This window comes from Massilia sp. Se16.2.3 (assembly GCF_014171595.1).
In the GTDB taxonomy this organism is placed as follows: domain Bacteria; phylum Pseudomonadota; class Gammaproteobacteria; order Burkholderiales; family Burkholderiaceae_D; genus Telluria.
Genome location: NZ_CP050451.1, coordinates 4,777,280 through 4,834,067 on the forward strand (window position 1 = coordinate 4,777,280; position 56,788 = coordinate 4,834,067).

The following is a 56,788-nucleotide window of genomic DNA, read 5'->3' on the forward strand; positions in this document are numbered from 1 at the left end:
GCTGTCCTGGACGGTGGTGCCGCAGGGCCCGACCCTGTACATGGCCGGGCGCGACGTCAGCGAGGCCCGGGCCCAGCAGGAAGCCTTGCGGCAGGCCGAGGAAGCGCTGCGCCAGGCGCAGAAGATGGAAGCGATCGGCCAGCTGACCGGCGGCGTCGCCCACGACTTCAACAACATGCTGGCCGGTATCGTCGGCAACCTGCAGCTGGCGAGCCTGCACCTGAAAGCCGGCAGGACCGAACAGATCGCGCGCTACCTCGAAGGCGCCGAAAGAACGGTCGATCGCGCCGCCACGCTGACGCATCGGCTGCTGGCATTTTCGCGGCGCCAGACGCTCGATCCGCGGCCCACCGATGTCGAGCAGCTGGTCGATTCGATGCTGGACCTGATGACGCGCACCGTCGGGCCGGCCATCGGCATCGAAGTCGCGTACGGGAGCGCTTTCCGCAGTACGTATTGCGACGCCAACCAGCTGGAAAACGCACTCCTGAACCTGGCCATCAACGCGCGCGACGCCATGCCCGGCGGCGGCCGCCTCCTGATCCGCACGAGCGATATCGCGGCCACGGCAAGCGGCGGCGCCGAGGGGCAGGACTTCGTGCGCATCAGCATTGCCGACAACGGCAGCGGCATGCCGCCCGAGGTGGCGGGGCGCGCCTTCGAACCCTTCTTCACGACCAAGCCGCTCGGGCAAGGCACCGGCCTGGGCCTGTCGATGGTGTTCGGCTTCGTCAGCCAGAGCGGCGGCCGGGTGCACCTGGACTCCACGCCGGGCGCCGGCACGACAATACACCTCGACCTGCCGCGCCACCACGGCAGCGTTGTCGCCGCTGCGCCACTGCCCGCCCTGGCGACCCCGGGGCCGGCACCGCGCGCCACCATCCTGCTGGTGGACGACGAAACGGCGCTGCGTGAAGTCCTTGCCGAGCTCCTGCGCGGCGCCGGCCACGAGGTGGTCGAAGCGGAGGACGGCCCGGCCGCGCTGGCGCAGCTGGCAAGGATGAGGGAAACGCTGGCGGAGATCGACCTGCTCGTCACCGACGTCGGCCTGCCCGGCATGAACGGGCGCCAGCTGGCCGACGCTGTGCGCGAGACCGCGCCCGCCACCGCGGTGCTGTTCATTACCGGCTACGCCGAGTCGACCCCGGGCAAGGACTTCCTCGATCCCGGCATGCACATCATGGTCAAGCCCTTCCACCTCGATGCGTTCGCGGCCAGGGTGGCGGCGCTGGTCGGCGAGCAGCGCCAGGCCGCGCCGGCGGGCACGGCGCAGGATCGCCTGTAGCAGCGCCTGCTCAGGATTGCAGGATCCCGAAGTGGCCGCGCCTGCGCTGCCCGGACCTTCGGGATCGCACCGCAGGCATTACAGGAAAGTGAAAACCTGTTCCTGCGGCAGGCGCGACTTCGGCAGCCTGGCATTGAAGTCGCCCTCGGCGTGGTAGCCGACACTCAGCAGCGCCAGGCTCGACAAGCCCTGCTCGTGCAAGCCCAGTTCCGCATCCAGGGCGGCCACGTCGATGCCTTCCATTGGCGTCGTATCCACGCCCAGCGCCGCGGCGGCCAGCATGGCCTGGCCCAGCGCGATATACACCTGCTTCTCGTACCACTGCGGCAGGTCCTTGTAGGTGTAGCGGTGCAGGTTGGTGAAGTGCAGGCGGCCCTTGGCGCCACCGGCTTTGGCGGCTTCGTCGGCATAGCGGCCGTCGCGGTCTTCCTGCTCGAGCAGGCGGTCGAGGTGGCCGCCTTCGGCGTCGACGCGGGTGCAGAACAGGATCACGTGCGAGGCATCGCGAACCTTCCCTTCATTGAAGCTGTAGCCGCCCTGCACACCCTTGGCCAGGCGCGCCTTGCCTTCCGGGGAACTGGCGACGATGAAGTGCCATGGCTGGGAGTTGACCGACGAGGGGCTGTTGCGCAGCACTTCATAGATCTGCTGCATGGTCTCTTCCGGGACCTGGCGAGTCGGGTCGTAGGCCTTGGCCGTATAACGTTGTCGGGATGCTTTGACGATGTCCATGGATTCCTTGTGTTCGGATGAAGCCTGTTGAAGCAATCGCTCAACAATGCTTAACCGCACATTATTACAGGAAGCCGCAATTCGCGTGCGGAGCCGGCACTATTCCTTGCGTACTTTGCTGTTTGCGTACACCCAGGTGTATTCAGCGCCAAACAGGAAAATCTGCGCGGAATAATAGAACCAGGCGACGAGAATCACGAACGAGCCGGCCGCGCCGAAGCCCGAGGCCACGCTCGATTTCGCCAGGTACAAGCCGATCAAGGACTTGCCTACGTTGAAGAGCAAGGCTGTTACCGCGGATCCCATCCAGACGTCGTGCCAGGAGATCTTCGCGGTCGGCATGATCTTGTAGATCATCGCAAACAGCACGGTGAAGAGGGCAAACGACGCGATGAAGTTCAATACGGATGCCAACACGCTTTCCGCTGCGCCGCCCCCGCCCAGCCATTCGCCCGTCGCTGCCAGTGCCGCGCTGACGACGAGCGAAATCATCAGCATGAAAGCGAATCCAAGAACCAGTCCGAAGGACAATACCCGGCTGCGCAACCAACCCCAGATGCCCGACGGTTTCGCTTTCGCCGGCACCCGCCAGATGCGGTCCAGGTCAGTTTGCAGCTCGGCGAAAATCGCCGTTGCGCCCAGCAGCAAAAGAAAGCCGCCAACGATACTGGCGACGATTCCAGTAGATGGTTCACGCGCAGCTTTCAGCAAGCCCTGCACAGCGGTCGCCCCTTCCTGACCCATGATGCCTTGCAGCTGCGCGATGATGGCGCCTTCCGCAGCATCCTGTCCAAATACCATCCCGGCAATCGCGATGATGAGAACCAGTAACGGTGCCAGGGAAAACAGCGTGTAGTACGACAGTGCTGCCCCCATGCTCGGCGCGTAATCATCGATCCATGCGTTTGCCGCAGCCTTGAATATTTGCCACTCCCTGCCGATCCAGCTTGTCGAGGTGTGCTCGAATTGCGGGAGCGCAGGCGTGCTGATGGCTGGTTCCGCGTCCTTCGCATCGGGTTTGGCGTCCTGTGAAGGTTTGCCGTCCTGTGAATGCGTCGGAAAATAATCTCTTTCTTTCTGCACCGCGGCGGGTGTGTCGACGCTGGCATTGTTCCTGGCCGAAGCGAGAGACGCCAGCAGGGAGACAAGCACACCACCCGCCTTCAGAAAATCGCCGTTATCGTGGCTGCGTACTGGTACAAACTTCGTTACAGGCTTTTTCTTGCGTTTGAAGACCGCATAGCCCGCCGCGGCGATGCCCAGTACGGCGGCGCCGCGCACATAGGGAGAGGAAAACGCGTCCGAAGCCCTGGATTTCAACACCTCGAACTGTGCATTCATTGTCGACTCGGGAGCAGCTACGCTGGCTTCGGCTTCATGCGTTTCGTGAGCGGTAGTGGTCATATTGTCCTCATGTGGTCGATATCCGTGCCAGGCCGCCTTGGCGTGACGGCAAAATGGCGCGTTTCTTCGATTTCTTTGCTTCGTTGGCTGACTGTTTCGGTGGCCTGCCCACCGTAAGCCTTCCATCGGTAAGTTTCAGTACGGTGACTCACCATCTGCAGAAGCAAAAGAGGATTGATGCAGCTGAAAGTGCCACGGCCTTACCGAGGCCGCATTATTCAAGAACTGCAGCCCAGAAAACCTGTTTCGTCCCAGCGTAGACTTCAAGATACACTCCTGGATGCGTAGGGCCGCAGCGCATCCATCAGAGCAGCGACATTGCCTGCTGGGACGATAGTCAAGTTCGGCTGGGGCAACAGGCCACAAGCCGGCGTTGCAATGACGGGAATCCCAGCGTCGAGCGCCGTCAGTAATAGCGTGGGCCGGACTTGAACCCACGCAGGCAGCACCAGGACAGCGGCGTCGGCCATCGTCCCCATCCGCACCTCCACTCCCTCCCAGAAGTCGGACGACTCCAGCACAGGTCCCATCAAGGTAAGGGGCAGCCCCAGTTCGCGTACGCAGGCACGCAAGTCGTAGGCGCCTTTGCGGCCAAGCGTAGGTGCCGGGAACACGACATGTTGCCCCGGGGATGTGCGGGCCGGGACCGGCCGTGCCCAGTAAAGCCGGACCGTCTGTGCAAACGCGGCGGCAACCTCGGAATGCGGGGTCAGGATCTGCCCTGCCTTTTGCAAGGCCTGCATCTCGCTTGCCGCCAGTGCCGATGGCGCGCGAAAATCGCCCAGTGTCGTACTCTCGGGATGGCGCGCATGGGCGTCGTCGAGCACCGTGTGCAGTGCAGAAATGGTAGGCCCTGTCATCAGGACGTCGAAGCTTCGCCCTTGCAGCGCCCCCGTCTCCCACACGTAAGGCAGCAAGTCTTGTGAGACCACCACATGTTCGTCGAGGTAGGTGAGCGATTCCACGTAGCGGTGCGCCAGCCGCTTGCGAAACGCCAGCGCCGACATCTGGCGCGCCGCTCCCTGGTTCGACAAGCGACGGGACACCAGCGAGCGCCACAGTGCCAGCATCGGGAAGGTGGCGACCTTTCCGAAACCCTCGGTATGCCAGGCGTACTGTGGCCGGCCGTGCCGACGACCGTCCAGGGGCAGCATCAGCGTATCGCGAGGGCCTTTACGGGTCGCGATCCAGGCATCGAACTCCGGCCACAGCGCATCGACCATGAAGACGGTCCGGTGCGCCGCAGTCGCCGGCCTCGCGGCGGCCTGGCGAAAGCACGCCGTCTCGCCGCAGCTGTGGCAGCTTCGTGGTACCGGCATTTTCGGCGCGAAGGCAATGGATGCGATGGAAACGGCGCTTTTCGCCGGCACCGCGCGGGGTGAATGTTTGAGGATTCGCACACGCAGCTGCCCGTCTTCAATCCGCGCCGAGATCCCAAACGCTTCGGCGGAGCGGAAACGCAGGTCGACATAATTCCAGAACACGGTCGCATCGCGCCCGCTCTGCGCGGCTGAGCCGGGAATGACGCGGGAGTGCGCGTGGCGTTCGACGATATCGAGCCCGGCGTCGAGCGCAGCCTGATACAAGGCGTTCGACAACTGGCACAGCCCTCCGCCCACGGCCGGGATGATGCATCCTTCGCGCAGCTCTCGGCCTTCGACGTAGCCCCGGCCACGCCGCGCCTGTCCGACCTGCTTCCAGAAGCTCAATAGCTGGCCCGCCGGCACGTGCACGCCATCGATGGAGCGAAGCGCCACACGCAAGTTCTGGATTTTGCCGAGTACCAGCGCACGGTGCTCATCGGCACCGACAGTGTCGAGGACCGAGATCGCTTCGCTCCATACATGCGGCAGCGGGGCACCTGATGACCACCGCTTCAGGTCCCGCTTGAACGCGTCGGCGATCCATCGCCGCAGACGCAGCAGCGCCACCTTGCACCCGAATACGGCAGCATCGGCGCGGGTTGGTAGGCGCACTGCGCTGTCACTAGTGGTGTCCATCGTTAATAGTGTCTCTCGAGCTCGTTTGTTTGCAGAGCGCTTGCGCGCTGCGGCTTCGTCCTTCACCAATCGTCCGCATAAGTGCCTGGAACGATGATCCTGAGTGCGCGGCTTTTGAGGCTGATGGCAAGGCATTTATCCTCAATGCCTTTGATTTGATCCCAGTTATCGTCGTTGATCAACACCAGCCTTTCAACCTCGTCCATGTCGATCCTGGAGGCATAGCGGCGCGCACGGATCGACAGCGTTGAAGCGTCAAGACTGACCGTCCATGGCACGCGTGGTGTCGAGATCAGCCCCTGGGCGTTCAGGCCCAGCATCTGCGCGGCGTACGCAAGCCCAATACCACCTGTCGAGCCGACGTAAAACAGGATGACGACGATTCTCCAAAAGATGTTATCGGACCCGCGCAAATCCGACTGCTCAGGCCAGGTGATGGCGATCGCACCGAACACGAACGCCACAATCACCGCCACTGGGATCAGCCGTACGGCTAACTGGATGGTGGCAAACCTGATCGGAGATATGAGCGTCGTTGACATGCAGCTTGTTTTGAGGTGACGGGTATTGCAGTCAAAATGCGACTGCCGAGCCCTGCAGTAGACATACCCCGGTACCCGTCCGCCAAAATCATTGTCCGAAAATTGGAGGTTGAGAGCGCCTGACGAAGTCGCGAAAGCGACATGATCGCGTGACCGATCACGGACGTTCGGAATAGCTCAGTGTAAGGTGTTGTTGCTGTATGTACAAGCAAGGGGTTGTGCTAGGCGCTCTGCGCCGATTTCCTCCTGCTGCACGCGCCGCATATTTACTTGTTTTTGTTTGGCCGGTCTGCATGATGTGCGCTGCTGCACAGCAGGATCGGGCCGTAGCCCCCCGGTTCCGTGGCACGCCTGCCAGCAACAGATCCGCAACAAACATGCATCAACCCCTATAGCAGTTCAATAACAATTGCTATAATTCAATTAATACCCCGATGCAATCTCTTTGCCATCGCTCGGGTGGATTTTCCCCGGACGAACAAGAAGATGCATCCATGAAGAATCGGTCGCTGTCCATCGCGATAGCTGGCGTGGGCCTGCTGGCGGCTGGAGCGCTGCACGCGGCCGGCCTCGGCACATGCCCACGGCTGGACGCGGATGGCGGGGCGGGCGGCAGCTTTACCGGACGACCACGTCCACGCCGGCATCCCCTGCATACGCCCCCGGCCTGCGCATCGCGCTCTGGGGCGACAGCCTCAGCTCCTCGCGCGACTTCATCGGTGCCGCCCTCGACACTGCCGGCATCGCCAAGGGCGCCGTGGCGCCCTCTTTCATCCAGGCCGGCATTCCGGTGCCCGGCTTGCAGCTACCCGTGAAAGCCGCCTGTGCCAGCAAGGGTTGGCGCGTGGCCTACGCGCACAAGGAAAAGCGCAGCCAGCCCGGATTTTCCAAGGGTTTTCTCAGCATGACAGCGGACAGCCCCGGCGAGACCATCGCGCTGGACCTGCGCGCGCCTGGATCGTCGGCGCGGGTCAAGGCTGTGACCCTGCTCTACGAGAAACCCGCGCCGGACGCCTCGCTCATGCTGGCCGTGTCGGTCGACGGCGGTGCGGAAGAGTTCGTGTCGCTGAGCCGGCGCAACAGCTCGGTCCTGCGCATCGTGCCGGACGTGCCGCTGGCCACGATCAAGCTACGCGTGGTGTCGGGAAAGGTCACCGTGCACGGCTTTGCGCCCGTCTACGACAGCGCGCCCGCGCTGCTGCTCGATTCCTTCAGCGTGCCGGGTGGCTTGCTGCGCAGCTGGTCGAACACGGCCGCGGCGCATTTTTTTTCGGCGGCGCCGGAAGTGGCGGCCGACTACAACCTCGTCCTCGTCCAGTACGGCACCAACGAGGGCGCCGTTCCCAGCTTTTCGCGCACGAATTACCTGAGCTACCTGCGCGAGAACCTGGGGCGCATGCGCAGCTTCTATCCACGCGCGCGCTGCATCCTGGTCGGCCCGCCGGACCGCGGCAATGCCGGCGGCGGCGGCGCGCTGAAATTCGCGAACGTGCATGCCCAGATCGCGTCGGCGCAGAAGCAGGTCGGGCTCGAGCACGGTTGTGCCTTCTGGGACTGGCAGGCGGCAATGGGCGGTCCTGGCAGCGCCGCGCGCTGGGCCGCGATGCAGCCGCCGCAGATGCAGCGCGACCTGACCCACCTGACGGCAAAAGGCTACCAGCTCAGCGGCCGCATGTTTGCCCAGGCGCTGCTGCTGAACAAGCACTGAATCACGAACTGAATCACGAACTGAACCAAGAACCGAACGAAGAACCGAGCCGCTAGAGCCATGTCCCATTCCCCGATCAATCAAGGCCACCCACGTTTCGCCGAACTCGACGGCCTGCGCGCGCTGGCGGTGGCATCCGTGATCCTGTTCCACTGCGATATCTCCGGGCTGTTCGACGCAGGCTTCCTCGGCGTGGACGTGTTCTTCGCGATCTCCGGCTTCATCATCACGGCCATGCTGGTCAAGGACTACCGCGACAAGGGCGACTTCCGCTTTCGCGCGTTTTACTTTCGCCGCCTGAAGCGCCTGCTGCCGCCGGTGGTCGGCCTGGTGCTGCTGGCCACCGGCACCGCGCTGGTGTCCGATGCGGCCTTCGCCGCCTTCCGCGCCGACGTTCCAGCCGCCCTGGCGTATTGGTCGAACGTGTGGCAGATCGTCGAGAAGCAGTCCTATTTCGACACCACGCCCCACGTGCTCAAGCACCTCTGGTCGCTGGCGGTGGAAGAGCAGTTCTACCTGGTGTGGCCGCCGCTGGCCTTTTTCGTCCTGAAGCGCCATGGCCCGAAAGCCACTGGCGTGTTCGCCCTCGCGCTGGCCTTCGCCAGTACCGCCTGGATGTGGTACGGCTATGACCCGGCCATCGGCAGCGACGACCTGAACCGCCTGTACCTCGGCACCGATACCCACGCCATGGGCCTGTTCGCGGGCGCCGCGCTGGGCTGCTTCTGGAATCCCTGGGCGCGGCCCACGGCCAGCCCGCGTGCCCGCTGGGGCTGGCGCATCGCGGCCCTGGTGTCGCTTGGCGTGCTCACTTGCATGAGCGTGAGCCTGAACCCGACCAGTCCGGCCTTCTACCAGGGCGGTTTCCTGCTGGTGCCGCTGCTGACGGGCGTGGTGGCCTACTGCACCATGAACGACCGCCGCTTTTTTGTTTCGCGCCTGCTGCGCACCGACCTCGCGCAGTGGCTGGGCTCGCGCTCCTATTCCCTCTACCTGGTCCATTGGCTGGTCTTCGTCTGGCTGCAGCTGCGTGGCCATGGCGACTTTTCCAATTGGGCGGTGCTGCTTGGCGCCCTGGCGGCGGTGGCCGGTTTGTCCGAACTGATGTACCGCTGGGTCGAGATGCCTTCGAAACGCTTCAACCCGCGCAGCCTCGACAACCGCCGCATGGCGGCCTGCGTGCTCGTCTACATGGGCTCGGCCTGGTCGATCTTCGCGATCACGCTGCTCCACGCGCCGGCGGCACCGGTCGTCGCCAGCGCGCCGGCGCCGACGAGCGAGGCCGCTGCGCCCGCCGCGCCCGTGGCGGGCGCGAACCTGCCGCCGCCGAACCCGAGGCCGCGCTTGACCCCGACGAGATGATCGCCGGCGGCGAAGACATCTTCGCCATCGGCGACTCGGTACTGCTGGGCGTGAAGCACCACCTGTCGAAAACCATTCCCGGCATCCGCGTCGACGCCCGGGTGGGACGGCAGGCGAGCCAGGGCCTGGAAGCGGTCAAGGCATGGCGCGCCAAGTCCGGCAAGGCCTCGACGGTCCTGCTGCACCTGGGGACGAACGGCTACATCAACGAAGCGCAGTTCCGCGCGCTGCTGGACGAGCTGGCGGACCGCAAGTCGGTCATCGTCATCAACGTGCGCGCGATCCGCCGCTGGACGGCGCCGAACAACGAGATGATCGCGCGCCTGGCGCCGCTCTACCCGAACGTGCACCTGATCGACTGGCATGCGCTGTCGGACGGCCATGCCGAGTTCTTCGTCAAGGATGGGATCCACCTGACGACCAAGGGCATGCGCGCGCTGACCGCGCAAATCAAGACTGCCACCGGCGGCGAAGTCATCGTGCCGGAGGAACGCGCTACAATGTTGGCTAAAGGAAATGGCGGCGAGCGTGAGCGTGGGGAGGCAGACAGGTCTGCCAAGGCCGGCAAGGCGCATGCTGCCGACGCGTCAAGGGAAGCCACGGCGGAGAAATCGACCGGCCACGCGGCTGAGCAAGCGCCGGACAAGCCATCCGAAACATCACCCGAGAAGCCGGCTGACAAGGCCGCCGAGAAGCCGGCCGACAAGGCGGCATCGGCACACGAAGCGCCTGCCGTCGCGCCACCCGAAGCCGCGAACGGCGGTGAGGCGGCAACGGAAGCGCCACCCGCCTCCCCCCTGCGCCCCACCTGCCGCAGCCTCGATAGCGGCAGCCGGGGTGCCGGGGTGCCGGCAAGCGGGTGGTCTGACTAATTATTTGTGAAGGAGTGCCATGACTGCGATACGTGGCTTATTGACGCTCGTGAGAGTGGTGGGCGTGCTGGCGCTGGCGCTGGTGCTGTATGCCTGGGTCTATCCCGAGCAGCTGGGCAAGTGGATCGGCGCGGCGAGCAGCGAACCTGCCGTACCGGTAGCGGCGGTCGCACCCGCCGTGCCCGCCGCATCCGTGCCGGCCCAGGCTGCCCTGGCAGCTACTGGCCCGGCCGCGCCCCCGGTGGCGGCACCGGCACCGGAACCGGCCAAGCCGGCCGTCCCGCCGCCCCCGCCCGTCCCTTCGGTCCAGCTGTCGAAGTCCCAGGCCGCCATGGCCCAGTGGCTGGGCCTGAAATACCGCGTCTCGCCGGCGGCGATCGGCGCATTGATCGCCGAAGCGGACAAACTGTCGAAGTCCTACCGCCTCTCGCCCAACCTGATCATCGCGGTGATGGCCATCGAATCGAATTTTCACCCCTACATCCAGAGCGAGGCCGGTGCCCAGGGCCTGATGCAGGTGATGCCGCGCATCCACGCGAAGCGCTACCAAAAATATGGCGGCAAATCCAGCTTCATCGATCCGATCGTCAGCCTGAAGGTGGGCGCGGAGATCCTGCGCGATTGCGTCAAGCTCAAGGGCTCCGAAACCGAGGCGCTGCGTTTCTATTTCGGTGGCGGCGCGTCCAGCGACGCCTATATCGACAAGGTGCGCGCGGAGCAGCGCCGCCTGAACCAGGTGGCGGCCGGGGCACGCGTGCCGGTCGATGCGGCGCCCTGAGCGGCCCGGGCTGCACCACAGGGCATAATAACCCTGGCGCCGCCCGCCTGGCGGCTTGACGCTTTCGCCTGAATTTCTTTCATCTTTCGCCCGGCAATGCCGGCGCACGGAGGCTGCCATGCGCATCCCGGTTTTCCTGACCCTGTTTGCAGCCGTGGCGCTGCCTGTCGACGCCAATGCCCGGGAGGCGCCTGCCGTCATGCAGCTGGCCGTGCGCGCGGGTGCCAATGTGCAGCCGCTCGCCTGCGAGAAGAAGCCGGCACTCGTACGGCCCGCGGCGGAACCGAACCCGGATCCGCTCGAGATCCCCAGCGAAGACATGCTCGACGAACTCCCGGCGCCCCCACTGGACGTGCCCACCGCCGCGAACTCGCCCCTGTCCTCGCTGCGCGCGCTGCCCTCGAACGAGGGCTTTCGCATCGCCATCTGGGGCGACAGCCACCTGGCCGCGAATTTCTTCACCGAAGAGCTGGCAAAGCTCCTCAAGATCCCGGGCGACGCCCTGCCGAACCTGCTGATCCCGGCAAACATGGGCAAGGCCGGCGTGCGCCTGCCGCTGCGCCAGTCCTGCGTGTCCCCGCAATGGAAGTATGAACCCGTCTATGTCAGCGGCGAGGGGACGACGGCGCCCGGCCCGGGGCTGGTGAACATGGTCAGCGACCAGGCCGGCGCCACGCTGGCCTGGGATGTGCGCAAGGACGCGCAGTCGCCCGGCTACGAACGGGTACGCGTCCTCTACCAGCAGACCGAGGCGCCGATGCTAGTGGCCGTCAGCGTCGACGGCGGAGCGGAACAGGAAGTGACGCTGCAGCAGAAGGCCGGCCCGGCCGTGCTGGAACTCGCGGCCGACGCGCCGCTGGCGCAGGTGCGCCTGCGCCTGGTCGATGGGCGCCTGCGCTTTCACGGCCTGGAACTGGCGTCCGCGCAATCGAAGCCCTACGTGCTGGATGTCTTCGGCTATCCCGGCGCCACCGCCGCCAGCTGGAGGAGCGCCAACCAGGACTACCTGCGCGCCTGGTTCGCGCAGCGCCAGTACCAGCTGGTCATGCTCGAATTCGGCACCAACGAAGGCAACGTCAAACCCTTCGACCTGGCGGCCTACCGCAAGATGCTGACCGAATCGGTACGCAACATGAAGGCCACCTTCCCGACGGCGGCCTGCGTGCTGATCGGGCCGGGCGACCGCGGCGTGCTGGTACCGCGTTCGTTGAACGTGCGTCGAAAAGGCGCGGGCGCGGACAGGAAAGCGGGCAAGAAGGCAGGGAAAAAAGCGGCGCGGATTGCGGCGGCCAAGGGCGCGAAAAGCGGCAGGAAACGCGCGGCGGTCGACCTGTTCCAGTATTCGACCATCCACGCCGCCATCAACCGCGTGCAGGCCGAAGTGGCACAAGATGCCGGCTGCCTGGCCTGGAGCATGCAGGACGCGATGGGTGGACCGGGCCGCGCCTACGGGTGGGCGCAGCAGTCGCCGGCGCTGATGTCGAAGGACCTGATCCACTTCACGGTGGCCGGCTACCGGCGCCTGGCGCAGGAATTTGCCAAGGACATGGGCTGGACGGACGCGCCGGCGCCGTGACTGGCGTTCGCCGGTGGCTTGTCCGCCCGGTCGATCGCACGAGGCCTGCGTTCCGTCACCAGTCTTCCCTCCTCCGGGAAGCATGTACTGACAATCGCGGGCGCGCATGACGACAAGTATCGATATGCATTTGAAGAACGGTATGTAAAGATAGTAATACGTTCGTTCGCTGGCCCGAGGGCCGTGCGTTAGCGTGGTGATTTCACGCCGCACGAACCCGCATGGCCGCACCGCCATTCCACTTCGCTGTTCGTTGGCACTTTACCGAGGATGCACGATGAATTTGCCCGGAAAACGCCTTGCCCTGCTGTTTGCCGCCTCCCTGCTGTCGAACACGCTCCACGCGCAATCGCCTGCCCTGACGCCGGTGCAAAAGGATTTCCGGGCCATCTACCAGGAACTGGTGGAAATCAACACGACCAACTCCAGCGGCAGCTGCACCAACGCGGTGACGGCCATGGCGGCCCGGCTCAAGGCCGGTGGCTACAGCGATGCCGACATGCAGATCATCGTGCCGCCGGACGGTCCGACGAAGGGCAACCTGGTCGCGCGGCTCAAGGGCAGCGGCGCCAGCAAACCGCTGCTGCTGCTGGCCCATGTCGACGTGGTCGAGGCCAAGCGCGCCGACTGGGTACGCGATCCCTTCAAGCTGATCGAGGAAAACGGCGTGTTCTACGCGCGCGGCGCGTCCGACGACAAGGCGATGGCGGCGGCCTTCGTGGAAAACATGATCCGCTACAAGCGCGAGCGCCCTGCTTTCAAGCGCGACATCATCCTCGCCCTCACCTGCGACGAAGAGATCGTTCCCTCCAGGTTCAATGGCCTGGCCTACCTGCTGCGCAACCACCGCAAGCTGATCGACGCCGAACTGGCCCTGAACGAGGGCGGCAGCGGCTATCTCGACAAGGACGAAAAGCCGGTGCGCCTGAGCATCCAGGTCGGCGAGCGCGTCACCCAGAACTACCAGCTGGAAGTGACCAATCCGGGCGGCCACAGCGCCCGTGCGCCGCGCGAGAATGCGATCTACCGCCTGGCCGATGGCCTGGCCCGGCTCGAGCGTTTCGATTTCCCCTTCACGCTCTCGCCGGTGACCCGCGCCTTCTACGAGCAGATGGCGCAGATCGAAAAGGGGCAAACGGCGGCCGACATGAAGGCGATCCTGCGCACTCCGCCGGATCGCGACGCCCTCGAACGCCTGTACGCCCTCAATCCGGAACACAACTCCACCGTGCGCACCACCTGCGTCGCCACGATGGTCGATGCCGGCCATGCCCCCAACGCCCTCGCCCAGCGCGCCCGCGCCAACGTCAACTGCCGCATCCTGCCCGGCGAACCGGTCGATTCGGTGCGCGCGACGCTGGTGCGCGTGCTGGCCGACGACAAGATCACCGTCACGCCGGTGGGCGAAGCCGACCTGGCGCCCTCGCCGCCGCTGACGCCCACGATCATGGGACCGGTCAAGGCGGTCGCCAACGAGATGTGGCCGGGCGTGCCCGTCGTCCCGACCATGCTCGTGGCCACCTCCGACGGCCGCTACCTCAACAACGCCGGCATCTGGACCTATGGGATCAGCGGCATGTTCGTCGGCGTCGAGGGTAACGGCATCCATGGGCTGGATGAACATATCCGGGTGAAGTCGCTCTACGACGGGGTCGAATTCCTGTACCGCCTGGGCAAGCGGCTGGGCCAGCAATAAGCGCCGCTTGAACCTATCCCGGTTGCGGTAGCCGGAGAAGCCGGAACCGCAACGGGGAGTCAGGCTTTCCTGGTAGCGACCACCCAGCCATACAGCGAACCCGCAAACAGGCTTGCCGCCATCAGCGTAATGAGAATGGTCCCGTTCCCCCACCTGCGGATGAGTACCGAAAACGCAGGGCGTTTGACGCTGTAATAGACCAGGACGCGGTTATCTCCCAGGTACAGCGGTGTCTGATCAATGGACCCGCATTGGTCGCCCAGGACATATCGATCGCCGTGATACACAATGCCTTTGACGGTGTACTGGTAGCGTACCCATTGTTCGGTTTGCTTACGCCGACCGCAGCGGGACTGGCCCGCATCCAGGATCAGGCCCTGGGCCGTTTCGTATTGCATGAAGGGGCGAAACCCTTGCGCGTAGAACCCGCCCCAATACCATCCCATGCTCGCCAGGATGGCGGCCGCAAAGACCAGACAGAAGCCGCCGCGGGCTCCCTGATACTGTTTTTTCCTGCTCAAGCTTGCCCCTTGCATCAGGCCCTACTGCCAGAACTTCCACCACGGCTTGCCGGTATTGGCCAGATCGGAAGCAGCAGTGTGCCGCTCGGCGACCGACTCCGCACGCTCGAACTTGACATCGAATGACCAGCTGTTCTCGTGGCGGGAATAGGCGACGACCGCCTTGTCCCAGGTATCGCCTGCCTGGCGCATGGCCACGTAGAAGTCTTCGCACAGTTGGCGCAAGGCCTCGCTCATCTGGGCTTTTTCTTCGCTGTCGCTGTTTTTCAATGCATAGTTGAGATAGGCGCCGTTACAGGTAATGGTCAGCTCACCCTTGTTCCAGCTCGCGGGGGAACACCGGATCGCCTCGCCGACGAGCGACTCAAGGATGGGTGTGTAGCGATCGAATTTGTCGGTCATGCGGTTCGAGGTCGTCATGGATAAAGTGCATGCGTGTTGGCGTCACGGTCCCGCCAGCTGCCCAGTGTACTGGATGTGATACCGGCGATGACATCCAATGCATGCGGTTCAGCACAATAAACACGCACAGCAAACTGTCCAGCACTCAGCAAAAATCCCGGCTATTGGTCGTCAGCTTCCCCAGCAAGTGCGACATGTCCACCAGCCGCTTGGCCACCAGGTGGCGCACCTGCCCCTGGCTTTGCCAGATGCCGTATACGCCGAGCAGGCTCGCGCCCAGCACTTCGCGGCGTTGCTGCTCGACCAGGGTAGGCCAGACGATCACGTTCACATTGCCTGTCTCGTCTTCCAGCGTCAGGAACAGCACGCCCTTGGCCGTGCCGGGCCGCTGGCGCACCGTGACGATGCCGCAGCCGCGCGCCAGCTGGCCGTCCCGGTATTCGTTCAATACGGACGCCGGCATGAAGCGCTGCGCCAGCAAGGCTTTGCGCAGCAGCGCGACCGGATGGCGCCCCAGCGTGAGCCCCTGCGCGCGGTAGTCGCCAACGATCTCGTCGCCCTCCGATGGCGTGGCCAGCTGCGGCATCTCTTCGACCGGCGAGGTCGGGCGCAGCAGGTCCTTGTCGGGCACGGCGCCCACGGCCTGCCACAGGGCTTCGCGGCGGTTGCCGGCGAGTGTACGCAATGCGTTGGCACCGGCCAGCACCTGCAGGTCGCCCCGGTCCAGCCCTGCCCTTCTCGCCAGGTCGGCCACGCTGTCGAAAGGACGGATCGCACGCGCCTCCTCGATGCGCGCAGCCGCCTCGAAGCTCATGCCGCGCTGCAGCGAGAGCCCGAGGCGCACGGCAGGCTGGCGCGTGGAGTCGTGCAGTTCTTCCAGGGTCGACTCCCAGCCGCTGATGGTGATGTCGACCGGACGCACCTCAATGCCGTGGCGCTGCGCGTCCTGCACCAGCTGCGAGGGAGAATAGAAACCCATCGGCTGGCTGTTGAGCAGCGCGCACAGGAAAGCCGCCGGCTCGTGGCATTTGACCCAGGAGCTGGCATAGGCCAGCAGCGCGAAGCTGGCCGCGTGCGACTCGGGAAAGCCGTATTCGCCGAAGCCCTGGATCTGGCTGAAGATCTGCTCGGCAAAAGCCAGGTCGTAGCCGCGCTCGAGCATGCCGCGCACGATGCGGTCGTAGTAGTGTTCCAGGCCACCCTTGCGCTTCCAGGCCGCCATGGCGCGGCGCAGCTGGTCGGCTTCGCCTGGCGTGAAACCGGCGCCCAGAATGGCCACCTGCATCACCTGCTCCTGGAAGATCGGCACGCCCAGCGTACGCCCCAGCGCTTCCTTCATCTTGTCACTCGGGTAGACCACCGGTTCGAGGCCCTGGCGCCGCCGCAGGTAGGGGTGCACCATGCCGCCCTGGATCGGCCCCGGGCGCACCACCGCCACCTCGATCACCAGGTCATAGAACACGCGCGGCTTCATCCGCGGCAGCATGCTCATTTGCGCGCGCGATTCGATCTGGAACACGCCCACCGTATCGGCGGCGCAGATCATGTCGTAAGTGGCCTTGTCGTCCGGCGGGATGTCCTGCATCTCGAACAGGTTCCCGTGGCGCAGGCTGATCAGGTCCAGCGCGCGGCGCAGCATCGACAGCATGCCCAGCGCCAGCACGTCCACCTTCATCAGGCCCAGTTCTTCCAGGTCGTTCTTGTCCCACTGGATGACGCTGCGATCAATCATGGTGGCGTTCTCGATCGGCACCAGGCGGGAGAGCTTGCCCTGCGCGATGACGAAGCCGCCCGGGTGCTGCGACAGGTGGCGCGGGAAGTTCAGCAGCTGCTGCGCCAGCGTCGCCCACTGGATCGACAGCGGCGCCTCCGGGTCGAGCCCGGACTCCTTCAGGCGATTCAATAAGTCGGCCTTGCTGTCGAACCAGTGGTGCGCCTTGCTGACCTTCTCGATGATGCCGAGGTCGACGCCGAGCGCGCGGCCGCTGTCGCGCAGCGCGCTTTTCGGACGGTAGCTGATCACCACCGCCGCCAGCGCGGCGCGGGTGCGGCCGTATTTGGCATAGATGTACTGGATGACTTCTTCGCGGCGCTGGTGCTCGAAGTCGACGTCGATGTCGGGCGGCTCGTTGCGTTCTTTCGAAATGAAACGTTCGAACAGCAGGTTGGCGCGCGCCGGATCGACCTCGGTGATGCCGAGGCAGTAGCACACCGCCGAATTGGCGGCCGAACCGCGGCCCTGGCACAGGATATTGTTCGAGCGCGCGAAGCGCACGATGTCGTACACGGTGAGGAAGTAGTGTTCGTAGCCCATTTCGGCGATCAGTCCAAGCTCATGCTCGACCTGCGCCTGCACCTTGGCCGGTATCCCCTCGCGAAAGCGCCGGTGCGCGCCGATATAGGTCTCGCTGCGCAGGAAACTGCTGGCCGTCTGGCCGGGCGGGACGACTTCGTTCGGGTATTCGTAGCGCAGCTCATCCAACGAGAAGGTGCACAGGGAAGCGATACGCAGTGTCTCGTTCAGCGCCGCCTTCGAATAGATGTTCGCCAGGCGCAGGCGTGCGCGCAGGTGCTGCTCGGCGTTCTGGGCCAGCCCATAGCCGCATTCGGCCACGGGTTTACCCAGGCGCGTGGCGGTCAGCGTGTCCTGCAGGGGTTTTCTCGAACGGACGTGCATCACCACGTGGCCCAGCGCCACGATCGGCAGCCGGTGCTGCCAGCCGACTTCTTCCACCGTGGCGCGGTGGGCATCGTCGAAAGCGCGGTGCAGCAGCACCAGGCCAAGCCAGGCGCGGCCCGGGAAGTGCTCGGCAATCCACGCGGCCTGGGCATGCAGGCGGTCGACATCCTTCGCCTCGTGGCCGGGGTAGGCCGGCAGCAGGATCGCCAGGCAATCGGGCATGCCCTTCAGGTGCGCCAGTTCGCGCGGCGGATTGACGATGTCCTCGACCGTGAGGAAGTAGGTCCCCTTGTCGGCGCGCGTGCGCCCGAGCGTGATGAATTCGGACAGGTTGCCGTAGCCATTGCGGTTCTGCGCCAGCAGGATCAGCGACAGGGCCGGGCTGCCGTCGGGCTGCTTGAGGTGGAAATGGGCGCCAACGATGAAGGGCAGCGCCGCCTTCTTTGCTTCGGCGTGCGCTCGCACCACGCCGGCCAGCGAGCACTCGTCGGTCAGCGCCAGCGCCGAGTAGCCCAGGCGCACGGCCCGCTCCACCAGTTCCTCCGCATGCGAGGCGCCCTGCAGGAACGAGAAGTTCGACAGGCAGAACAGCTCGGCATAGTCGGGCAGGCTGGGCGTGGGCGGCGGGGTCGGCATCGGTCAGGCAAGGATCATCATGGTAAGTGTCCGCACAGTAATACTACTGTATAAAAACACAGTATAACCGACGAGGTCAACTTATCAAGCTTTTGTGCGTGAACCGCGGTGTCGTGGGGCCGCGGTTGAGTTTCCACTACCGATTCACCCAGGCGGAATAGGTCCGCTGCTTTTCGGTCAAGCTTGTCAGCTTGCCAGCGCTTTCTGCTAGAGTGGAATGCGCGCGCATGCGCGTGGCGACATCCATGCAGACAACCACGAAAGGTGAACCATGACCGATTCGATGACCGTGCTGGCGGCGGCCGCCTCCTTCGCAGGAAGCCATTTTCTGCTGTCCCACCCGCTGCGCGCGCCGCTGGTGCGCGCCATGGGCGAGAAAGGCTTCCTCGCCTTCTACTCCCTCATCGCCGCTCTTACGCTGGGCGCCACCGTCTGGGCATTCCGGCGCGCGCCAACGACGGCATTTCTCTGGGAGGTCGGCGACGGCCTGTGGGCTTTCGTGACGGTGGCGATGCTGGTCGCCTCGATCCTGCTGCTCGGCTCTTTCATTCGCAATCCCGCCCTGCCCGGCGCCGCCGCCAGCGCCGCGACGGCCCAGGCGCGCGGCGTCTACGGCATCACCCGCCACCCGATGATGTGGACCTTCGCCATCTGGGGCGCCTGCCACATCCTCGTGTACCCGGTCGAGAAGAACATCATCGTCGCCGGCGCCATCATCGTGCTCGCCCTCGTCGGCGCCGCGCTCCAGGACCGCAAGAAGGCGGCGCTGGATCCAGACGGCTGGCAAGCCTGGCAGGCTCGCACCAGCTACCTGCCTTTCGCCGCCATCGCAGCGGACCGCGCCCAATTTGGCGGCTTCGGCATGCATGCGATTGCCGGCGGCATCCTCGTCTGGCTGCTGGCCACTGGGCGCATATTCCGGCCGCGGGCTGGGCGGCAGGCATCTGGCGCTGGCTGGTGTAATGCTGCACAACACGGGAGTACACGTCGTGAGCACATCCATGCACCTGCATCGCTTCGCCTGTTTCACCCATGGCAGCCGCGGCGGCAACCTGGCCCTGGTCGTCGAAGGCGGGCCGCCCGACCCGCTTGCCCGTGCCGCACTGGCACGTCAGCGTGCGCTCACTTGCGTCTTTATCGACCCTGCGGACAGTCCCGAGCTCGCAGCAGTGCTCGACTTCGTCTACCCGCACATGCGCAGTCCCTTGTGCCTGCACGCGACGCTGGCGGCGGCAACACTGCTGTTCTCCCGCGATCCAGCCGTGGCTCCCGTCGTCAGGACCGCGATGCATGGCCAGCGCTTGTCCCTGTCGCACCAGGACAGCAACCTGTTCGTCGGCCTGGCCCGGCAAGACGCGCCCTCGATCGATATCGATATCGCCCTGGCGGCCCGCCTGCTGGATGCGCCCGGCCTGGCCCCTGGCGAGTCCGCCCGCGATCGCCTCGGTCGGCAGCCCGAAACTGTTGCTGGAAGTGGCCGATCCCGACACGCTCTACCGGCTCGCGCCCGACCTGTCCGCCATCGCGGCCTGGGGCCGCGAACATGGCGTGAATGGCTGCTATGTATGGTGCCGCAGGCCGGATGGCGACTACGAAGGCCGCAACTTCAACCACCTCGATCCGCTGCTCGAGGACAGCGCCACCGGCGTCGCTGCCGGCGCGCTGACGGTATTGCTCGGGCATGGCCTGACCGTCCACCAGGGCCGTGCCACCGGGCGCGACTGCCTGCTGCGAACCCAGGTACGAAGCGAGGACATCCTCGTTGGGGGACTGGTACGGGCACTTGGGACAGCCTGACGCAGGCGCCAAGGTTGCCGTCCGTTACCACGTCGAGGCAAGGAGAAACGGTGAGAGTGATCGATCACGCGCCACACGGGTGGTTCCTGCTTGAAGAGGATGGCGCGCTTTTCCTCGATGTGAACTGCAGCCACAGCTTCGTCAGTTACAACTTCATGCTGCGGCTGGATGCGCAGGAGCGCAGCGCATACGAAAGCGAAGGGCGCGCCTTCATCAACCGCCTGGCCACGGCTGTCCAGGACAGCGGGCCGAACTCGCGCAGCTCCAGGTTCTACGAACGGAACCTGTCGGGGACCTACTCCGACGAGGTCACGAAAACGATCGAGGACTGGCGGGCGAGTAGCTAAGTACTCACCCAAAAATAAATGTGTTTTTGGCTTCCAGAACCGGCGCGTTGCTGCGTCGGCTCGCGTCCGCTTGCGGGGCAGTGCTCGCACTGCGGCGCTCTCGCCGTCTTGCACCGCATCCGAACCGGCACGTCCGGTTCTGTTTGCCAAAATTCCCATTTATTTTCGGTCGAGTACTTAGCCGATCGAGTCGGGCAACCACATCGACGATCACCCGGATGGCAGCTCCGAACAGACAACGCGCGACGGTGCCATGGCAAGCTCACCCGTTTTTGCTGACCTCTCTCAGGCTGAGCCAGATCGTGACGGCGATAACGAGCCACGAAGCGGATTCGATCAGAACCTGGTTTTTCTGGTAGTTCGGCATAAGCCCCAATAACCAAAGCGCGGGAAGACTGCACGCGGTGGCCGCGAAAGCCCGCAGTCGAGCGCCGCTTTGGGTACGCCAGAAAGCGATGACGATCGCCAGCACGAGCAACGCGACAATCCGGGCAGCCGCGAAAAAGACAATGGTCGGATCGCCCGAGGCCGCGGCCCATGGCGAAACGGTTGCAAGCACACCCGCCAGGAGGTAACGGTGCAAGGTATTGCCCGCATATCTGTTCAAGGTGTATCCCACGGCCCCTCTCCTGTGCACTGTTGTGGCTGCATGCTCAGTATTTCCGCAATGGCTGAAGAATGGTATTCCCCCAACAAAAAGAGCGCAGCTAGAAATAGAATTTTCTACTTTAAGGCGGCCATCGACAGGCCGGCATGGCGACCTGGTCAAATAGAATTGTCGCAGCTGGAGTCAGCCTCCGAGTGCATCTTCGCTTGTTCCCAACAGTATTCCAGCAGTGCATTCAACTCGGTATCCGTCCCTGGAAACAGCCCGGAAGCCACCGACTCCTCGAAGCCATCGAAGCACGTGCCCCGCAAAAGATGACACAAACCGCCCGTCACGCGATGCTGCGTTTCATTGATCTTGCGAAGCAAGCGCGGGTTTGAGAGATCATCGGTCCCTGGTGTTTGCCCTCGCCCTCCCGCTACAGTTGGCAAACGAGTTCATGGGCGAGCTTCTTCGGAATAACAAAGCCACACGCCTGGTGGAGCAAGGAACCGCAGCGAAGTCGTTCTCGCTACTGCGCATCGCTTATGGGGTTCTTCTGTTCCTGATAGTTACCGGTCTGCTGGTGGGCGCAGGCTATGGATGGCGCCTGCTACGCCCCCTGTTGGCTTGATATCGGATCCGATTTTCGGACACGGTCGAAAGACACCCTTCTTCCGACCAGCGCTCGGCGCTGCTTCAGACAACAGTCCTGGCATACAAGATTTCACCCTAATCGTTGTGTTTCAGACACACCCAGTGGTGCCATCGATCAATATTGATTAGCATGCATTTTTCCCTCATGGAGATGTTGCGTGATCAAACAGACTCAACTGCGCCGCGCCGTGCTGCTCGCGCTCTACGGCAGTACCGCCCTCGCCGCTTTCGCTCCTACCGCTTCGGCCCAGACCGCAACCCCTGACGCCGCCCAGGCCAGCGCCGTCCAGAGCGTGCACGTGGTCGGCAGCCGCCGTACCGGCGCGGCCTCGTCCACGGACACCGCGGTCCCGGTCGACATCATCCCGATGACCCGCCTGGCCGAACAGGGCAGCCAGTTCGACCTGGCGCAGACGCTGACCAACATCTCCCCTTCATTCAACTCGACGCGCCAGAGCGGCGCGGACGGTGCCGACCTGGTCGATTCCGCCGCCCTGCGCGGCCTGGGCTCGGACCAGACCCTGGTGCTGGTCAACGGCAAGCGCCGCCACACGACGGCGCTGGTGAACCTGTTCGGCGCGCGCAACCGCGGCAATACCGGCACCGACATGAACGCGATCCCACTGCTGGCGATCCGCAACGTGCAGGTGCTGCGCGACGGCGCCGCCGCCCAGTACGGCTCGGACGCGATTGCCGGCGTGATGAACATCGAACTCAAGAAAAGCCTCGGCTGCGAAGCGGTGGCGGGCTTCGGCCAGTATTCGGCCGGCGATGGCGAGAACTACCTGGCCTCGGCCTATTGCGGCGTGGCGCTGGCCGGCGGCACCTTCGGCGTGACCGGCGAATACCTGGACCGCGGCCGTTCGAACCGCGCGGAAGCGGGCAACCCGCGCATCATCGGCGACAGCAAGTCGGAAAACCAGACCCTGTATGTCAATGGCGACATCCCGCTCGGCGAGGGCAAGCTGTACCTGACGGCCGGCGCCCAGCGCCGTGATGCCTCGTCAGCCGCGTTCGCGCGCGGCGGTATCGGTTCCGACGACATCCCGTCGCGCAACTCGGCCGCCATGTACCCGGAAGGCTTCGTCCCCTTCATCAACGGCGACGTCGACGACCGCTACGGCACCCTCGGCTACCGCCTGAAGTTCGGCGAGTGGAATGGGGACTTCTCGCAGACCTACGGCTACAACCGCCTCGACTACACCATCGCCAACACGCTCAACGCCTCGATCGCCAACCTCGACCTGGCCAACGGCGGGCGCGGCACCAGCGCGAATTCGTTCGGCGCGGGCGGTTTCGACTTCCGCCAGCTGACCACCAACGCCGATTTTTCCCGCTTCTACCCGGGCATCATGCAGGGCCTGAACGCGGCCTTCGGCTTTGAATACCGCAACGAGAACTACCGCATCTTCGCCGGCGAACCGGGCTCCTGGATCGACGCCGACGGCGTGGGCGTGGGCGGCAATGCCGGCAGCCGGGGCTTCCCGGGCTTCCAGCCGGGCGACGCGACCGACCGCAGCCGCCACAGCAGCGCCGCCTACATCGACCTGGAAGCGGACGTCACCGACCGCTTCAAGGTCCTGGCCGCGCTGCGCCACGAGCGCTTCTCGGACTTCGGCTCGACCACCGACGGTAAACTCGCCGCCTCGTTCAAGCTGGACGGCGACGTGCTGCTGCGCGGTTCGGTCAGCACCGGTTTCCGCGCGCCCTCGCTGCAGCAGGTCTACTTCTCCTCGACCTTCACCGACTTCGTCAATGGCCAGCCGCTCGACGTGGTGCTGGCGCCAAACGGCGGCGCGGTGGCCAATGCCGCCGGCATCCCGGCGCTCAAGGAAGAAAAGTCGAAGAGCCTGACCTTCGGCGCGACCTGGTCGCCGTCGCAATCGACCTCGGTCACGGCCGACCTGTACCGCATCGACATCGACGACCGCATCGTGCTGTCGGGCCGTTTTGATGCCGACAACTACCCTGCCCTGGGCGCCACCCTGCAGTCGCTGGGCGTGGGCCAGGCCCAGTTCTTCGTCAACTCGATCGACACCAAGACGCAGGGCCTGGACGTGACGGCGTCGCACCGCATGCCTGTGGCTTCCGGCCGCCTGAACACCTTCCTCGCGCTGAACTTCAGCAAGACCGAAGTGACCGGCGTGCATGCACCGAGCGCGCTGGAGGGCTTCGAGGACGTGCTGCTGTCCGAACGCGAGCGCCTGTTCATCGAACAGGGCGGCCCGCGCCGCAAGGCCACGCTCGGCTTCGAATACACCCAGGGCAAGCTCGGCACCGACTTCCGCATCATCCACTTCGGTCCGCAGACCCTCGGCACCTTCTCGGGCCCGCCGGTACCGAATGCCCGCTACGAGGCGAAGACCTCGGCCGACCTCTCCTTCAGCTGGTCCTTCAGCGAGAAGACCCGCCTCACCGTGGGCGGCACCAACATCTTCAACGTAAAACCGACCGCCCAGGATCCGAACGAAACCGACAACGGCTTCAAGTACGAGAGCGTGCAGTTCGGCCTGAACGGCGCGGCTTATTTCGCGCGCCTGTGGCACAAGTTCTGATAGTTCATACCTCAGGCCTGGCCTGAACAGCGAAAAACCACGGGGCACGCAAGTGCCCCGTGGTTTTTTACGTTCCGCCTCCCTGTAATGCGAGTCCAGCGATGCCGACCCGCGTTGCCTGCCAACGCAAGCTGCACCCGCTCAGCCGGGTACCGACGTCGCCCAAAGCCGGCAGGTTTCGAAAGCCCGTTTCGGATTGCGGCCCCACTCCTTAGTACGCACCTCGCTGCCGATTTCCTTCAGCAGCCGCAACATGACTTCCTTGTCTTTCGCTACGCACGCCATATGGGCATAACGGTTGCGCTGGCGGACGCTGGCGGGGTACCTGGCCAGCAGGTCTTCGTAGCCCCGCTTCATCTTGTCCCAGTCGGCGTAGCTGTCCTCGAACAGGCCACTGCCGAACTGGTCTTCCGCCGCGGCCGAATACAGGCGTGCATACATCCCGGTGCCGAACTGGCCGCGGGTCTTCTCGGTCGCCTGCAGGATATAGGTGTCGAGCTCCCTGGGCGTACCGTTCCACTTGGGCAGCAGGTGGTCCACCACGGCGAAATGGAGGCTGACATCGTCCGGGTTGCGCTTCAAGCCATCCTCGGCGATGGCCACCATCTGCTCGCTGCTCCAGCCCAGGCCGCGGCCGATCGACAGCAGCACGTAATGCGCATCGCTGTCCGTCAGTGCGACCTCCGCATGGTCCTTCAGGTATTCCGCGGCCTGGCGCAAATATTCATGGTAGAACTTCCAGGCCTCCGGCGGCACGTCCTTTGCATAGCTGCCGCCGCGATACGACTGGCCATGTGCCAGCAGCGACCTGGCGTGCAGGATATGCGCCAGCGCCGAGCGCGGATGCTCCTTCGCCCACTGCAGCGTCAACGCGTCGAGTTCCTTCAGGTAGATTTCAGGGTTCTTCGTACTGGCGTAGAGGACGTTCCCATACCCCTCGCGAAACAGGGAAACCTGGGAAGTGCCGTCCGGTTCCAGCCGCCCCGGCTGCATGAAGTAGGCGTTCTGCTTTTCGAGTGCGCCGAAATCGCCCCACCACAGCGCACGTTCGGATGCTTCGGTAATGGGCGAGCGTTTCGCTTCGGGCTCGGCGGCAATGACGGCAGGGGCGAGGCTCGCCAGTGCCAGCGCGGCAGGCAGCAGGAGCCGGTGTGCCAGGCTCGTTCGTGATTGCGACAATCTCATGGTTTCTTCTTTCGTGCCTTGGGTTGCGCAGGCGCCGAGGTTTCCTTGGTGCTGTCGGGCGGCGCCTGCTCCACCTCCAGGCTCCATACCATCTCGAACTCTTTTGCCCGGGTACTTTCCGGTTTGGCCGACGCGGCAGATGCCAGTGCATGGTTCAACGACGCCGCGTCGAACGCATCCTCGAAGGCGATGGGGCGCACGCCCGGCAGGGCGCCCGCCGTGATCTTTCGCTTGACGACAGTGACGCCGACGGGTTTGCCGGCGGCGTCGAATTCGCGGCGCAACCGGGTCACACCCTCGACTTCGAAGAGGGCCGCCATCCTGGGATAGACCGGCCGTCCACTCGTCTTGTCCTCGTCCGTCGGCTCGTACATGCCCTCGTAGCGCTCGGTGGCGGTGATCAGCGTACCGTAGCGGAAGGCATTGAGCACGGCAGCGGGGGCTTGGCCCTGCGCCAGGCTTTCGCTCAACCACCAGCGCTGGATGGCGCACTGCTCTTCGGCAGGCAATTGATCATACTGGTTGCCTGCCGACAGCACATGGTCGGCAAGATGCGGCGCCAGCGCGATCGCCGGCCGGGCGGTGCCGGCGGCGAGATTTGCAATCGCGTGCATCGCCGCGTCCCTGGGCAGCGGATTAGGCCAAGGCAGAGGCTCGGGCCGCGGCTTGCCCCAGCGCTCGAGCATCCTGCTTTCGCTTGCCAGCGTCATTTCCCGCTGTGCAGGGGACATTGCCTGTATCCGCAGTATCCGGCTCGAGAAATCGCGAAAACGTGGTTTGTCGCCGAACTGGCAGACCTGCGGCGAAGTCCGCAGCACCTCGAGCGTGGCCTGTTCGTAGCCGGCGTCGCCCGGCTCGATGTGCCAGTAAGCCAGTTCGTTGAGCATGCGCGCCGTCAGCGCGTACATCATCCTCTCCGTGAACGCCTGGTCGCGGCTGGCCGGCCGCCTTTTTCTTTCTTCCGCGGCCCACTGGGCGAACTGCTTTTCCATGCGAGCGAGGTGGTCCGCGCCCATCCGCTGCGCTGCCTCGCGCAAGGCGGGGTCAAGCTGCAGGGCCGCCGGCAGCGTGAACAAGCGGGACAGATCCTTGGTGAGTTCCTTTGCAGCGCGCGCATCTTCCGGAACCACGTTCGCCGGTGCGGCTCCGGCCGACGCCAGCCATCCAGCCAGCATTCCCGCGCTCGCCAACAGCCTCCATTGCAATCCGATTCTTCTCACCCGGTCTCCATCTTGGCGAAATGCCAATGAAAATAATGTTTCAGTAGAGCATTTTCATGACAGAAGGTCAAGCTTCAAAAAACGTGGAGGCGATGTCGAATTCCGGGCATCCCATTCGTCGACTATCCCGAGGGCCGTCCTCTGCCATGTCCAGATAGGGAAATCACCATGTCCACCAACACCGTTGAACTGCACCGCGTCTTCAAATCGACGCCCGACCACGTCTTCCGTGCCTTCACGACGGCCGCCGCCTTCGCGAAATGGCTGCCGCCGCACGGCTTCACCGGGACCGTGCACGAGCTCGATGCCCGGGTTGGCGGCCGCTACCGGATGTCGTTCACGAACTTCACGACGGGCCACAGCCATGGGTTTGGCGGCGAATACCTGGAGCTCGAACCCGGCCGGCGCCTGCGCTACACGGCCACATTCGACGACGCGAACCTGCCGGGCCGGATGCAGACCACGGTGCTGCTGCGCGAAGTGTTTTGTGGAGTGGAAGTGAAGATCACGCAGGAAGGCATCCCCGCCATGATTCCCGCCGAGGCCTGCTATCTCGGCTGGCAGGAATCGCTCGAGCTGCTCGGCAAACTCGTCGAGGCGCAGGTGCGCGACTGAGCGCAGCGGCCGGCGCCGGCCGCGCTCAGCCTGCCGGCGCAGGCCCCCTGCGCATCTGCACGTGGCCGGCAATGGCTTGCAGGGCCACCGAAATGGCCGCGCGAAACGCCGGCACTTCGCCGATGGCGTCCAGCTCCACTCTTGAACCGATGACCGGAATTCGGACGCAGGCCTCGGGAATGAGATCGGCGGACATGACGCGCAGCGTCTCCTTCAAGGCCTCGTCGCCGTGATAAGACTGGTAGGCAGGATTGAAGAGTGCAACCGGTTTGCCGGCGAAGCCCGGATGGCTTACCAGCCAGTCGAGCGTATTCTTGATCGTTCCGCTGACGCCATGGGCGTATTCCGGAGTGGCGATGAGCACCGCATCGGCGGCGCTGATCAGGGTGCGCAATTCCTGCACCGGTGGCGGCAAATCGCCTTCCAGGTCGGGATTGAAGAGCGGCCAGTGCTTGTGGCCCTCGTGGATGCGCACGCGCACCCCCGGCGGCGCCAACCCCTGCGCCGCCAGCAGCAGCGCCGTACTCCGGGAGGCGGCGCGCTGACTGCCGGACAAGGCAAGTATGTCGATATCGGCCATATCGCTACAGGACAGCCGGTTCCCCAACCGCCACCGGGCGCGGTGCCGCCGCCAGGATGCGGTCAAGTGCCGCAATGTCGATGGGCTTGACGAAGTGATGGTCGAAACCGGCGGCCAGCGCCATTTGCCGGTCGTGCGACTGGCCGTAGCCGGTCAGCGCGATCAGCACCGCGTCCTGTGTACCGGGAGTGCCGCGCAACTGGCGCGCGAGCGCGTAGCCATCCATGTCGGGCAGGCCGATGTCGAGGATGTAGAGCGGCAGCGGCGTAGTGCGGCTATGCTCGAGCGCGCTATGGGCAGTGACCATCACCGTGACCTGGTGTCCTTTGCCTCGAGCAGGCCGGCCAGCGTGCGCGCGGCGTCGACGTTGTCGTCGACGATCATCAGGCCGATCGGCGCGGCCGGCGCATCCGGCGTCGCCTGCTCCGCTGCCGCGGCCGGGTGCGCGGCGAACAGCGGCAGGGCCAGCGTAAAGCGCGTTCCCTTGCCGACGCCTTCGCTATGCCCTTCCACACTGCCGCCATGCAGCGCCATGATGCTGCGTACCGGGGCCAGGCCCAGTCCCAGGCCGCCCCGGGAGCGGTCGGCCGTGCGGCGCGCCTGCCGGAACAGGTCGAACACATGGGGCATCAGCTCGGGATCGATGCCGATGCCGTTGTCGCTCACGCCCACCAGCACCTGGCCGTCGCGCACCTCGGCCGTCAATTCGATCCGGCCGCCCGGCGGCGTGTACTTGGCGGCGTTGGTGAGCAGGTTCGACAGCACCGGATCAGGCGCTTCTCGTCGCCCAGCACCAGCGCGTCGGGCGCGCGCAGCTCAAACTGCAGCGTATGGCCGCGCGCATTGATCAGGGGTTCGGCCTGCTCGACCGCGTGCTTGACGACCGCGGCGATGGCCAGCTGGCGTTTATCGATCGCCACCAGGCCGCGCGTCACGCGCGAGACGTCCAGCAGGTCGTGGATCAGGGCCTTCAAATGGTCGGCCTGGCGGATGATGATGGCGCTGGTACGCTGCACGAGCGCCTCGTCCCGCCGTGGCAGCTTGAGCATGTGGGCGGCGGCGACGATCGGCGCCAGCGGATTGCGCAATTCGTGCGCGAGCATGGCGAGGAATTCGTCCTTGGCGTGGTTCTGGTTTTCCGCTTCGCGCCGGGCTTCGCGCTCGCTGCCCAGCAGCTGCTCGCGTTCGGCCTCGAGCCGCTGGCGCGCCGCGTTTTCCGCCGCCAGCTGGACGCCGGCGTCGCGCAGGGCGCGCTGCAACGCATCGGCTTCGACCACGCCCGAAGGCGTGACCACCGGTATGCTGCCATGTTCCAGCGACTTCGCCGCCGCCAGGGTCAGGTTGAACGAGCCCGTGATGCGCCGGGCGAACATGACGATGCCCAGCACCGCACCGCCGAATGCCACTGCCAGGACCAGCGCCGCGATCACTGTCGCCGTGCGTGCCGGGCCGTCGATCACTTCCATCGGCGCGGCGACGGCAACGGTCCAGGGCGCGCGGGTCGTGTGCGTAAAGGTGTTGTAGGCCCAGAAGGCATCGCGGGTGATGTTCTTGATCCTGCCGCTGGCATGCGCCATTGCGGCCTTGTACAGCTCGGGTTTCACGGGTTTACCGATGAAATCGCGTTCGCGCAGGTTGCGGGCGATGCTGATGCCGTCCTCGCCGAAAATGCCGACTACCCAGGTCTGCGGCAGCTTCTGGTCGCGCAGCAGTTTCGTCAGGTGGCCGACGTGGAAGGAATGGGTCAGCAGGAAGCGGTGGCCGCTTGCGGTCACGATGGGCATGTTGACCGACACCACCTTCCACTTGCCCGCGCGGCCTTCGCGCAGGTTCGATACGCTGGGGCCTTGCCGCGCGATCGCCGGCGGTACCCAGTCGTTCAGCCCTTCGTTGAACACCGTCCCGTATGGATGGTGCGTATGCAGCAGCATGCGTCCGTCGGCGTCGTACAGCACGGCCCATGAATCGGATGTCGTGATGGTCTTGCGCATGAGCGCGTACAGCGCCGTGAAATCCTCGCCCGCCATCATCTCGGTCTGGGCGATGACGTGCAGCGCGCCTTCCGCGTTGGACAGCTCCTTGTCGATCGCCAGCGCGATCGCACGCGTCTTCTCTTCCACGGCGAGCAGGCGCGCGTCCTTTTCCTTTTGCAGCAGCAGGTCCAGGCCCCATACCGACAGGGCGAACAGCGGCAGCAGGATCGTCAGGATGATGGCAATGAGGTAGGTACGCGTCTTCATGGGGTTTTGCAAAGCCTGTGTTGATCAAGCATCAGCCTTTCATACGCCGCTGAGTTGACGTAATTGCACGCAAACTGATGGATTCTAACAGGCAAGCCGGATCCGCCCCGGGTCAATCGCGCGCGGCGTTTTTCCGCAACACGGCACGCGGGCACTGGCCGGCGCGCCAAAAAAAACGGCAGCCGAAGCTGCCGTCCCGGTCTGCCCGGCAGTCCTCAGCCAACCGTTGTCACACGCTCGTCGCCCTTGGCGCGGCCGCGTTCTTCCTCGGCAACGCGGCGCTCCCAGTAGTCGGCATTCTTGATGCCCAGCGCCACCGGGTTGAATTGCGGGTCCTTGCCCTGGGCTTTCTGCGCTTCGTAGTCGCGCAGGCACTTGAAGGCCACGTTACGCAGCAGCACGATCGCCACCAGGTTCAGCCAGGCCATCAGGCCGACGCCGATGTCGCCCAGCGCCCAGGCCAGGTCCGCGGTCTTGAGCGTACCGTAGACGGTGGCGCCGATGATGGCCGCTTTCAGCAGGAACTTCAGCCACGGATAGCGTGCGTGGCGGTCGATGTAGGAGATGTTGGTTTCGGCGATGTAGTAGTAGGCGACGATGGTCGTGAAGGCAAAGAACAGCAGGGCGATGGCGACGAACAGTGCGCCGAAGCCGGGCATCACGTTTTCCAGCGCCGTCTGCACGTAGCCCGGCCCGCTGGCCACGCCTTTCACGCCGGTGAACATGGCCGCGCCGTCCGGGCCCTCGACGTTGTACTGGCCGGTAATGAGCAGCATGAAGGCCGTGGCCGAGCACACGAACAGGGTGTCGATATACACCGAGAAGCCCTGCACCAGGCCCTGCTTGGCCGGGTGGCTCACTTCCGCCGCGCTCGACGCGTGCGGGCCCGTGCCCTGCCCCGCTTCGTTCGAGTAGACGCCGCGCTTGACGCCCCACTGGATCGCCAGGCCGATGATGGCGCCGAAGGCCGAGTCCATGCCGAAGGCCGAGCTGAAGATCAGGCTCATCACGCCCGGCAGGCGCTCGATGTTCAGGGCGATGATGACGACGGCCACCAGGATGTAGCCCAGCGCCATGAAGGGCACCACGATTTCGGCGAAGTTGGCGATGCGCTTGACGCCGCCGAAGATGATAAACGCCAGCACGACCGCCAGGCCGGCGGCGGTGATTTCGCGCGACAGGCCAGTGGCCGTCTGCAGGCCTTCGGCGATCGAATTGGCCTGCACACCCGGCAGCAGCAGGCCCGTGGCGAGCACGGTGGCGAACGCGAAGGTCAGCGCGTACCACTTCATGCCCAGACCCTTCTCGATATAGAAGGCCGGGCCGCCGCGGTATTCCTTGTCGATCTGCTCCTTGTAGACCTGGCCCAGGGTCGACTCGACGAAGGCCGAGCTGGCGCCAAGGAAGGCCACCGCCCACATCCAGAACACGGCGCCGGGGCCGCCGAAGGTGATCGCGGTGGCGACGCCGGCGATATTGCCGGTGCCGACGCGGCCGGCCAGGGTCATCGAGAGCGCCTGGAACGAGGACACGCCCTGCTCCGAACTCTTACCCTCGAACATCAGGCGAATCATTTCCTTGGCATGGCGCACCTGCAGGAAGCGCGAGCGCAGCGAAAAATACAGGCCCACGCCCAGGCACAAGGCGATCAGGGCCGGGCTCCAGATAATGCCGTTGATCGTGCTGACTAACTCGTTCATCTACATCTTCCCCATGCAATGCGGCGGCGACCAGGTCTGCCTTCGGTATCGAACAATCGCCGAATTAAGATTATCCGGCGGACAAAATGACAAGATACCTGAAGCTGGGGATGCTTAACGAATTTTTATTGCTGTGTGGGTGTTCATGTACTGCGTGGGGAGGTGGTGGATGGGAAGAATCGTAGGGTGGAGTCTTGACTCCACGCGGTACGGCGTAGGCACAACACCAGCTCCGTAGGGTGGGCACTCCGTGCCCACGCGGTACAGGCGTCAGCACACCCGACGGCGCCGGCTGGACAACGAAGGAAGCAGGCTCGCGGCCGCTGATATGCCGGCGATGAGACAGCGTGGGCTCGAGAGCCCACCCTACGGTACGATCGACGCAGCGAGACGATCGTACCGCGTGGGCACGGAGCGCCCACCTTGCGCCCCTTTCAAAGGAAACGCCCCGTGGCCGCCAAGCCGCCCAAACGTTCGGACTTGTCGAGCGTGAGCTGGGCGCCGTGGCGCTCGGCGATGGCCTTGACGATGGCCAGGATCGTAGGGTGGGCTCTCGAGCCACGCGGTACGACCAATGCACACCACAAAACAATCTTCGCAAGACAGCTTGCCTGCTGACGGATTGACCACTGTTGGCCGCGATGCTCTGCAAGCGCCGTACTGCCGGCGCGTTGCAGCCGTATCCGCCATCGCTTGCGATATCGCTGTGCCTGCTACGTACCGCGTGGAGTCAGGACTCCACCCTACGCTTCCAAGGGCATCCACGCGGCAGCGGGGCGTGCCAGATGCGCGTCGCGCGTCACCAGGAACATGGCAGGCGTGCCTGCACCAAGTACATGCAAGGGCTGGCTTGCCTGGACCTGCTCCCAGAAGGCTTCGGTGTCGGAATGGCCGTCCGCCAAGGGAGTGAAACCCCATCCATTCACGAACGCATGCGACGGCAGCACGGACGGCACAGCATCGAAGACGTACCATTCGTCGAATCCCGGTGTGTACGGGAAATCGGCGAGACCAATGATCGGGCTAATGGAGATGTTCTGCGGAGTCGTCCAACCGGCTGCGCGCATCGTTTCATCCACCGGGTAGGGGCCGCTGTCGCTCGACACGATCGCGACCCGATGGCCCCGCACCAGTTCGGGAATGTATCCGATCAGCTCGCCAAGGTCAGGATCCCATTGGCTCGTCCATTCGACGAGAAAATAGCCGCCGCGCTTCCCGGTGCGGACTGTGTGCCCATCCATGCTCATGCCGCCTTCGCCAGCGGGAAGCGCACCGTGGCCGCCAGCCCGCCGAGCCGTTCGGATGTGCCCAGCATCAGCTGCGCCCCGTGGCGCTCGGCGATGGCCTTGACGATGGCCAGGCCCAGGCCGCTGCCGGCGGCCTCGCTGCCGGCCACGCGGTAGAAGCGGTCGAACACGCGCTCGCGCTCTTCCCGGGGATGCCGGGGCCGCTGTCCTCGACGATGACGGAAACCGCGTCCTTGTCCTGGCGCACGGCGATGTCGACGGTACCGCCGCCAGGCGTGTACTTGATCGCGTTCTCGGCCAGGTTGCGCAGCAGGATGTGCAGGGCGTCGGGCTGGCCGTCGATGCTGACGCTGTCCGCGTGCTGCAGGCCGAGATCGACTTCCTTGGCCTGGGCCAGGCCGACCAGGTCGCCGACGGTACGGCGGGCCAGTTCCGCCAGGTCGACCGGGCGCGTGGCCGCCTCGCCGCTTGATGCTTCCTGGCGCGCCAGCACCAGCAACTGCTCGACCAGGCGCGTGGCGCGGTCGATGCCGGCCGTCAGGCGCCCCACCGCCACCTTGCGCGCTTCCGCGCTGTCGGCACGGTCCAGGCTTTGCGTCTGCAGGCGCAGCGCGGCCAGCGGCGTGCGCAGCTCGTGGGCGGCGTCGGCGACGAAATTCTGCTGGGCGTGGAAAGCCGTGCGCACGCGCCCGAACAGCAGGTTCAGTTCATGCACCAGCGGACGCACCTCGTCGGGCAGGCCCGCTTCCGACACCGGCGACAGGTCGTCGGCCTGGCGCGAGGCCACCTGCGAGCGCACCCGCGCCACCGGTTCCAGCGAACCGCTGACCACCCACCACACGACCAGCATCAGGATCGGCATCATCACCGCGATGGGGCCGAGGGTGCGCAGCGCCAGGTTGCTGGCCATGTTGCGGCGCACGGCCAGGTCCTGCGCCACCTGCACGGTCTGGTTTTCGGTCTGGATCGAGAACACGCGGTAGGTGGTGCGGTTGGCCTTTACGTTCGAAAAAGCCGAGCACCGCGCGCGCTGCGGCAGGCGCGCGCGCGAGACGCTGTGGAAGACCTGCACGCCGTCGGGCGACCACATCTGCACGACCAGGTCGTCGCTGCCGGGACCGGCTTCGACGCGCTCGCGCGCCTCGCTGTTCGACAGCGGCGTGCTCGAACGCAGCGACAGCGCCATCTGCTGCATGTGGTAGTCGAAGATCTGGTCGGCGTCGGACAGCGCCGTGTTGTAGGCGATCGAGGCTTGCGCCAGTGCCGCCAGGGTGATGGCTGCGAGCAGGAACCAGAGCAGGCGCCCGCGCAGCGAGTGCGTTACCTTCATGCCTTCGGGACCATGTAGCCGACACCGCGCACGTTCTGGATCAAGTCGCTGCCGAGCTTCTTGCGCAGGCCGTGGATATACACCTCGACCGCGTTGCTGCTTACCTCATCGCGCCAGCTGTAGAGCTTTTCCTCGAGCTGGGCGCGCGACAGCACGGCGCCGGGGCGCGCGACCAGGGCTTCCAGCACGGCCCATTCGCGCGCCGACAGCGACACCGGTTCGCCATCGACCAGGGTTTCGCGGGTGGCGGGGTTGACGGAGATGTTCTTGTATTCGAAAACCGGTTCGGCGCGCCCGGCGGCACGCCGCAAGAGCGCACGGATGCGCGCCAGCAGTTCGTCGAGATCGTAGGGTTTCAATACATAGTCGTCGGCGCCGGCGTCGAGCCCGGCGATGCGCTGGGCGACGGAGTCGCGCGCGGTGGCAACCAGCACCGGGGTGCGGTCCTTGCGGGTGCGCATGGCGCGCAGCACGTCCAGGCCGTCCTTCCTCGGCAAGCCCAGGTCGAGCAGCACCAGGTCGTAGTTCTGGTTCTGCACCAGGGCCGTGTCGGCCATTTCGCCGTCCTTGACCCAGTCGACGGCGTAGTGCTCGGCCCGCAGCAGGTCGAGCACTACCTCGCCGATCATCGTGTCATCTTCTACCAGCAACAGCCGCATCATCTACCTCTTGAGTGTTACCCGGCTGCGCTGGCGAAACCCCGTTCAGCCAATCCGCACCGGAATGAAGATTCTGTCACTCCCGCGCTGGATCAGCAAGGCGACCGACTTGGTTGCCTTGCCGACCATCTCGCGCACCTGCTCGACGCTCGAGACCGGCTTGCCGTTGACCGACAGCAGCACGTCGCCCGGCTGCACGCCGGCGGCGATCGCGGGACCGGCCGCGTCCTCGATCACGAGGCCCGAGGCGATGCCGCTCTGGCGGCGCTCGATCGGCTCGAGCGGACGCAGGGCCAGGCCGAGCTTGGCGCCCTTGTCCATGGCCGCGACTTCCGGCGATCTTCGAGCGAGGCCTTGTCGCTGGCGTTGGCAAGCGTCGCGTTCAGGCGGATGATCTTGCCATCGCGCCAGACGTCGAGGGCCACCTTCTCGCCCGGCTTCGACACCGCCAGCATGCCCGGCAGGTCGCCCGAACCGATGATCGGCTGGCCATTGGCGCGGCGCACGACGTCGCCCACCTTCAGGCCGGCGCGTTCGGCGGCGCTGCCGCGTTCGACGTTGGCGATCAGGGCGCCTTCGGGCGACTCGAGGTTGAAGGAGTCGGCAAAGCCCTGGTCCACTTCCTGGATCGAGACGCCGAGCTTGGCATGCTGCACCTTGCCGGTGGCGACGATCTGGTCCTTGATGCGGGCCGCGACGTCGATCGGGATCGCGAACGACAGGCCCTGGTAGCCGCCGCTCTGGCTGTAGATCTGCGAGTTGATGCCGACGACTTCGCCGCGGGTGTTGAACAGCGGGCCGCCCGAGTTGCCGGGATTGATGGCGACGTCGGTCTGGATGAAGGGCACGTTGCTGTCGCTCGGCAGGTTGCGGCCGGTGGCGCTGACCACGCCGGCGGTGACGGTCGACTCCAGGCCGAAGGGCGAACCGATCGCCAGCACCCATTCGCCCACCTGCAGGTTGCGGCCGTTCCCCAGCGGGACGGTCGGCAGGTTTTTCGCGTCGATCTTGAGCACGGCGACGTCGGTAGCGGTGTCGGAACCGAGCACCTTCGCGCGGAATTCGCGCCGGTCAGCCAGCTTGACCGTGACTTCGCTGGCACCGCGCACCACGTGCGCGTTGGTAAGGATGACGCCGTCCGGGCTCACGATGAAGCCCGATCCGGCGCCGAAAACGGGCGCGTCGCGTTGCGGACCACGCGGGTCCCCGAACTGACGGAAGAAATCATAGAACGGGCTGCGCGGATCCATCTGCGGCATGCCGCCATTGCTGGTCCGGGTGCTGCCCATGACGCGGATATTGACCACCGCCTTGCCATTCTGCTTGGCGATGCGGGTGAAGTCGGGCAGCGTGACGGTGGCAGCCGGCGCACCAGCGGCGACAGCAGGCGCCGCGCTTGGTGCCGGTGCCGGCGCGGGTGCCGCGGCGGCGTCGCAGCCGCATTCTGGGCGGTGGCATTGTTGGAATTGACTGCAATCGCACCGACCGCGCCGCCAATAACGCCCGCCGCGCACAGCGCCAGCGTGAGACGTTTTGCGGTGATGGCGGTAACTGCACCTTCGTTTTGCATGGACGTGCTCCTGGATTAAAGGGTTGGCCGATAACGCTGTTATCGATGTTTTGTAGTGTCGCCGATCTGTCTTAGAAGATGCTTAAAGCTCATCTTTATGCCTGGTGCGTGTGCCTGACCTTGCGCCGCTGTGTATGACGTAGCGTAGGCGGGTTTCCCGCCTACGCGTCCAAGCAGTTGTCGAAACCTCGCGTCGGCGCATGCACTGTTTGAACGCGTAGGCGGGGGACCCGCCTACCCTACGATTGCGAAGCCCACGCGGACAAAGCTGTCCGCCGGCCGACGTAAAAAAGGGCACCCAAACCGCAGGTACCCTTTTCGCTACTGCCTGTGCTGCGTTACGCGGCCTGGCGCTGCTCGATCTGCTGGACGTTGTCGATGGTGCCGTTGGCGTCTGCGATCTGGATCTTGCGCGGCTTGAGCGCTTCAGGCACTTCGCGCACCAGTTCGATGGTCAGCATGCCGTTGTCGAAGGACGCGGTGGTGACCTTCACGTGGTTCGCCAGCTGGAAGCGCTGTTCGAAGTCGCGGGCGGCGATACCGCGGTGCAGGTAGGTACGCTGGGTATCGTCCTTCTGCTTGCGGCCGGTCACGTGCAGGGTGTCGCGCTCGGCGACGATTTCCACCTCATCGCGGGTAAAGCCGGCGAGGGCCATCACGATGCGGTATTTGTCCTCGGCCACCAGCTCGATGTTGTAGGGCGGGTAGCTCGGGGCCGACTCGGCGCGTTGCTCGAGCAGGCTGGCCAGACGGTCGAAGCCGATGGCGGAACGGTACAGGGGTGCGAGATCAAAAGTACGCATGATAAATATCCTTGTCAAAGTTAAGCGATATGTTGGCAGACCTCATCGTGAGCATCTGCTGGGACCAATCTAATGCCATGCGGAGCACTTTTCAAGGGATGCGAAATACGGATTTTTGGCGGATTTTGCAAATTTTATTTGCATGCGTGTTTCCGGGTGTTACATGGCCTTTTGGCACTTTCTGCGTGCTACACTCGTCCGGTTCAGTGACCTGCTTACCCTACAAGATGACCTCTCACGCCATGTTCTCGCGCCTGCTTCCAAGCGCCGCAAAATCCGCCTCCACCCTCGCCCTGGCGCTCGCCTTTGCCTTCCCTGCGCAGGCCGCCGTGCCCGCCCCGGTCGACCAGCCCTACCCCGGCACCATCGTGCTGAAAGTCGATGCGACGAATCTGTCGCAGCAGATTTTCCGCATGCGCATGTCGGTGCCGGTAAAACCCGGTCCGATGACCTTCCTCTACCCGCAATGGCTGCCGGCGAACCACGGTCCGAGCGGCCCGCTGACGCAGTTCGCGGGCCTGAAGTTCACGGCCAACGGCAAACCGGTCGAGTGGACGCGCGACCCGGTCGAAGTCTTCGCCTTCCACGTGACCGTACCCGAAGGCGTGACGACCCTGGAAGCGGAATACCAGTTCCTGTCGCCGCTCGACCCGGGCCAGGGCCGCATTGTCATGACCGACGATATCATCGGCCTGCAGTGGCCCTCGGTGACGCTCTATCCGGCGGGCTATGTGGCGCGCCGCATCCAGGTACAGCCTTCGCTCACGCTGCCTGCCGGCTGGCAGTACGGCACCGCGCTGGAAACCGCGCAGCGCACGGGCGACGAGATCCAGTTCAAGACCCACGACCTGGAAACCCTGATCGATTCGCCGCTGTTTGCCGGCCGCCACTTCAAGCAATTCGACCTTGACCCGGGCGCGAAGGTGCGCGTGTCGCTGAACGTCGTCGCCGACAATCCGGAAAGCCTGGAAGCGAAACCCGAGCAGATCGCCGCGCACCGCGCGATGGTCGACCAGGCGCTCAAGCTGTTCGGGTCGCACCACTACCAGCACTACGACTTCCTGCTGGCGCTGTCGGACGATTTCGGCGGCATCGGCCGCGAACACCACCAGTCGAGCGAGAACGGCGTCAAGCCGAACTACTTCACCGAGTGGACCCGCAACGAAGCCACGCGCGAACTGCTGCCGCACGAGTACACGCACTCGTGGAACGGCAAGTTCCGCCGCCCGGCCGGCCAGAACGTCCCCAACTTCAACACCCCGCTTCAGAATGAACTGCTCTGGGTCTATGAAGGACAGACCCAGTACTGGGGCGGCGTCCTGGGTGCGCGTTCGGGCCTGGTCTCGCAGGCGGGCGCACGCGATGCGCTGGCCGCCACCGCGGCGCGCTACGACAGCGTCGCCGACCGCGCCTGGCGCGCAATGCAGGACACCGTGAACGACCCGATCATTGCCGGCCGCCGCGCGCTCGCCTGGAGCAACTGGCAGCGCAGCGAAGACTATTATTCGGAAGGCGCCCTGATCTGGCTGGACGTGGACACCAGGATCCGCGAGCTGTCGGGCGACAAGCGCTCGCTCGACGATTTCGCACGCGCCTTCTACGGTATCGACAAGGGCAGCATGCTGCCGGCCTTCTATACCTTCGAAGACGTGGTGGCCGCGCTCAACAAGGTGCAGAAATTCGACTGGGCGCCCTTCCTGCGTAGCCGCGTGGAAGGCCACGGCCCGGGCGCCCCGCTCGACGGCCTGGCGCGCGCCGGCTGGAAGCTGGTCTACACCGACACCCCGACCGACACCATCAAGGCCGCCGAGGAGCGCAGCAAGTCGGCCGACTTCAGCTATTCGCTGGGTTTCTCGGTGCGCGCCGACGGCGGCATCAGCAACGTGGTCTGGGACGGCGTCGGTTTCCGTGCCGGCCTGGCGGGGAACGCGACCATCGTCGCGGTGAACAGCAAGGTGTACAAGCCGGAAGTGCTGAAGGCGGCAGTCAAGGCGGCCAAGGGCGGCAAGGCGCCGATCGAACTGCTGGTGAAAAAGGGGAACACCCTGCGCACCATCGCGCTCGACTACCACGACGGTCTGCGCTACCCGCGCCTGGAACGCATCCCGGGCACGCCGGACCGGCTGGAAGCGATCTACAAGGCGCTCAAATAATCGGAAACTGGTATGCTGGGATCATGACTACCGATTCCGACATTGAACTGTCCGGGCCGTTCCAGGCCAAGGACAGCACCGGCCGTACCCTCGACGTCAAGGCGATCCGCATTTTCGACGAGGGTTACGGGATCATCGACGTGTACGTCGATTTCGCCGCTCCGGTCGATCCGGGTTTGCACCAGGATACCGTCCTGGTCAAGGCCATCATCGACCGCCTGCGCACGCTCGGCTACAAGGGCCCCGACTTCGGCCTCAGCGATCCCGGGCTGCAGGAGCGCAAGCTGATCGTGCTGGAAGCGCCGGAAGAGTTCGCGCCGTTTGCCAAGAGCCGCGGGTGGAAGAACCTGGCGGAAGATTTCGACGAATAACCGGTAGGGTAGGCGGCTCCACCCTGCGATTGGCGTGCCTGCGACCACTGTGCCGCCTACGCGTTCAAACCCTGCTTGCACGGACACGAGGTCTCAACCGCCCGTTGAACGCGTAGGCGGGAGACCCGCCTACCCTACCGCGAGGTTTCACCGGCCGCTTGAACGCGTGGGCGGCGCACACATTGTTGGAACGCCCGCTCCCGGGTGGAGCCGACCACCCTACACCCCATCGATATAGCGCGCGCTCCACGCCGCGATCACCGCCGCCACCTGTGCGGCGTCATGCCTCCCCGTCACCAGGTGATCCATCCCGTCGAGCGATACAAAACTCTTCGGATACGCCGCCATCCCGAAAATGCGCAGCGCATTCTCCACGTCGACCGTATCGTCCGCCGGCGCATGCATCACCAGCAACGCGCGTCCCAGATGCGCGATCCTGTCCGCCAGCCGGTGCCGGGTCGCGTCCTCGACGAACTGGCGGCGGATCTGGAAGTCGCGCCCTGCCAGCTGCACCCGCGCTTCGCCCAGCCGGGCGATGGTGTCGAGATGCTCGACCAGCAGCTTGTCGACGACATAATGCGGGTCGCTCGGCGCGGCGATCGTCACCACCGCCTTCGCTTCGGGAATGCGGTGCGCGGCGGCCAGCACGACCGTGCCGCCCATGCTGTGGCCTACCAGCAGGCGCGGCGCCGCATGGTGCGCGCGTAGAAAAGCGCTTGCCGCCACCGGGTCTTCCACGTTCGACGAAAAATTCGTGTCGCTGAAGTTGCCGGCGCTGGCACCCAGGCCGGCGAAGTCGAAGCGCAGCATGGCCACGCCCTGCGCGGCCAGTCCGTGGCCGATGCGGTTCGCCGCCAGCACGTCCTTGCTGCAGGTGAAGCAATGGGCAAAGATGCCATAGGCGCGCGGAGTGCCTGTGGGAAGGTCGAGCTTGGCCGCGAGCCTGCCGTGCGGGCCTGCGAATTCGACGCGTTCGGTGCGCATGGGGTTCCCTGTTTTGACGAAGGCGCTACTCTGCACGGGTTGGCGCAGGCGGGCAAGGCCCGCACGCCATCAAGCCATCAGCCCGACGATCCGGCACGCCTCCGGGTGTCCCCGGGCCGCGGCCTTGCGCACCCAGCGTTCGGACGCGTCCGGGTCGGCGGCCAGCGGCCCTTCGCCCTCGAGCAGGATGGCGCCAAGCGAGAACTGCGCCTCGGCATAGCCCTTCTCGGCCGCCGCCCGGATCAGCGCATGGCCGCGCGCGAGGTCGGTTGGCAAGCCGTTCCCCGTGCGGTAGCACATGCCCAGCTCGAACTCGGACGGCGCATAGCCCTGCGCCGCCGCCTTGCGGTACCAGGCCAGCGCCTGTTCCGGGTCGGGGACGATGCCGTTTCCTTCGGCGAAGGTCACGCCCGGGTTGTGCTGGGCCGAGGCAATACCCTGCCCTGCCGCCTTCGACAGCAGCGCGATGCCGCGCGCCGGATCGTGCGCCACGCCGTCGCCCTGCAGGCACATCACGCCCAGGCAGGTCTGGGCGTTGGGTTCGCCCTGCTCGGCGGCCCGCGTCAGCCACAGCGCGGCCGGTGCCTGCCGGCCCGCCGTCAGGTAGTCATACCCGACCATGTATTGGGCCGGTGCATAGCCCTGTTCGGCCGAACGCAGCAGCCACCTTGCCGCTTCGTTCTTGTCCGCAGGCGTGCCCTCGCCCCTGCGCAGCATGCGGCCAAGCAGGTACTGGCCTTCCGGCAAACCGGCCTGCGCGGACCATGCGCGCCCAGCGCAGGGCGATGGCTTCGTCCCGCGGCACACCCAGCCCCCCGCGATAGCAGTCGGCCAGCACGGTCGCGGCGACGGCATGTCCCCGGGCGGCGGCTTTTTTCGATCCAGGCGGCCGCCAGCGCGTCGCCTTGGGCGACACCGGCCTTCTTCGCGTATGCCATGCCGAGCTGGAACTGGGCCTCCGGATGGCCGGCCTGCGCGTCGGCTTGCAGTGCCTCCCACGCATTGCGCGGGCGCGAACCGGATGCGGCTTCGTCGCTGCCGATGCGGCAATCGCAGCCGATCTGCGCCAGGGTGTGGCGGTATTTCTCGGCCGTGACCCGGTCCAGTCCGCGCTTGACGACGGTGCCGGGTGCGTCCAGCAGGGCGCGCAGCTGCGCCGTTTCCTGCTTGACGAGCGCGGCCATGCGCACCAGCACCTGCTCGGGGTCGTGACCGTCCAGGACGCCATGAATGGCCACTTGCAAGTTGCTGCTGCTCCTGAACCAGTGTGACGGGAGCACAGGCACGACGTCGATGGTATGACTCATGGCGAAAATGGTGCCTTAATGAAATAATCGTTCTAGTGTGCCATGGTCTGGCAGCTCAGGTAAACAAGTCCCGAAATTGCAGGGCTGTGCGCGGAACCACGAAATCACTTGCAATGTTGACAAACCGCTACTATGATGGCGCACTTCTTCGCCAACCCATCTTTCAAGGAAGGAAACGATCATGACTTACCACGACACCGCATCGACTTTCCTGGGTCTGGCATTTTCCCTCCTGCGTTGACATCCGCGGCACAAGCCGCCTGGAGCACCTGACAAAACCGCCATAGCCGCCTTGCGCCGTCTCGCCCTAGATCAGTATTGTCTTCGGTGTCGCGCCTTGGCGTCGCCTTGCAGTGAAGGCCCGCCTTCACGGGCTCTGACAGTTTGGTCAGGCGCTCCATCGCGCCGGTATTGCCAGCACCCAATCCCTTTTCTATTTCTGGATTGGTATCGCATGGGCACTTTTGTTCAAGATATTTCTGATCGCACCAAGATCATCGCGTCGCCGCGCCTGTGGCTCGAAGACGCAGCAGTACAACAACTCGAGACGACCGCGCAGCTCGATGGCATGCAGCGGGTCGTGGGCTTGCCGGACCTGCATCCCGGCCGTGGCTATCCGGTCGGCGCCGCCTTCTTTTCGCTGGGGCGCCTCTACCCCGCCCTGGTCGGCAACGATATCGGCTGCGGCATGGCGCTGTGGCAAACCGACCTGGCCGTCGCCAAGGCCAGGCTCGACAAGATCGACAAGCAGCTGGCCAACCTCGACGCGCCGCTCGAAGACGAGGAATGGCCGCTCCTCGAAGCGCGCGATCCACTGCTGGCCGGGCTGCGTACCGAACTGGCCGAAACGCTGCGCGCGGCGGGACTCGACACCTCCCACCTGCGCTCGCTCGGCACGATCGGACGCGGCAACCATTTCGCCGAACTGCAGGCGGTCGACCATGTCGAGGACGACGCGCTATTCGCCGCCTCGGGTCTGGCGCCGAAGCGCCTGCAGTTGCTGGTGCACAGCGGCTCGCGCGGGCTGGGCGAAGCCATCCTGCGTGGCCACGTGGACGCCTTCGGCCATCGCGGCCTGGCGCAGGACACGCCTGACGCGGCCGGCTACCTGGCCCGGCACGATGCGGCCCTGCGCTACGCCGAGCTCAATCGCCGGGTCATCGCAGTACGCATTCTCGCGCGCCTGCGCTGCAGCGGCACGCCGGTGTTGGACGTGAACCACAACACGGTGCTGCCCGCCCACATCGACGGTGTCGATGGCTGGCTGCACCGCAAGGGCGCCACACCCGCCGACGTCGGCCTGGTCGTGCTGCCGGGCTCGCGCGATGACTACAGCTACCTGCTGGCGCCGCGGCTGCACGCGGATGCGCCGAGTTTGCATTCGCTGGCGCACGGCGCGGGACGCAAGTGGGGGCGCAGCGACTGCAAGGCGCGCCTGGTCGACCTGGCCACGCCGGCGCAGCTGAGCCGGACCAGCCTGGGCGGACGCGTCATCTGCGCCGACCGTGCGCTGATCTACGAAGAGGCGCCCCAGGCCTACAAGAAGGTCGACAGTGTGCTCGACTGCCTGCTGGGCGCCGGCCTGGCGACGGTGGTCGCGCGCAGCCGCCCCGTGCTGACCTACAAGACGCGTGGGGAGTGCTGCTGATGATCTGGCTACAACTGTCTGCCAATACGGGGCCGGCCGAATGCTGCCTGGCCGTGACGCACGCGCTGGCGCGCCTGCACGAGGGGAGGCCCGCGCCTGCGGCGTCGCCATGCGGGTCGTCGAGATGCTCGATGGCCCGGTGCGTGGCACCTGCGCCTCGGTGCTGCTCGAGCTCGATGGCGAGGATGGCGGCGCGGCTGCCGCCCTCGCCCGGCGCTGGTCGGGCACCCTGCTGTGGGTGTGCCAGAGCCCTTACCGGCCGGGGCACAAACGCAAGAACTGGTTCATCAGCGGCGCCGCGTTTGCCCCGCCGGTGCTGCCGGACGGCGCTGGCGAGATCCGCTACGAGGCGATGCGCGCGTCGGGTCCCGGCGGCCAGCACGTCAACAAGACCGACAGCGCCATTCGTGCCACCCACCTGGCGTCCGGCCTGTCGGTCAAGGTGCAGAGCGAACGCAGCCAGCTGGCCAACAAGCGGCTGGCTACCCAGCTCCTGGCCAGCAAATTGCAGGCACTGGCGCAGGCGCAGGCCGAGCGCGGCAAGTCCGAGCGGCGCCAGCTGCACTGGCAGGCCGAACGCGGCAACGCGGCGCGTGTCTTCAGTGGGTCAGGCTTCGTCGAAAGCACGGTCAACGTGTAGTGTGTACCCGTGCCGCGGCGGCTTACGAACAGCAGCGCGTCCCCTGCCGCCGGCGCGGCTGCCGCCGGGGTACAACCGCATCCGGCTTTTCCCGCTTCCCTTGCCTGGACGTCCGCGACGCAGCAGCCAGCCGACGGCTCCGGCGCCGGCCCGCCACAGCAAGCGCTTGCGCCTGGTGCGCTTCCGGCCGGCGTGCCGCAGACGCCCGTTTGCGGCAGCGCCAGCTGCACGTCGTCGGCGGCGCGCAGATCTCCCGCCAGCGCGGACCACGACCGAGCGTACCTGTTCGTAGCCGGTCACCATCAGGAAGTTCGGCGCGCGGCCATAGCTTTTGGCGCCTACCGCGTAATAGCCCTGCTCGGGATGGGCCAGCTCGCGGTGGCCATGCGGCCGTACCGTGCCGCAGCTATGTTCGTTCGGGTCGATCAAGGGCGCCAGCAGGTCGGTGCTCTCCAGCCAGGGGTCGTGGCGCACCCGCAGTTCGCGCGTGATGTCGAGGTTCGGGCGGGCGCCGGTGGCGGCGATGATCTCGTCGATGCCTTCGATGACAGCAGCTTCTTCGCCGCGCACGGTGATGGCGCCGTCGGTGCGCGCCAGCGACACGATCCGGAATGCCCCGTGCAGTTCCAGCCGGCCGGCCTGCTGCAGCGCCTTCAACCGCATGCCCAATTCACCGCGCGCCGGCAGGCTGTCGGCCACGCCGCCGCCGAACAGCCTTGCATCCTGCGTCCCGCGGATGGCCCAGGCCACGCGCGTGCCTGCTGCCTGCTCGGCGAGCGTCGCCAGCGCCAGCAGGGATCCGGCAGCCGAGTGGCCCGCACCGGCGACGAGGACGCGACGGCCGGCATAGCGCCCCCGTTCGCTCCCCAGCACGTCGGGCATGCCGTAGGCGATGTGCGCGCGCAGCGCGGCTTCGCCTCGTGCCGGCAAGCCGTAGGCGCCGAGGGGATTGGGCTGCGACCAGGTGCCGGTGGCGTCGATGACGGCGCTGGCCAGGTATTCACGCTCGCCTTGGGACGTGGCGACGCGAATGACAAAAGGCGCATGCTCGCGGCCGCGCGTTTTCACCTTGTCGAAGCCGGCGCGGGTGATGGCAATCACCCGATGCGAGAGGTGCAGATGCGCGGCGATCGCAGGATGGGCGGCAAGCGGCGCCGGTAATCGTCGACCAGCTCCCCCGCCGTCGGCAAGGTTTCCGGGTTGGGTACGCGCCAGCCTGCCGCCAGCAGCAGTTGCCGGGCCGCGCGGTCGACGTTGTAGCGCCATGGCGAAAACAGGCGGACGTGGCGATAGGTCTCGAGGTTGCTCGCCACCTGCGCGCCCGCTTCCAGCACCAGCGGCACGATGCCGCGCGCGGCCAGGTGGGCGGCCGCGGCGAGGCCGACGGGGCCTGCGCCGAGCACGGCGACGGGAAGGGGGTGGACGGTCTGGTTCATGGTATCTCCCGGTTGATCAGCCTGGATACTGCGGGTGAGGATGCTATTAGGCATTCGTCGAATAACGAACACATCGGTAAAAATGTTTCAGAGATTTGCGATCATCTGCTTCAACTGGGCCAGCCGCTCCGCGTTCACGCAATAGTAGACACGCTGCTCGTTGGCTGAACCCGTGATCAGTCCTGCCTGCTTGAGCACGCTGACGTGCTGGGAAATCGTCGATGCCGCCAGCGGCAGCACGTCGGTCAGGCTGCCGAAATAGCAGGCACCAAAGGCCGACAGGTAGTTGAGCAGCTCGACCCGCGCCGGATGGGCAAGCGCCTTGCACAGCAGGGCAAGCTCATCGGCGTCAATCGCCGGCGCAACCGTGCTTTCCTTCGCTTCACAACAGGTCGTCATCGTTCTCTTTCGTAATTCGTCAATCTACGAATAAAGAATAGGGCGAGCTTCACACGCTGTCAACACGTTTCTACATTCCTGGAAGTGTCGTATTCATGTCGTATAATTTATCCTTTTTGCATTGCACAGGAAGCACATGGATACGAAGCCGGTACTCGCCGCCCTCGCCGCGCTGGCACAGGAAAGCCGCCTGGCGGTGTTCCGCCTGCTGGTACAAACGGGGCCGGCGGGCCTGGCCGCGAGCAGGATTGCCGGGCAGCTGGGCATGCCGGCCTCGTCGCTGTCCTTCCACCTGAAGGAGCTGACGCATGCGGGCCTGCTCGCTGCGCGCCAGGACGGCCGCTTCATCATCTATTCGGCGAACATCGCGACGATGAACGGCGTGATCGGCTTCCTCACCGAGAACTGCTGCGGGGGCGTGCCCTGCGGCGCGGCAACCGGCAACGTGTGCAAGACGGAGTGACGCCGGTGCTGATCGCTTCCCTGATTTTCCTCGCCACACTCGTCCTCGTCATCTGGCAGCCGCGGGGGCTCGGCATCGGCTGGAGCGCGGGTGCCGGTGCCGTCGCCGCCCTGCTCGCCGGCAGCGTCAAGATTGCCGACATCCCCGTCGTGTGGAACATCGTCTGGAACGCCACCGGCGCCTTCGTTGCCGTCATCCTCATCAGCCTGCTGCTCGACAAGGCGGGCTTCTTCGAATGGGCGGCCCTGCACGTGGCCCGCTGGGGCAAGGGCAATGGACGGCGCCTGTTCGTCCTGCTGGTCTTGCTGGGCGCGGCGGTGGCGGACCCTGTTCGCCAACGACGGCGCGGCGCTGATCCTGACACCCATCGTGATCGCCATGCTGGCTGCGCTGCGCTTTACGCCGCAGGCGACGCTGGCCTTCGTGATGGCCGCCGGTTTCATCGCCGACACTGCCAGCCTGCCACTGGTCGTGTCGAACCTCGTCAACATCGTCTCCGCCGATTACTTCGGCATCGGCTTCGCACGCTATGCATCAGTGATGGTGCCGGTGAACCTGGTGTCGGTGGCGGCGACGCTGGCGGCGCTGGTCTGGTTCTTCCGCAAGGACATCCCGGCGAAGTACGACCTCGGGCAATTGAAGCGCCCCAACGAGGCCATCCATGACCGCGCCACGTTTGTTACCGGCTGGTGGGTGCTGGCGATGCTGCTGGCCGGCTTCTTCTGGCTGGACGACATGGGTGTCCCGATCAGTGCGGTGGCCGCCGTGGGCGCGGCGCTGCTGCTGGCCGTTGCCGCGCGCGGGCACCGGATCTCGACGCGCGCGGTGCTGCGTGGCGCGCCGTGGCAGGTCGTCGTCTTCTCGCTGGGGATGTACCTGGTGGTGTATGGCCTGCGGAACGCCGGGCTGACGGCTTACCTGACCGCCCTGCTGGACCTGTGTGCCGGGTACGGAGTATGGGGCGCGGCGCTCGGCACCGGCTTCATCACCGCCATCCTGTCCTCGATCATGAACAACATGCCGACCGCGCTGGTGGGCGCGCTGGCGATCGACGCCACCGCGACCACCGGCGCCGTGCGCGAAGCGATGGTCTATGCGAACGTCATCGGCGCCGACCTGGGTCCGAAGATCACGCCGATCGGCAGCCTGGCCACCCTGCTCTGGCTGCACGTGCTGTCGAGTAAGAATATCCAGGTCTCCTGGGTCTACTACTTCCGCGTCGGCATCGTGCTGACGCTGCCCATCCTCTTCATCACCCTGTGCGCGCTCGCCGTGCGCCTGAGCTAAGAAAGGTTCTACAACATGGACGTCACCATCTATCACAACCCGGCCTGCGGCACCTCGCGCAACACGCTGGGCCTGATTCGCAATGCCGGTATCGAACCTGCCGTCATCGACTACCTGAAGAACCCGCCGGACCGGGCGACGCTGGTCGAGCTGATCGCACGCGCGGGCCTGCCGGTGCGCGCGGCCGTACGCGAGAAGGAAGCGCGTTTCGCCGAGCTGGGCCTCGCCGATCCGGGCACCACGGACGAGCAACTGATCGATGCGATGCTCGCGCGTCCGGTGCTGATCAACCGCCCTTTCGTCGTGACGCCGACCGGCGTGCGCCTGTGCCGTCCTTCCGAAGCCGTGCTGGACATCCTGCCGCTGCCGCAGGGTGGCGCCTTTGCGAAGGAAGACGGCGAGGCCGTGGTCGATGCCGAAGGCAAACGCATCAAATGAGCACGCTCCCGCACCTGCCCAACATCCGGCCGGAGCTGCTGGATGTGCCAAGCGTCGAGAAGCTCGCTCCGGTCGGCGACATGCGCCACCCGCCGCGCATCCTGCTGCTCTACGGTTCGCTGCGCGAGCGCTCGTTTTCCCGCTTCCTCACCTTCGAGGCCGCGCGCATCCTCGAGCACTTCGGTGCCGAGGTCAACATCTTCGACCCGATGGAACTGCCGATGGTGGGCAGCGCGCCCGAGACGCATCCGAAGGTGGTCGAGCTACGCGAACTGTGCCTGTGGTCCGAGGGCCAGGTCTGGTGCAGCCCGGAGCGCCATGGCGCGGTGACCGCCGTCATGAAAAACCAGATCGACTGGATCCCGCTCGAGATGGGCGCGATCCGCCCGAGCCAGGGCCGCACCCTGGCCGTAATGCAGGTCTGCGGCGGCTCGCAGTCCTTCAACGTCGTCAACACGCTGCGCCTGCTGGGACGCTGGATGCGCATGTTCACGATCCCGAACCAGTCGTCGGTGCCGATGGCCTACAAGGAGTTCGACGACGAGGGACGCATGCGGGCGTCGGCCTATTACGACCGGGTTGTCGACGTGATGGAGGAACTGGTCAAGTTCACGCTGTTGATGCGCGGGCGCAGTGAGTACCTGACGGACCGGTACAGCGAGAGGAACGAGCGGGCGGTGAAGGCGATCAATCGGCAGATCGGGAAGTTGTAGGCGCGGGCAGAAGTGGAAGCGGCGGTTGAGTCCGAGCTCATTGCCACTGGGGACAGTAGCTGCCTATGTAGGAGAAAGAGATTTACGCAGCATATCGATTCGCTTTATAGCCCGCCTGAAACGCGCAATATACTGCCGGTGACATACGAAGCTGCGCCCGAAAGCAGCCACACCACTGGCTCTGCGATTTCCTCCGGTGTCGCAAGACGCCCCATGGGAATGCGGGGAGCAACGCGCGCAGGCCGCTCGGGCTCGCCTGCCGCTGCATGAATGTCTGTGAGCGTGGAACCAGGCGATACGCCACACACGCGAATGCCTTCGGTCGCCAGTTCGCGCGCCAGGCCCAGCGTAAAGGCCTCGACCGCAGCTTTGCTCGCTGCGTAGTGCACGTATTCCCCGGGACTGCCCGATAGGGTGGCGGCCGAGGACAGGTTGACGATCACGCCGCCTTGGGCAGACCTGCGAAATGCGCCCACCGCGGCACGGGAGCAATGCATTGTTCCATGCACGTTGATGCGGAATACTTCCTCAATGGAAGCTGGATCCGTGTTCATGAACGACCCGATGCGGCCGGTAACACCCGCATTGTTGACGAGCGCTGACACGGGCCCCATTTCCTCGTGCACCCGCCTGAACATCGCATCTACTTCACCAGCGGCGCCGACATCCGCAGCAACCGCCAGCGCCCTGCCGCCACCTGCGCGGATCCGATCGACCACGCTCGCTGCCGCACGTTCGTCGTGGCGGTAATTGACTGCCACGGCATATCCTTCGCGGGCGGCGCGCAGCGCAATCGCCGCTCCGATACCCCGGCTCGCGCCGGTGACGATCAGTACTTTGCTCATTGGTCCTCCGATTGCGGCAACCTGCTGGCCTGCCCGATGCAAGGGTAAAAATGGGTGCTGAATCCGATCATCGTTTCATCGGTTTTCCATGCTGTTCAGCGCTCCCATCATTTGGCCTTTGATAGCACAATGCGCTCTTGAGGGACGGGCTTGCCAACCTGCACACTGACCGGCTCGGTCCGCACGACCATGTCGAACACGGGAATCACGTCACGCGCATGCAGGACGATCGGGTCGTTCGCTCCATCCCGCAGCAGACCCGCATTCGTGTCGGCTGCACACCTGTCCATCACTTGGGCGTTGAGCAGGGCGGCGGGTACGCAGCGCACGGCCATACCGCCGACCATTCTTTTCTCGGTGTAGGAAACCCCTTTGGAAGCCCCATTCGTAGGATCCTGCAACAAGGGCGTTGGCTCATCGACCTCTATTTGACCGTCGAGTGCGCGCCGCTGCGCGTATATCTTTCCGTCGCGCCCCACGCTCTCTTCGAGTGTCGAACCAATGCGCGTCTTGCAGCCCGTTTCCGGCGCCATATCGTTGATATCGACGACAAATTCCTCATGCCGGATGAGGTAGCCCTTCCCGCTGCCGAGATAGGTGCTGCGCTTGATCACGAAGTCGGCCGGCAACACTACCAGCGGCGGTGGGGGTGGAAGCTTCAGCGCCTCGCGCGCCAGCGCACACACGTCGTAGGCCTTGCGAGGAATTTTCATATAGGCCTCGAGCGACTCCGGCCGCACTTGCGTGACGATTTCATATGACTGGCCTGTCGCACCGGCGGTCTGGCGGTCGCAGGCTGCGAGGGCCGTGAACATCGCCAGGGCAGCGCCAACGCGACGCGCCGCTCGTTCCAGCATCATGACCATGTATTTTTCCTTGTAAGGCTCCGGCTGGTGCGGGTGCCACCAGGGCACGGTGTTCAGTTCTATCCTGCATTCATCGGCCGGGTCACCCCAGCCATCACTTTTGCTGTCACCGTCCGCTTACGACCTTCGATTCAAGCCATCAGCCAGCGAAACGGAGAGCGGACATGCAGCCTACAGACGCATCTCAAGAAATCTCCGGGCAGCGGCAACACCCGCCTGTATATCCCATCCCGGCACGGCGCTGGCGAGTAGTTCATGGGTTATCTCCGCATCAGCTGAAACCAGAGCCCGAAGGGCGTCGCTTGAAGGCACGCCGTCCAGGCCCGGCGCATCTGCTGCCGACTGCTCCAGCTGCTGCATGCCCGTGAGGCTGCACGCCCGAAGCAGGCCCACCTGGTCAAAGCCATCGGGCTTGCTGTATTGCGCTCGTTGCCATGTCTGGCCGTTCCACCCGTAGATGAAACCTATCCATTCCCCAACCGGTGGGAGGTCGAGCTTGCTAGCCCACCAGTCCGGCGCGCCACTCAACAGGTCCGTCTCCTCTTCGCCAAAGTACGTTGCCGCCTCGCCAAAGTAGGTTTCGGAGTACTCGTGGTCATGACCAATGAGAAGGACCTTGTCCTGTTCGACGAAGCGAAGGGAGGCCCAGTTGCCTCCGCCGTCGTGGTAGAACCATTCGTCGGGCGTTGCGCAGGCGTCGCGTCCCCATCCTCTCGCGCCAAGCACGGCTGCGAGTGCTGCCCATCCGCCTCGCATCTTGAAAGGGTGAGGAAGATCAAGGTCAACTAGCGGCATGGCATGCTTCCTTCATTTTCGGGGACGCGAAACGGCGTCCGGGGTTTCCGTTCTATCGTGTGTGCGTTGCGGGGGCCCCTAGCCGCCATTTTTTTCTGTCAACGTCCGTTTCCGACCAAAACGGACCGAAGCTGATTCAGGCGTCCAGCCCCATTCGACTGACGAGTTCATCAAGAACCACTTCTCTATCAGTGATATCCCAAGCCTTAAGAAGCCCGCAAAGCGACTCAGCTTTCCACGCGTCGTCCGCGCATGAGTAGCTATCGAGCTTGGCATCACATCAGTCCATGTCAGCACTCCACCTATCTCTTTCTTAAGCTCGAGGACATAAGCTTCGAATGAGTCGAGTTCAAAAGTAGGCCAATCGTTGATTGCTGAGGCTAACGCTCCAGCAATTCTGCGGGTGGCAGAAGGTTGCGACTTATCATCGGCAAGTTCTTCCAGTTTGCTCAGCGTCGTCATTCAAAAACAAAATTATCCATTGAGGTTTCGTCTGCTCCTGGCCCGATAGCGGACGCGCGGAATAGCTCAGTGTACGTTGCTGTTGCCATCAAGACAAGCAAGTGATTTGGCTGGGACGTCTGCGTATCCAGCTTTGACTACAGGCCAGGCACGGCCCACCCAAAGGCCCATGGCGACATAGGTAACGCCAAAACGCTCACCCAAACAAACCATGCAAAAACCATCTCGGCTCGGCATCCTCGCCCGCGCCGACGATGCGCTCGCGATACACCCAATACAGCGTATGGTCCTGCCCCTCGGCGATGAAATAATCGCGCGTCTGCGTGCCGCTCCACCAGCCGGCTTCGATGCGCTCGGGCGTCGAGGCCATTTTCAGCGGCGAGCCATAAAACGGACGGTGATTGCGCATCAGGAGCGCGATGGGTTTGGCGAGGATCCAGGTCGGGCGCGGCAGGCTCTGGACATCCGGCGGCATCTGGGCGTCGCGCGCTGCCTGGCGTACCTTCTGCTGCACGGGCACCCAGCTGTTGGCCACCTCCGGTCGATAATCGGCCTGGGGCAGCGCCTGCAGGACGTTGTCGGGCCCGAGCCTGGCCACCAGCAGTTCGAGCATGCGCACCCGGTCTTCCTCGGTGCCGCCCGGCTCGGGAAACAGCGATTCGCTCGGCGGCGCCATCGGCTGCAACTGCGCCGCATCCAGCGCGAGGCCGATGACGGGGCTTCCAGCACCAGCTTGGCCAGCCGCTCCTTCAGCAAGCGGATCAGATGCTCGTCGCGCCAGGTCGGTTCGCCCGGGCGACATCGACGGCGGTGGGCGCGCGCGCCACCCTGCCCCGCTCGTGTTCGAGCAGCAGTGTGATGCGCTCGACCGCCAGTTGGCGCGCGCACAGCCAGCCGGTCAGTTGCTGCACCAGGCGCTCGGCGCCGGCCAGGCAGGCATCGGCGCTCTCGATGCGGTCGAACAGTTCGATCTTCGCGTGGAACACGGTGGGCGCCTCGACCCATTCGAACAGTTCCGGCGCCATGCCATAGGCGGCATCGAGCATGTCGAGCAGGGGGCCGGCCGCAGCGCCGCTGCAGGCCGGACCGGGGCAGGCGCCGCAGCGCGGCCAGGTCGGCACAGCCGATGCCTTCGAACCAGCTGGCATAGGCGCGCGCGGGCGGCGGCAGGGTGGCGGGCAGGCGGTCGAGCCGGCGCGTGAGCGCATCGATCGTCAGGACCCGCCCCGCGCGGCGCCGTGCCAGCATCCAGCTGCCGCGCGCGGTGGGCGCGCAACTGAGGTAGCCGGAAAAACCCAGCGCGCGCAGGCTGGCGCGCACGCGCCGGCACAGGGCGCGGATGCCGCCGAACAGGCGCAGGCTGGCGCCGATGTCGATGAGGAGGGTCGCTTCCTCGGCCTGCGCCACCTGCGGCGTGTACTGCAGCAGCGCCATTGCCACCGCGTGCAGGGCTTCGGCTTCGCGTTCGGGCGAGCGCTCGACAATGCGCGCCTCGGGCATGAGCATCAGGACGCCGCCGCGGCGCATGCCGAGGGTGACGCCGGCCGCGCGCGCCGCCGGGGACGCCGCCAGCACGCGCTCGTGCTCGAGCACGACGCAACCGGTGTCACTGCACCAGTGCGGGCTGAACACCTCGAGCGGCAGCTGGGGCAAATACAGGCCGATCCACAGACGCATGACGTTGGAACACGATAGGGTTAAGGGGCAGGAACAGCGGCGCATCGCGCTGCGGTCCCCGGCGTTTGACGAAGCTGATGTCGAGTCCGCCGGGAGCGGGGCGCAGCGACAGGCGCAGGGGAGCCGGCGAGGAATCTTGCGCGCTGGCGAGCGGACGCATCATGAAGAACAGGGTTTCGCCGCATTGGGCCGCCAGGTGCAGGCGGCGCAGGCTTTCTCCTCTTGCGTGGTTGGCCCAGAACAGCAACGCGCCACAACTGCCGCTGCGCAGCACCTGCTCGGCCGCCCACAGCGCATCGGCCCCGCGGCTGGTGCGCAGCCAGATCAGCTGGGAAGGCGGCACGCCGAGCGCGGCCAGCGCCAGCGCCTGGGGCGTATGGGGCGGCTGCAGCAGCACGATGCGCCGCCCGGTCGCCGCCGCCAGGGCCGGGCGCAGCAGGCGCATTTCGCCGATGCCGGGCTGTTGCAGGAGCAGATCGACCAGGGTGCCGACCGGCCAGCCGCCTCCGGGCAGCTGGCTCGACAGGGCCGCATGACCGGTATCGACACAACGCGTACCTGCCCGCGCCAGTTGCGAAGCGCGCCAGAGCGAAGGGTGCAAATCTTCCGGCGCGGCAAGATTTTGTGAACAAGACATGATAGAGAGAATGCAAAGTACTGGATGGATGTACAGTACTCGCTCGTTCAGCTTTTGACAAGATGTGTATCTTGCGTGCGCGCGTGACTTAACGTTGGCGCTTGATGTTGCTTAAGCGTTGCGAAGCTGTGTCCTCGAGATTGCTGGCGTACTCCGCTCTCGCCTACCCGTTCATTTTCTTGTTGACAAGCAAATTTCCAGTGCTACTATGTCGTTACCCGATATATCGGGATTCAATGCATCGGCACCAGATGTATCGGATGTCAATGCAGATAATGAGGAGCGCACATGGCAGTCAACGAGTATTCGAAATACCTTCCCTTGTCCGAGGCGACCTATTACATCCTGGTCGCCCTCGACGAACCCCTGCATGGCTACGCCATCATGCAAAAGGTCGAGGCGATGAGCGAAGGCACGGTGGTCATCGGGCCGGGCACCCTGTACGGCGCCTTTACCACGCTGGAAAAGCAGGGCCTGATCGCGATGGTCAAGGAAGAAGCACGCCGCAAGTCCTATGCCCTCACGGACCGCGGGCGGGATGTGCTGGCGGAACAACTGCGTCGTTTGGACATCATGGTTCGCAGTGGCAAAGAGGCCGCTGCGTCGTCGTCGAAAAAGGAAGGTGGGGTATGAAGGATCAACTGGTTAGCAAATTCAAGTATTTCTGGGACGATGACGACTACCTGATCGAACGCTGGCTGGAAGACATGGCGCGCCAGGGCCTGCACCTGCAGGGCGTGGACTCCCTGCGCACCCGCTTCGTCTTCCAGCGCGGCGAGCCGATGGAGATGACCTACCGGCTCGATTTCCAGATGAATACCGTGTCGCCGGACTATCTCCAATTGTTCGCCGACGCCGGCTGGGAGCGTGTCGATACATCGTTCGGCTGGCAGTTCTGGCGCGCCCCGGCGCAAGCCGGGCGCACGCGCGAAATCTTTACCGACACCGAATCGCGCATCGCCAAGTACCAGCGCCTGCTGGGCTTGTTTGGCATCTGCTATGGGCTCTATTTCATCACGATGGTCAACAAGGGCGCGCGCGCGTGGGATACGCTTTTCGAGATCGCCCTCAATCTGGTCATGATGGCCGTCGGTGTCTATGCGACGGTGCGCCTGGTAGTGCGCATACGCAAGCTGCGCAATCCCGAGTCTTAGGGCAAGGCCGGCGGTGCCAGCAGCCGCCACGCATCTTCCAGCTGATCCTCAGCTAATCCAGCTCTTCAAGGAGTTTCAAATGAAATCCCGGATTTCATGGGCGCTGCTCGCCCTGATGTTTTGCCTGCCCGGCCTGTCGCAGGCGGCCATGGCGCCAGGGCGCGACTGCCACCTGCCCGGCAGCCAGGAGTCCTTGCGCTGCCATGCCATCGCGGTTTCGCTCGACCCGCAACGCCAGGATGGCACCCAGCTCCAGCTGCATGTGACGGTCGCGCCGGCGTTTCGCCAGGGCGCAAGCAAGGATCCCCTGTTCGTGCTGGCGGGCGGGCCAGGCCAGGCCGGCTCGGACCTGGTGGCGCTGCTCGGCCCCGTCTTCCAGCGCGTGCGCGCCACCCGCGACATCGTCTTCATCGACCAGCGCGGCACCGGCCTGTCCGGCAAGCTGCGCTGCCCTGGCGCCCCCGTCGGCGAAGCCACCAGCGACGCCGCACTGCATGCCGCCTTCGCGCGCTGCATCGGCACCCTGCCGCATCCCCTCGGGTTCTATACCACCGCGCATGCGGCGCACGACCTCGAACGGGTGCGCCTGGCGCTGGGCTATGGCAAGGTGAACGTCTTCGGCGGCTCCTACGGCACCCGTCTCGGACAGAGCTATGCGCGCAGCTATCCCGGCAGCGTGCGCGCGCTCATCCTCGACGGCGTCGCCGCTCCCGAACGTGTGATTCCGGTCGCTGCCGCAAGCGCCCAGCGCGCGCTGGACGGTGTGTTCGCTCGCTGCGCGGCCGACGCGGCCTGTGCCGACGCCTTCCCCGGCCTGCGCGCCGAGTTCGATACCTTGCTGGCGCGCGTGAATGCCGGCAGCGTCACGCTAGCGTTCGCCCATCCGCGCACGGCGCAGCCCACCCGCCTGCCGCTGTCGAACATGCACTTCGTGTACACGATCCAGCGCAGCCTGTATTCGGCGCGCGACAGCCATCGCCTGCCTTACCTGATCCACAGTGCCCATCAGGGAAACTGGGGGCCTTTCCTCGCGCGCAGCCATGCCGACACCGATTATTCGCCGGAGGGCCCGCTCGCCATGCCGCTGCTCGTGGCCATCCTCTGCGCGGAAGACATCCCGCGCCTGACGCTTGAACAGCGCGAGGCCGACGAGCGCGGCTCCTTCCTGCGCGGCCATGCGCAGCGGCTCGCCGCGCTCTGTCCGCTGGCCGGGGTATCCGCCGCTGCG

At 65.3% G+C, this 56,788-nt stretch carries 51 protein-coding genes and 5 pseudogenes (2 of these 56 cut by a window edge); 24 read left to right on the forward strand and 32 right to left on the reverse strand.

Translation table 11 applies throughout. The features are described from left to right. Positions 1-1,285, forward strand: the 3' portion of a protein-coding gene (locus G4G31_RS27120; RefSeq protein WP_229425660.1) for an ATP-binding protein. It extends 215 nt beyond the left edge of the window; the window shows 1,285 of its 1,500 coding nt (coding positions 216-1,500); the start codon falls outside the window, past its left edge; it ends in the stop codon at positions 1,283-1,285. Between the two features lie 78 nt (positions 1,286-1,363). Here the strand turns inward: G4G31_RS27120 and nfsB are convergent, their stop codons facing one another. From nfsB to G4G31_RS21885, 4 genes are all read right to left on the reverse strand, one after another. Further along, positions 1,364-2,017, reverse strand: a complete 654-nt coding sequence (nfsB, locus tag G4G31_RS21870; RefSeq protein WP_182989371.1) for an oxygen-insensitive NAD(P)H nitroreductase — start codon at positions 2,015-2,017, stop codon at positions 1,364-1,366. A 99-nt stretch (positions 2,018-2,116) separates the two neighbouring features. Then, complete coding sequence (locus tag G4G31_RS27125; RefSeq protein WP_229425184.1) at positions 2,117-3,421, reverse strand: YihY/virulence factor BrkB family protein; 1,305 nt, start codon at positions 3,419-3,421, stop codon at positions 2,117-2,119. Between the two features lie 263 nt (positions 3,422-3,684). Further along, positions 3,685-5,487: a VanW family protein gene (locus tag G4G31_RS21880; RefSeq protein ID WP_210283920.1), complete on the reverse strand. Its 1,803-nt coding sequence runs from the start codon at positions 5,485-5,487 to the stop codon at positions 3,685-3,687. Next, positions 5,484-5,963 carry a hypothetical protein gene (locus G4G31_RS21885; RefSeq protein ID WP_182989373.1) on the reverse strand — a complete coding sequence of 160 codons (480 nt, stop codon included), beginning with the start codon at positions 5,961-5,963 and terminating at the stop codon, positions 5,484-5,486. Before G4G31_RS21885 ends, G4G31_RS21880 begins: the two co-directional genes overlap by 4 nt. A 577-nt stretch (positions 5,964-6,540) precedes the next feature. Between G4G31_RS21885 and G4G31_RS21890 the strand changes: the two genes are divergently transcribed. From G4G31_RS21890 to G4G31_RS21915, 6 genes are all read left to right on the forward strand, one after another. After that, positions 6,541-7,671, forward strand: a complete 1,131-nt coding sequence (locus tag G4G31_RS21890) for a GDSL-type esterase/lipase family protein (protein WP_182989374.1) — start codon at positions 6,541-6,543, stop codon at positions 7,669-7,671. A gap of 60 nt (positions 7,672-7,731) precedes the next feature. After that, a complete protein-coding gene (locus G4G31_RS21895; protein ID WP_182989375.1) occupies positions 7,732-9,033 on the forward strand; it encodes an acyltransferase in 1,302 nt (433 codons plus the stop codon). After that, positions 9,030-9,905 (forward strand): hypothetical protein, encoded by an 876-nt coding sequence (locus G4G31_RS21900; protein ID WP_182989376.1) that lies wholly within the window; start codon positions 9,030-9,032, stop codon positions 9,903-9,905. Before G4G31_RS21895 ends, G4G31_RS21900 begins: the two co-directional genes overlap by 4 nt. 19 nt (positions 9,906-9,924) lie before the next feature. Continuing rightward, a complete protein-coding gene (locus tag G4G31_RS21905) occupies positions 9,925-10,683 on the forward strand; it encodes a transglycosylase SLT domain-containing protein (RefSeq protein WP_182989377.1) in 759 nt (252 codons plus the stop codon). A 118-nt stretch (positions 10,684-10,801) separates the two neighbouring features. After that, positions 10,802-12,259, forward strand: a complete 1,458-nt coding sequence (locus G4G31_RS21910) for a GDSL-type esterase/lipase family protein (RefSeq protein WP_182989378.1) — start codon at positions 10,802-10,804, stop codon at positions 12,257-12,259. Positions 12,260-12,536: 277 nt separating this feature from the next. Further along, positions 12,537-13,955 (forward strand): M20/M25/M40 family metallo-hydrolase, encoded by a 1,419-nt coding sequence (locus G4G31_RS21915; protein ID WP_182989379.1) that lies wholly within the window; start codon positions 12,537-12,539, stop codon positions 13,953-13,955. A gap of 59 nt (positions 13,956-14,014) precedes the next feature. Here G4G31_RS21915 and G4G31_RS21920 read toward each other — a convergent pair whose 3' ends face one another. The 3 genes from G4G31_RS21920 to G4G31_RS21930 all read right to left on the reverse strand — a co-directional run bounded on the left by G4G31_RS21920 (position 14,015) and on the right by G4G31_RS21930 (position 18,194). Then, complete coding sequence (locus G4G31_RS21920) at positions 14,015-14,476, reverse strand: DUF3592 domain-containing protein (protein WP_182989380.1); 462 nt, start codon at positions 14,474-14,476, stop codon at positions 14,015-14,017. 21 nt (positions 14,477-14,497) lie between these two features. After that, on the reverse strand, positions 14,498-14,878 hold the full coding sequence (locus tag G4G31_RS21925; protein ID WP_182989381.1) for a hypothetical protein: 381 nt from the start codon (positions 14,876-14,878) through the stop codon (positions 14,498-14,500). Positions 14,879-15,023: 145 nt separating this feature from the next. Continuing rightward, positions 15,024-18,194 (reverse strand): error-prone DNA polymerase, encoded by a 3,171-nt coding sequence (locus tag G4G31_RS21930; RefSeq protein ID WP_182989382.1) that lies wholly within the window; start codon positions 18,192-18,194, stop codon positions 15,024-15,026. A 283-nt stretch (positions 18,195-18,477) separates the two neighbouring features. On the opposite strand from G4G31_RS21930, the pseudogene G4G31_RS21935 reads away from it, so the two are divergent. The 3 genes and pseudogenes from G4G31_RS21935 to G4G31_RS21945 form a co-directional block, all read left to right on the forward strand. Next, a pseudogene (locus tag G4G31_RS21935) lies at positions 18,478-19,038 on the forward strand (NnrU family protein); the annotation flags it as partial. Positions 19,039-19,595: 557 nt separating this feature from the next. Beyond that, positions 19,596-19,991 carry a PhzF family phenazine biosynthesis protein gene (locus G4G31_RS27130; RefSeq protein WP_229425185.1) on the forward strand — a complete coding sequence of 132 codons (396 nt, stop codon included), beginning with the start codon at positions 19,596-19,598 and terminating at the stop codon, positions 19,989-19,991. Positions 19,992-20,041: 50 nt separating this feature from the next. Next, positions 20,042-20,338: a hypothetical protein gene (locus G4G31_RS21945; RefSeq protein ID WP_182989383.1), complete on the forward strand. Its 297-nt coding sequence runs from the start codon at positions 20,042-20,044 to the stop codon at positions 20,336-20,338. A gap of 262 nt (positions 20,339-20,600) precedes the next feature. Here G4G31_RS21945 and G4G31_RS21950 read toward each other — a convergent pair whose 3' ends face one another. Beyond that, entirely contained in the window at positions 20,601-20,957 is a 357-nt protein-coding gene (locus tag G4G31_RS21950; protein WP_182989384.1) for a hypothetical protein, read from the reverse strand. A gap of 782 nt (positions 20,958-21,739) precedes the next feature. Here G4G31_RS21950 and G4G31_RS21955 point away from each other — a divergent pair. Then, entirely contained in the window at positions 21,740-24,136 is a 2,397-nt protein-coding gene (locus G4G31_RS21955; RefSeq protein ID WP_182989385.1) for a TonB-dependent siderophore receptor, read from the forward strand. Between the two features lie 141 nt (positions 24,137-24,277). Here the strand turns inward: G4G31_RS21955 and G4G31_RS21960 are convergent, their stop codons facing one another. Both G4G31_RS21960 and G4G31_RS21965 read right to left on the reverse strand, forming a co-directional pair. Next, positions 24,278-25,321, reverse strand: a complete 1,044-nt coding sequence (locus G4G31_RS21960) for a DUF4034 domain-containing protein (RefSeq protein WP_182989386.1) — start codon at positions 25,319-25,321, stop codon at positions 24,278-24,280. Beyond that, on the reverse strand, positions 25,318-26,541 hold the full coding sequence (locus tag G4G31_RS21965) for a hypothetical protein (RefSeq protein WP_183107687.1): 1,224 nt from the start codon (positions 26,539-26,541) through the stop codon (positions 25,318-25,320). The genes G4G31_RS21960 and G4G31_RS21965 overlap by 4 nt, the downstream gene beginning before the upstream one ends. 168 nt (positions 26,542-26,709) lie before the next feature. Here G4G31_RS21965 and G4G31_RS21970 point away from each other — a divergent pair, with 168 nt between their 5' ends. Continuing rightward, positions 26,710-27,156: an SRPBCC family protein gene (locus tag G4G31_RS21970; protein ID WP_182989388.1), complete on the forward strand. Its 447-nt coding sequence runs from the start codon at positions 26,710-26,712 to the stop codon at positions 27,154-27,156. Between the two features lie 25 nt (positions 27,157-27,181). On the opposite strand, the gene G4G31_RS21975 is transcribed toward G4G31_RS21970, so the two are convergent. From G4G31_RS21975 to G4G31_RS22025, 11 genes and pseudogenes are all read right to left on the reverse strand, one after another. Beyond that, positions 27,182-27,736, reverse strand: coding sequence for an NADPH-dependent FMN reductase (locus G4G31_RS21975; protein ID WP_182989389.1), 555 nt, complete (start codon positions 27,734-27,736; stop codon positions 27,182-27,184). 4 nt (positions 27,737-27,740) lie between these two features. Next, entirely contained in the window at positions 27,741-28,043 is a 303-nt protein-coding gene (locus G4G31_RS21980; protein WP_182989390.1) for a response regulator, read from the reverse strand. Further along, positions 28,043-28,501, reverse strand: coding sequence for a sensor histidine kinase KdpD (locus tag G4G31_RS21985; RefSeq protein WP_182989391.1), 459 nt, complete (start codon positions 28,499-28,501; stop codon positions 28,043-28,045). Before G4G31_RS21985 ends, G4G31_RS21980 begins: the two co-directional genes overlap by 1 nt. Next, the gene (locus G4G31_RS21990; RefSeq protein WP_182989392.1) at positions 28,438-29,976 is read right to left on the reverse strand and encodes a histidine kinase dimerization/phospho-acceptor domain-containing protein; all 1,539 of its coding nucleotides are present in this window, start codon (positions 29,974-29,976) and stop codon (positions 28,438-28,440) included. The genes G4G31_RS21985 and G4G31_RS21990 overlap by 64 nt, the downstream gene beginning before the upstream one ends. A 215-nt stretch (positions 29,977-30,191) precedes the next feature. Then, positions 30,192-31,676, reverse strand: a complete 1,485-nt coding sequence (locus G4G31_RS21995) for a sodium:alanine symporter family protein (RefSeq protein ID WP_182989393.1) — start codon at positions 31,674-31,676, stop codon at positions 30,192-30,194. A 434-nt stretch (positions 31,677-32,110) separates the two neighbouring features. Next, positions 32,111-32,251, reverse strand: a complete 141-nt coding sequence (locus tag G4G31_RS22000; RefSeq protein WP_182989394.1) for a hypothetical protein — start codon at positions 32,249-32,251, stop codon at positions 32,111-32,113. A 168-nt stretch (positions 32,252-32,419) separates the two neighbouring features. Next, positions 32,420-32,923, reverse strand: coding sequence for a hypothetical protein (locus tag G4G31_RS22005; protein ID WP_229425186.1), 504 nt, complete (start codon positions 32,921-32,923; stop codon positions 32,420-32,422). Next, a pseudogene (locus tag G4G31_RS22010) lies at positions 32,920-34,253 on the reverse strand (ATP-binding protein). The gene G4G31_RS22005 and the pseudogene G4G31_RS22010 overlap by 4 nt, the downstream one beginning before the upstream one ends. Then, positions 34,250-34,912, reverse strand: a complete 663-nt coding sequence (locus G4G31_RS22015) for a response regulator transcription factor (RefSeq protein ID WP_182989395.1) — start codon at positions 34,910-34,912, stop codon at positions 34,250-34,252. Before G4G31_RS22015 ends, G4G31_RS22010 begins: the two are co-directional and overlap by 4 nt. 45 nt (positions 34,913-34,957) lie before the next feature. Continuing rightward, positions 34,958-36,482, reverse strand: a pseudogene (locus G4G31_RS22020) (Do family serine endopeptidase). Positions 36,483-36,820: 338 nt separating this feature from the next. Next, entirely contained in the window at positions 36,821-37,285 is a 465-nt protein-coding gene (locus G4G31_RS22025) for an Hsp20 family protein (RefSeq protein WP_182989396.1), read from the reverse strand. A gap of 227 nt (positions 37,286-37,512) precedes the next feature. On the opposite strand from G4G31_RS22025, the gene G4G31_RS22030 reads away from it, so the two are divergent. Both G4G31_RS22030 and G4G31_RS22035 read left to right on the forward strand, forming a co-directional pair. Further along, on the forward strand, positions 37,513-39,438 hold the full coding sequence (locus tag G4G31_RS22030) for a M61 family metallopeptidase (RefSeq protein ID WP_182989397.1): 1,926 nt from the start codon (positions 37,513-37,515) through the stop codon (positions 39,436-39,438). 23 nt (positions 39,439-39,461) lie between these two features. Then, complete coding sequence (locus tag G4G31_RS22035) at positions 39,462-39,809, forward strand: hypothetical protein (protein ID WP_182989398.1); 348 nt, start codon at positions 39,462-39,464, stop codon at positions 39,807-39,809. Positions 39,810-40,028: 219 nt separating this feature from the next. On the opposite strand, the gene G4G31_RS22040 is transcribed toward G4G31_RS22035, so the two are convergent. Both G4G31_RS22040 and G4G31_RS22045 read right to left on the reverse strand, forming a co-directional pair. After that, the gene (locus tag G4G31_RS22040) at positions 40,029-40,793 is read right to left on the reverse strand and encodes a S9 family peptidase (RefSeq protein ID WP_182989399.1); all 765 of its coding nucleotides are present in this window, start codon (positions 40,791-40,793) and stop codon (positions 40,029-40,031) included. A 69-nt stretch (positions 40,794-40,862) separates the two neighbouring features. Beyond that, positions 40,863-41,540: a tetratricopeptide repeat protein gene (locus tag G4G31_RS22045; protein WP_182989400.1), complete on the reverse strand. Its 678-nt coding sequence runs from the start codon at positions 41,538-41,540 to the stop codon at positions 40,863-40,865. Between the two features lie 158 nt (positions 41,541-41,698). Here G4G31_RS22045 and G4G31_RS22050 point away from each other — a divergent pair, with 158 nt between their 5' ends. The 3 genes from G4G31_RS22050 (at position 41,699) to prfH (ending at position 44,388) form a co-directional block, all read left to right on the forward strand. Then, positions 41,699-42,064 (forward strand): hypothetical protein, encoded by a 366-nt coding sequence (locus G4G31_RS22050; protein WP_182989401.1) that lies wholly within the window; start codon positions 41,699-41,701, stop codon positions 42,062-42,064. 490 nt (positions 42,065-42,554) lie between these two features. Further along, positions 42,555-43,748: an RNA ligase RtcB family protein gene (locus G4G31_RS22055; protein ID WP_182989402.1), complete on the forward strand. Its 1,194-nt coding sequence runs from the start codon at positions 42,555-42,557 to the stop codon at positions 43,746-43,748. A 40-nt stretch (positions 43,749-43,788) separates the two neighbouring features. Beyond that, positions 43,789-44,388, forward strand: a complete 600-nt coding sequence (gene prfH, locus G4G31_RS22060) for a peptide chain release factor H (RefSeq protein ID WP_229425187.1) — start codon at positions 43,789-43,791, stop codon at positions 44,386-44,388. Here prfH and G4G31_RS22065 read toward each other — a convergent pair. From G4G31_RS22065 to G4G31_RS22070, 3 genes are all read right to left on the reverse strand, one after another. Continuing rightward, positions 44,356-45,489, reverse strand: a complete 1,134-nt coding sequence (locus G4G31_RS22065) for an NAD(P)-binding domain-containing protein (protein WP_308621856.1) — start codon at positions 45,487-45,489, stop codon at positions 44,356-44,358. The two genes, prfH and G4G31_RS22065, sit on opposite strands and share 33 nt — an antisense overlap. Beyond that, positions 45,486-45,824 (reverse strand): FAD-dependent oxidoreductase, encoded by a 339-nt coding sequence (locus G4G31_RS28715; protein WP_308600986.1) that lies wholly within the window; start codon positions 45,822-45,824, stop codon positions 45,486-45,488. The genes G4G31_RS22065 and G4G31_RS28715 overlap by 4 nt, the downstream gene beginning before the upstream one ends. A gap of 87 nt (positions 45,825-45,911) precedes the next feature. Next, the gene (locus tag G4G31_RS22070) at positions 45,912-46,223 is read right to left on the reverse strand and encodes a helix-turn-helix transcriptional regulator (protein WP_182989403.1); all 312 of its coding nucleotides are present in this window, start codon (positions 46,221-46,223) and stop codon (positions 45,912-45,914) included. A 136-nt stretch (positions 46,224-46,359) separates the two neighbouring features. On the opposite strand from G4G31_RS22070, the gene G4G31_RS22075 reads away from it, so the two are divergent. The 4 genes and pseudogenes from G4G31_RS22075 to arsH all read left to right on the forward strand — a co-directional run bounded on the left by G4G31_RS22075 (position 46,360) and on the right by arsH (position 49,124). Beyond that, positions 46,360-46,686 (forward strand): helix-turn-helix transcriptional regulator, encoded by a 327-nt coding sequence (locus G4G31_RS22075; RefSeq protein WP_182989404.1) that lies wholly within the window; start codon positions 46,360-46,362, stop codon positions 46,684-46,686. A 5-nt stretch (positions 46,687-46,691) separates the two neighbouring features. Beyond that, positions 46,692-47,973, forward strand: a pseudogene (locus G4G31_RS22080) (arsenic transporter). A gap of 15 nt (positions 47,974-47,988) precedes the next feature. Further along, on the forward strand, positions 47,989-48,411 hold the full coding sequence (gene arsC, locus G4G31_RS22085; protein ID WP_182989405.1) for an arsenate reductase (glutaredoxin): 423 nt from the start codon (positions 47,989-47,991) through the stop codon (positions 48,409-48,411). After that, positions 48,408-49,124: an arsenical resistance protein ArsH gene (gene arsH / locus G4G31_RS22090; protein WP_182989406.1), complete on the forward strand. Its 717-nt coding sequence runs from the start codon at positions 48,408-48,410 to the stop codon at positions 49,122-49,124. Before arsC ends, arsH begins: the two co-directional genes overlap by 4 nt. Positions 49,125-49,228: 104 nt before the next feature. Here the strand turns inward: arsH and G4G31_RS22095 are convergent, their stop codons facing one another. From G4G31_RS22095 to imuA, 6 genes and pseudogenes are all read right to left on the reverse strand, one after another. Continuing rightward, positions 49,229-49,969 carry an SDR family NAD(P)-dependent oxidoreductase gene (locus G4G31_RS22095; protein WP_182989407.1) on the reverse strand — a complete coding sequence of 247 codons (741 nt, stop codon included), beginning with the start codon at positions 49,967-49,969 and terminating at the stop codon, positions 49,229-49,231. Between the two features lie 107 nt (positions 49,970-50,076). Further along, positions 50,077-50,835 (reverse strand): hypothetical protein, encoded by a 759-nt coding sequence (locus G4G31_RS22100; RefSeq protein ID WP_182989408.1) that lies wholly within the window; start codon positions 50,833-50,835, stop codon positions 50,077-50,079. Between the two features lie 171 nt (positions 50,836-51,006). Then, on the reverse strand, positions 51,007-51,630 hold the full coding sequence (locus G4G31_RS22105) for a proteophosphoglycan 5 (protein WP_182989409.1): 624 nt from the start codon (positions 51,628-51,630) through the stop codon (positions 51,007-51,009). Between the two features lie 78 nt (positions 51,631-51,708). Then, on the reverse strand, positions 51,709-52,092 hold the full coding sequence (locus G4G31_RS22110; RefSeq protein WP_182989410.1) for a hypothetical protein: 384 nt from the start codon (positions 52,090-52,092) through the stop codon (positions 51,709-51,711). A gap of 196 nt (positions 52,093-52,288) precedes the next feature. Beyond that, positions 52,289-53,769: pseudogene (locus G4G31_RS22115) on the reverse strand (DNA polymerase Y family protein). Next, positions 53,699-54,406 carry a translesion DNA synthesis-associated protein ImuA gene (gene imuA, locus G4G31_RS22120; protein ID WP_182989411.1) on the reverse strand — a complete coding sequence of 236 codons (708 nt, stop codon included), beginning with the start codon at positions 54,404-54,406 and terminating at the stop codon, positions 53,699-53,701. The pseudogene G4G31_RS22115 and the gene imuA overlap by 71 nt, the downstream one beginning before the upstream one ends. Positions 54,407-54,694: 288 nt before the next feature. Here imuA and G4G31_RS22125 point away from each other — a divergent pair, with 288 nt between their 5' ends. From G4G31_RS22125 to G4G31_RS22135, 3 genes are all read left to right on the forward strand, one after another. After that, entirely contained in the window at positions 54,695-55,039 is a 345-nt protein-coding gene (locus G4G31_RS22125; RefSeq protein WP_182989412.1) for a PadR family transcriptional regulator, read from the forward strand. Next, complete coding sequence (locus tag G4G31_RS22130) at positions 55,036-55,560, forward strand: DUF2812 domain-containing protein (protein ID WP_182989413.1); 525 nt, start codon at positions 55,036-55,038, stop codon at positions 55,558-55,560. The genes G4G31_RS22125 and G4G31_RS22130 overlap by 4 nt, the downstream gene beginning before the upstream one ends. A gap of 79 nt (positions 55,561-55,639) precedes the next feature. After that, positions 55,640-56,788, forward strand: partial view of an alpha/beta fold hydrolase gene (locus tag G4G31_RS22135; protein ID WP_229425188.1) — the 5' portion only. The gene runs 279 nt beyond the window's last position; 1,149 of the gene's 1,428 nt are visible here — the first part of the coding sequence; its start codon is at positions 55,640-55,642; its stop codon lies off the right edge, out of view.

Coding starts and splice junctions, on each gene's coding strand:
- G4G31_RS22110 (WP_182989410.1), bottom strand. CDS start 52,092: ATGACGACGCTGAGCAAACTGGAAGAACTTGCCGATGATAAGTCGCAA.
- G4G31_RS22075 (WP_182989404.1), top strand. CDS start 46,360: ATGGATACGAAGCCGGTACTCGCCGCCCTCGCCGCGCTGGCACAGGAA.
- arsC (WP_182989405.1), top strand. CDS start 47,989: ATGGACGTCACCATCTATCACAACCCGGCCTGCGGCACCTCGCGCAAC.
- G4G31_RS21930 (WP_182989382.1), bottom strand. CDS start 18,194: ATGCCGACCCCGCCGCCCACGCCCAGCCTGCCCGACTATGCCGAGCTG.
- G4G31_RS22100 (WP_182989408.1), bottom strand. CDS start 50,835: ATGGTCATGATGCTGGAACGAGCGGCGCGTCGCGTTGGCGCTGCCCTG.
- G4G31_RS21975 (WP_182989389.1), bottom strand. CDS start 27,736: ATGGCCGATATCGACATACTTGCCTTGTCCGGCAGTCAGCGCGCCGCC.
- G4G31_RS22095 (WP_182989407.1), bottom strand. CDS start 49,969: ATGAGCAAAGTACTGATCGTCACCGGCGCGAGCCGGGGTATCGGAGCG.
- arsH (WP_182989406.1), top strand. CDS start 48,408: ATGAGCACGCTCCCGCACCTGCCCAACATCCGGCCGGAGCTGCTGGAT.
- G4G31_RS22105 (WP_182989409.1), bottom strand. CDS start 51,630: ATGCCGCTAGTTGACCTTGATCTTCCTCACCCTTTCAAGATGCGAGGC.
- G4G31_RS28715 (WP_308600986.1), bottom strand. CDS start 45,824: ATGAACCAGACCGTCCACCCCCTTCCCGTCGCCGTGCTCGGCGCAGGC.
- G4G31_RS22040 (WP_182989399.1), bottom strand. CDS start 40,793: ATGCGCACCGAACGCGTCGAATTCGCAGGCCCGCACGGCAGGCTCGCG.
- G4G31_RS22025 (WP_182989396.1), bottom strand. CDS start 37,285: ATGCGTACTTTTGATCTCGCACCCCTGTACCGTTCCGCCATCGGCTTC.
- G4G31_RS22035 (WP_182989398.1), top strand. CDS start 39,462: ATGACTACCGATTCCGACATTGAACTGTCCGGGCCGTTCCAGGCCAAG.
- G4G31_RS21890 (WP_182989374.1), top strand. CDS start 6,541: ATGCCCACGGCTGGACGCGGATGGCGGGGCGGGCGGCAGCTTTACCGG.
- G4G31_RS22125 (WP_182989412.1), top strand. CDS start 54,695: ATGGCAGTCAACGAGTATTCGAAATACCTTCCCTTGTCCGAGGCGACC.
- G4G31_RS21900 (WP_182989376.1), top strand. CDS start 9,030: ATGATCGCCGGCGGCGAAGACATCTTCGCCATCGGCGACTCGGTACTG.
- G4G31_RS21915 (WP_182989379.1), top strand. CDS start 12,537: ATGAATTTGCCCGGAAAACGCCTTGCCCTGCTGTTTGCCGCCTCCCTG.
- G4G31_RS22070 (WP_182989403.1), bottom strand. CDS start 46,223: ATGACGACCTGTTGTGAAGCGAAGGAAAGCACGGTTGCGCCGGCGATT.
- prfH (WP_229425187.1), top strand. CDS start 43,789: ATGCTGCCTGGCCGTGACGCACGCGCTGGCGCGCCTGCACGAGGGGAG.
- G4G31_RS22005 (WP_229425186.1), bottom strand. CDS start 32,923: ATGAGCATGGATGGGCACACAGTCCGCACCGGGAAGCGCGGCGGCTAT.
- G4G31_RS21980 (WP_182989390.1), bottom strand. CDS start 28,043: ATGGTCACTGCCCATAGCGCGCTCGAGCATAGCCGCACTACGCCGCTG.
- G4G31_RS21990 (WP_182989392.1), bottom strand. CDS start 29,976: ATGAAGACGCGTACCTACCTCATTGCCATCATCCTGACGATCCTGCTG.
- G4G31_RS21910 (WP_182989378.1), top strand. CDS start 10,802: ATGCGCATCCCGGTTTTCCTGACCCTGTTTGCAGCCGTGGCGCTGCCT.
- G4G31_RS21960 (WP_182989386.1), bottom strand. CDS start 25,321: ATGAGATTGTCGCAATCACGAACGAGCCTGGCACACCGGCTCCTGCTG.
- G4G31_RS22130 (WP_182989413.1), top strand. CDS start 55,036: ATGAAGGATCAACTGGTTAGCAAATTCAAGTATTTCTGGGACGATGAC.
- G4G31_RS21895 (WP_182989375.1), top strand. CDS start 7,732: ATGTCCCATTCCCCGATCAATCAAGGCCACCCACGTTTCGCCGAACTC.
- G4G31_RS27130 (WP_229425185.1), top strand. CDS start 19,596: ATGCGCCCGGCCTGGCCCCTGGCGAGTCCGCCCGCGATCGCCTCGGTC.
- G4G31_RS22015 (WP_182989395.1), bottom strand. CDS start 34,912: ATGCGGCTGTTGCTGGTAGAAGATGACACGATGATCGGCGAGGTAGTG.
- imuA (WP_182989411.1), bottom strand. CDS start 54,406: ATGTCTTGTTCACAAAATCTTGCCGCGCCGGAAGATTTGCACCCTTCG.
- G4G31_RS21925 (WP_182989381.1), bottom strand. CDS start 14,878: ATGACCGACAAATTCGATCGCTACACACCCATCCTTGAGTCGCTCGTC.
- G4G31_RS21885 (WP_182989373.1), bottom strand. CDS start 5,963: ATGTCAACGACGCTCATATCTCCGATCAGGTTTGCCACCATCCAGTTA.
- G4G31_RS22055 (WP_182989402.1), top strand. CDS start 42,555: ATGGGCACTTTTGTTCAAGATATTTCTGATCGCACCAAGATCATCGCG.
- G4G31_RS21970 (WP_182989388.1), top strand. CDS start 26,710: ATGTCCACCAACACCGTTGAACTGCACCGCGTCTTCAAATCGACGCCC.
- G4G31_RS21905 (WP_182989377.1), top strand. CDS start 9,925: ATGACTGCGATACGTGGCTTATTGACGCTCGTGAGAGTGGTGGGCGTG.
- G4G31_RS27125 (WP_229425184.1), bottom strand. CDS start 3,421: ATGACCACTACCGCTCACGAAACGCATGAAGCCGAAGCCAGCGTAGCT.
- G4G31_RS22030 (WP_182989397.1), top strand. CDS start 37,513: ATGACCTCTCACGCCATGTTCTCGCGCCTGCTTCCAAGCGCCGCAAAA.
- nfsB (WP_182989371.1), bottom strand. CDS start 2,017: ATGGACATCGTCAAAGCATCCCGACAACGTTATACGGCCAAGGCCTAC.
- G4G31_RS21995 (WP_182989393.1), bottom strand. CDS start 31,676: ATGAACGAGTTAGTCAGCACGATCAACGGCATTATCTGGAGCCCGGCC.